Raw genomic sequence first — 57,671 nt, forward strand, 5'->3', positions numbered from 1 at the left:
TCAATCCATTTTCCTTGGCGATACAATTCAACAGCTTTTTTCTTAAATTCGTAAGTATAACGCATAAAAATACCCCTTTCACTGGATGTCCAGTAAAAGGGGTACATATCAAAATGGAGCTCCTTTAAAATGAAAAAAACATCATCTGTAAAGATAAAAATATGTGGCCTCAGACGATTGGAAGATATAGAAACGGTCAATTATTGTAGACCGGATTATGCAGGTTTTATTGTGAATTTTCCAAAGAGTTTCCGCAGTGTTACAGCTGAAGAACTGAATGAACTGACTGCAAAACTTGATAAAAATATCACAGCGGTGGGAGTTTTTGTAAATGCGCCTGAAGAGCTTCCAGCACAGCTTCTGAACGAAGGCATTATCGGAATGGCGCAGCTTCACGGGCAGGAAGATGAAGATTATATACGAAGATTACGGAAACTGACAAGAAAACCGCTGATAAAAGCATTTTCTGTAAAGTCAGAAGATGACATAAAAAAAGCGGTCAAAAGCAGTGCAGACTATATTCTTCTGGATCAGGGAAGTGGTGGTACAGGACAGGCTTTTGACTGGACACTGATACGGGAAATGAACCGTCCTTTCTTTCTGGCAGGAGGAATCGGACCGGATAATCTGGAAAGAGCAATTCAGGAAATACATCCATATGCAGTGGATCTGAGTAGCAGTGTAGAGACAGACAGGTGGAAAAATCCTGAAAAAATACGGCGGGTTGTGGATATCGTAAGACAAAACAAATGACAGAGGAGGAAAAATAAATGTCAAAGGGCAGATTTGGAATACATGGAGGGCAGTACATTCCGGAAACACTGATGAATGCAGTTCTGGAACTGGAAGAAGCCTATAATCATTATAAAAATGATCCCGAATTTAACAGAGAACTGACAGATCTTCTGAACAATTATGCGGGAAGACCATCATTATTATATTATGCAGAGCATATGACAAAAGACCTTGGAGGAGCAAAAGTTTATCTGAAACGCGAGGACCTGAATCATACAGGCGCACACAAGATCAACAATGTTCTTGGACAGGTTCTCCTGGCAAAAAAGATGGGAAAGACACGTGTAATTGCAGAAACAGGAGCAGGGCAGCACGGTGTTGCAACTGCTACGGCGGCAGCGCTTATGGGTATGGAATGTGAAGTCTTTATGGGAAAAGAAGATACAGAAAGACAGGCACTGAATGTGTATAAAATGCGTCTTTTGGGAGCAAAAGTACATGCAGTTACTTCCGGCACGGCAACTCTTAAAGATGCTGTTTCTGAAACAATGAGGGAATGGACAAATCGTATTTCTGATACGCATTATGTGTTGGGATCTGTTATGGGCCCCCATCCTTTCCCGACTATTGTCCGCGATTTCCAGGCTGTTATTTCAAAAGAGATCAAAGAACAGATGCTGGAAAAGGAAGGTAAATTACCAGATGCAGTCCTAGCATGTGTAGGTGGTGGTTCTAATGCCATTGGAACTTTTTATAATTTTATTGAAGATGAAGGGGTTCGACTTATTGGTTGTGAAGCCGCAGGCCGTGGTGTAAATACAGCAGAAACAGCGGCCACTATTGCAACTGGAAAACTTGGTATTTTCCATGGAATGAAATCTTATTTCTGCCAGGATGAATATGGTCAGATTGCACCGGTTTATTCTATTTCAGCAGGTCTGGATTACCCTGGTGTTGGTCCGGAACATGCACACCTTTATGACATTGGACGTGCGGAATATGTACCGGTTACAGATGATGAAGCAGTAGATGCTTTTGAATATCTGTCAAGGATCGAGGGTATTATTCCAGCAATCGAGAGTGCCCATGCAGTTGCATATGCAAGAAAGATCGTACCTCAGATGAGTAAGGACCAGACAGTTGTTATCACGATTTCAGGACGTGGTGACAAGGACTGTGCGGCAATCGCACGTTACAGAGGGGAGGATATCCATGAATAAGAGGATTACAGAGGCATTTACAAAAGGAAAAGCATTTATCCCATTTGTTACCTGCGGAGATCCATCTCTGGAAGTGACAGAAAAAATCGTTTATGCAATGGTGGAAGCAGGTGCAGATCTGATTGAACTTGGAATTCCATTTTCTGATCCGACAGCAGAAGGACCAGTGATCCAGGGGGCAAACTTAAGAGCTTTGTCAGGCGGGGTAACTACGGATAAAGTATTTGAAATGGTGGAAAAAATTTGCAGAAATACCGACATTCCAATGGTATTTATGACCTATGCGAATGTTGTATTTTCCTATGGAACAGAGCGCTTCTGCAAACGTGCAGCAGAAGTGGGGATGGACGGACTTATTCTTCCGGACGTTCCATTTGAAGAAAAAGAAGAGTTTGCAAAAATTACAGATAAGTATGGAATGGATCTGATCTCGCTGATCGCACCGACCTCTCACGAAAGAACTTCCATGATAGCAAAAGAAGCCGAAGGCTTTGTTTACTGTGTTTCTTCTCTTGGAGTGACAGGAATGAGAAGTCAGATTACTACAGACATAGGAGCTATGGTAAAGCTTGTAAAAGCACAGAAGGACATTCCGTGTGCAGTAGGATTTGGTATTTCCACGCCGGAACAGGCCAGAAAAATGGCTGCTCAGGCAGATGGCGTCATAGTCGGATCAGCAATTGTCAAACTTTGTGAGAGTCATGGAAAAGACTGTGTACCGTACATAAAAGATTATGTGAAAGCCATGAAAGATGCCATACGGCAGGATTGAAATACCGGGACAGTAAGACAGCAGCCGGTTTTATATTAAATATAAATGATCCTGAATTATTCACGGCAAAGCCGTGATTGTGGCTGAAAGCCACATAGTTACTATATTTTAATTACATATTGCTTTTCACTTGTTAAGTGAATAAAAAAAGAGCATCCATTTGTGGTAAAATTAAGGTGTCTAATCAAAATAAATACCAACAAAGGAACCCTTTATGAGTATTGTAAACACCTTTTCATTTCAAAGCAATAGGCAAATTAAAATAAATTTTGATGGAGGCAACTTATCCTCCGATGCAGGCTTACTCCTTATCAAAGAGTTCGTAAGCAAACTTGGCATTGAATGGCTTTTAAACCATTTATTTAAGACCAATGATCCTGTTTTTAAAGCTGTACTTGGAAAATCCGCATTAGCATCTCAGCCAACAGTATCAAGATTCTTTAACCGCATGGATGAAGACACTTTAAAGCAGTTCCAGGAGATCAGCCGGATACTTAAAAAAAGGCTCTACAGCATCCAGATGCCTCAGGCAGTGATCCTGGATCTGGATTCCACGCTCCTCGTAGCATACGGCAAACAGGAAGGCAGGGCATTCAACTTCCATTATCAGCAGTGTGAGGAAACGGAACAAACTATGTTATCCGGCTGAAGGAAAACAAGATTCTCCGTGAAAAAGCGTCGTTTCTTGCAGATGCACTTACCAGTCGGACTCAAAATAACAAGGTAGACTACGCTGTGGTTTACGGTGAATTCATGTACAAAGCTGGTCCATGGCCTTATGAAAGACGCGTTGTGTGCAAGGTTGAGAAGCCAGAAAACCAAATGGTTTACATGTATACCTTTATCGTCACAAATATGGATTCCTCACCGGAATATCTCATCAAATTTTACTGCAAAAGAGGTCTGATGGAAAACTTCATCAAAGAAAGCAAATCTGGTTTTGATTTTTCTGCGGTGAGTAGTCACAACAGAATCGTAAATGCAAACAGAGTCCAGGTACATGTTCTTGCCTACAACATATTTAATTGGTTTAGACGATTGGTATTATCAGCAAAAATGCGGAAACAACGCATTGATACCGTCCGTTTAAAACTGCTGAAGATTGCTACAAAAGTAGTTCATTCAGCAAGATATATCACATTCAAGCTGTGTAGCAGCTGTCCATATAAAGAAGAGTTTTATGACACCCTTTCTGCAATAGGTAAGCTGAATGTACAGCTGGAATAGCAACTGTCAATGAACCTTGACAGCCTGATAATTGCCCAAAACTCGTCATAGGGATTTTATGCCCTTTTTCTGACGAATTGAGAGAAGTTATGGCTGCATGGATCATTTTTTCAATTCATGGTGCAAGTTTTAGGTTAGAAATTGCTCCATGAATAATTCAGGTTCAATTCACTAAAAATGCAATACTGAAATTTTATCTAAAATTATATATCTTTATATATCTGTTTTTGTATATTTTGTCATTTTGACATTGAATCAAAAAAAACTTATCATAAAAAGCAAGAATTATAACTATCAAAAACGGAGCAAATCATATGATGAATTTGTTATCAGAAGAAAAAAGCCTTCCACCAAAAATATCAGAGGACATTATTGCACTTATTTTAGAAGAAAATTTACAGCCAGGAGATAAATTACCGAATGAAACCATTCTTTCTGAGCGTCTGAATGCAGGAAGGAGCTCTGTCCGGGAAGCCATGAAGCTTCTCGCATCCCGAAATATTGTTACGATCCGACAAGGTTCTGATACCTATATCTCATCTTCCCCCGGAATGGTGGATGACCCGCTGGGCTTTACCTTTATCAGCAATAAGCAAAAGCTGATCACTGACCTTCTGGAAGTGCGCTTTCTCCTTGAGCTCCCTATTGCTGCAATAGCAGCCACACGCACCGATAAAAAAGACATAAAAAAATCACCACACTTTGCGATGAAGTTGAAGACTTATTAAGGAAACATGAAGACCATACACAAAAAGATATAGATTTTCATGCATCCATTGCCTTGAGGAGCAAAAACGTTGTAGTTCCAAGACTGGTTCCTGTGATCAACAGCTCGATTCCTCTGTTTGTAGACACCACCAGAGGAACACTGCTGGAAGAAACCATCGAGATCCACCGTGAGATTGCGGATGCCATTGCCGCACATGACCCGCTCCGCGCACAGGATGCCATGTATCTGCATCTGGTTTATAACCGTAAGCGGATTCAGATGATAGGAAAAGGAGATTTCACATGACATTACAGCAAATAAAATATTTTATCACTGTAGCTGAGTCCGGCTCTATCAGCGAAGCAGCTAAACGCCTGTTTACAGCTCAGTCAAGTATTTCCAGCGCTGTTAAGGAAATAGAAAATACATATGGAATTACTGCATTTATAAGAGAAAGCACAGGTGTGCATCTAACCAGAAGCGGCGAGGAACTTTTGATTGAATTTAAGGGAATTTTAAGCCGTCTTGACTATCTGGATGAAAAATTTAATGGTTCTCCAAAACGGCCTTTAGGTTTGTCTGTTTCTGCCCAGCATCATATTTGTGGCATGGCCTCTTTTGTTTCGGTCATCAACAGATTAAATGAAAACTATGGTTCTTATCACTGCGGCTTTTATGAATGCCGTACATCTGAAGTACTGGATCGTGTAGAACGGGGACTTGACGATTTGGGAATTATTTTTTTCACAGAACACAGCAAGGGACAGATGATTCAGGACTTAAGAAATCGTGGTATTATTTTTAATCACATTGTTTATCAGACAGCTCACGCTTACCTGTGCAAAAATCATCCACTTGCCAATAACACAGAAATTAATATTGAAGAAATAATACAATACCCTTTTATTTCTTATGATCGTTCACCTGACACCAATCCTGCTTATACCGATTTTATCATTCCTAATTATCAGGTAAAAAAAATAATCCATGTTTCCGACCGGGCTGCATCTTATTCTGCTATGCGTTATTGCCATGGATTTGCTATTGGAAGCGGCTACAGATCTTTTGACGATCATTACAGTGACATTATTTCTCTTCCTGTCAAAAACGGAGTCCGCCTTGAAATAGGCTGGATTTTCCGGCAAAAACATATTCTTTCTGATACAGCCAGCCAGTTTGTAGAACTTTTAATGCAGAACGAGGCGATTTCTCTGTAAAATACCTTTCTTGATATAACGAAAAAAGCGATGGCTTCCCATCGCTTTTTGTTATGTTCGCAGAAATTACCTCTTATGCTATACTTACTACATAAATTACTGCGCACCTGTGCAGAAAAAAAGGAAGGAGTTTCTTATATGGAAAAACTAAAGATTGTCATTAAAAAGTACTGGAAAATTTACCTTGCCGCTCTGGTCATTTCCGCAATCTGCGATTTGATTGGAACACTCAAACTCAACGTTGGCATTGGTACACTTACTCTGTTTCCAATGGTATTTGCCGTCATATTCGGAGGACTTTTAGGACCGGACCTTTTTAAATTATTCAAAAGTGATGAATGTAAAATAGGCGGAAGCCTGGTTCTTGTGGTTTTGGCACCTTTTATGGCAAAAATGGGCATTTCTTCCGGTGCAAACCTTGCGAAACTGGTTTCAGTCGGCCCTGCATTGCTTCTTCAGGAATTCGGAAATCTTGGAACAATCCTCTTATCTATGCCGCTTGCATTATTTCTTGGTTTAAAAAAGGAAGCTATTGGTGCATGTTACTCAATTAACCGTGATTCAAACCTTGGATTAACTACCGACATTTTTGGACCAGATGCTCCAGAAACAAAAGGAACTTTTGCCGTTTATATCGTAGGTTCTGTAATCGGAACTGTATTTATCAGTATTCTTGCAAGCGTTGTAGCTTCCTGGAATATTTTCGATCCTATCGCCCTTGGTATGGCCAGTGGAGTAGGAAGTGGATCCATGATGACCGCTGCAGCCGGAACATTAGGAGAAATATACCCACAGCAGGCTGAAAATATTATGATCATGGGCGGTGCCAGTGATATGCTGACCGGTATTACCGGAATTTACATGGGCACTTTCGTAGGTCTTCCTCTTGCCAAAAAATTATATGCATTTTTAGAGCCAAAAATCGGACGCAAAAAAAATCAGGAGGTTAAATAAATGGTCAGAAAATACTTCGTACAGCAGCTGGGACTGCTTCTTATGGTATCTGTTATTGTAATACTTACAAATATAATTGGCTATAAAATGCCCGTAAGAGATTCTATTATTGGTGTTCTTTTACTGAGTGCCATTTCTCTCGTTGGTCTTACTATAAGTAATTTTATGAGCCGTTTTGTCAAGCTTCCATCCATGATGTACGTGTCCCTTCTTGGACTGCTTCTTGCATGCCCTGTTTCACCGGTAAAAGATATCGTAATTGAAACAACAACTCCTGTTGCATTTTTAGCTCCTGCTACTGCACTGGGTGCATTTGCTGGTATTTCTCTCGGAAAAGATTTAAAAGAGTTTGTAAAAATGGGATGGAAACTGGTATTGATCACTTTATTTGTAATTACCGGAACCTTTATATTCTCAGCGCTTGTTGCAGACGTTGTTTTGAAAATGACAGGAGCCATTTAACAATCATATGAAATAAAATGAGGTAGATTATGGAAAATTATGACATTTTAATCAAAAACTGCCAGGTTTTGAATCCTGATATGAGTATTTCATCCACCTGTTCAGTAGGAATCAAAGACTCTTGGATTAAAAAAATCGGTTCAGCAGATGAATTTGCTGATAGTACTGCCACGGAAACACTTGATGGAAAAGGCAAGCTTGTTATGCCAGGTCTGATAGACGGTCATACTCATACCTGTCAGCAGCTGCTAAGAGGTCGTGTTGCCGATGAATACCCTATGGTATGGACTCGTTTTCTGGTTCCTTTTGAAAGCAATCTTCTCCCGGAAGATTCTTACGTCAGTGGACAATTAGCATGTCTGGAAATGATCAAAAATGGAACCACTGCTTTTGCTGATTCCGGCGGTGTACATATGGAACGTGTGGCTGATGCCGTTATTGAATCCGGTATGAGGGCAGCAATAGCAAAATCCACAATGGATATGGGTAATGCAATTACAGGTGCAATGAAAGAAACTGCTGATGAAGCTATGGAGCATACAAAAGAGCTGTATAAGAACTATCAGGGAGCTGGCGATGGACGTGTGGATATCTGGTTTGCTATTCGTCAGGTGATGACCTGTTCCAGAGAGCTCATTGCCATGGTAGGTGATTATGCCAAAGAACTTCATACAGGTATTCATGCACATTTATGCGAACATAAAGATGAAGTCAGCTTTTGCCTGCAAAATTATCAAAAACGTCCTGCTGAATTTTTAGATGAAATGGGAATTCTTGGACCAAATCTTCTGACCGCACACAATGTTATGCTGTCTGACCATGATATTGCGTTGATGGCAGAACGAGGTGTAAAAATGATCCATTGTCCAAGAGCCAATCTGTCAAATCATGGATTCCCGAAAGCTCCTCAGATTCTCGAATCTGGTGCAAGTGTTGGTTTAGGCTGTGATGGAGCAGCTCCTTCTAATCTGGATATTTTTGATGAAATGAAAGTTCTGCGTTATTCTATGATGGCCTATTGGGGACTTCCTTCTTTTAATCCGGTCGTCATGACCTGTCCTACACTTTTGAAAATGGCTTCTCAAGGTGGAGCAAATGCAATCGGACATGGTGATATTCTGGGATCTGTAGAAGAAGGAAAGAAAGCAGATTTGATTCTTGTAAACATTGAGCAGCCACATATTACACCAACTCAGAATCTTGTAAACACCATCGTGGATGCTGCAAATGGACATGACGTAATGGATTCAATCATCAACGGAAAGCTTGTTATGAAAAACCGTGAAGTACTTACTTTAGATGAAGAGCGAATTCGTTTTGAAGCTACACAGCATATGAATGAAATCATAAAGAGAGCTTACTAAAAAAACAGGTAATTATTTCAAAATTTATTAGAGCCTGATGGAATGGGAGATTTCCATCAGGCTCTTTTCTATTTACTGAATCATTTCTTCAGCCAGGTAGTTACCTTGCAGTTGGTAACCTTCAGGCTTCCCTCAGAAGCAAACAGGGATAAGCTTTCTCCCGGTCTCTTGTATGCACGTGCATTCAAAGCCACACCGTCAACATAAATGGTAGCAATTGTATCATCCACGATCATACGAATGTTATATTTCTTTCCCGGAATCAGATCAAGCGGTCTTTCCAGTCCGATGTTCTGATTTGCAGGCCATGGCCAGTTCGGTTTTTTCTCGAATACATAACGGTTCTCTGTAACATTAAATACAGACTGATAAGATTCTGCTTTGTCCTCATCTTCATAAAATCTCACGCCAAATGTTCTTGTGCCTTCAGAAAACTCCACATCTGCTTCAAATTTGAAAATGTCACCGGTATTTCTTCCAATAACTACTTCTGAGCTCTTAGTTGGTGTATCGATTACGAAATCATCCTTAACAGAGTTGGCTAACTCTCAAAAACTTTAACCTGATTTGAAAGCATCCCGGCTGCGGAAGATGGCGATGAAGCAGGCTCTGATATACCTGGAAATGTATTTGCATCAGCATTGTTCAGGGCATATGAAAATAAAGACCTGTCAGCTCTTTTGATGGCTGTATGTGATAACAGTATGTTCGATCTTCTGAGAAATTCATTTCTTATTCCTGTGCGATCTAACGATAAGGGAGTTCAGAATCCGATACTTCTTACAGATGAAGAGGGAAGATTCCTTGAGAAAAAGATTCCACTTATCCTGGAAAAGAGATACAGGAAATTCCAGCATATATATGAACTGATGGCACGGCCTTCTGAGTATAGAATGTATATGGCCGAAGGGTTTCGTGAAAAACATGGATATGATGGAACCGGTCAGATAGAAACCGTAAAAACCGGCGAATATACAGGTATACTTCTGGTGTTTGAACTTCCGGATTATGTAGAAAAAACAGTACAGGATACATCGGTATATACGATTGTATGGGAATATCTGATGCGGCTGCAGCAACGGCTTCCTAGAGCCATGATGTACTATGGAGTGATGAATGAGAACGGGCAGGAACGACATACAAGTAAGCTTGGTATCTTTCTTCCTTTCACTCATTTTGAACATGAAATGGATAAAAAAATTGAAGAAGCGGTAGAAATCGGATCCGAATGCCGGAATGCAATAATAGACAAAACAAAGATGTAGAAACGGTGCTTTCAGATATAAAATGATTGTTATTTGTATTACAGTTCGTTACAATAATAGTAATTATAAAATTTACGTATGACTGGAGGAATGTCATGGAATTTCAGCATGAACTTGTAATACCTGATGAAGGACTGCCATTTAAATTCTTTCTGTTTGAAGGAAGTCAGGGAAATTATGTCAGAGAAAAACACTGGCATACGTCAGTGGAAATTTTCGCAGTAATGGAAGGTTCCCTTGTGTTTTACCTGAATGAAGAAGAGCATCCGCTGAAAGCAGGAGAGCTGATGATCATTAATTCAAATGAGGTACATTCCATTGATTCACCGGAAGAAAATCAGACTGCTGTATTGCAGATTCCTCTGAAACAGTTTGAGGATTATTTTACAGCTCACAGATTCATCAGATTTTCTGGAACAATACCGGAAACAGATAAAAAACTGGGTAAACTGATTTGTGAGATGTACCGGCTTTATATAAAAAGAGGAACCGGATATGAATTTAAAATCCGATCTTTTTATTACGATGTCTTATATATGCTGGTCAATGAATACCGTATCAGTGAGGTCGGTGAACAGGAAGTACGGCACAGCAGAAGACTTGATGCACTGTCAAGAATTACCGCATATATGCGTGAACATTATCAGGAAGAACTGAAACTTACAGAAGTGGCTTCTATGTTCGGATATTCAGATGCTTATCTTTCAAGAATGTTTCAGAAATATGCAAATGTCAATTTTAAGACATATCTGCAGGATATTCGGATGACTTATGCATACAGGGAGCTTCTGAATACGGATAAAACCATCAGTCAGATAGCATTGGACAATGGCTTCAGCAGTAACAGAGCATTTTCAAGGGAATTTCAGAAAAGATACGGAATTCTTCCAAGTGAACTTAAACGGAAAATTAAATAAAAGATTGTCTGTGCTATGATGGATTTATCAAAAATAAAGGAGGTTACTTCAGGTGAAGATTCAGAATGTAGCAGACGATTCATTTCGCAGATATGGAAAAGTACTGGAGGGGTATGATTTTGCAGAACTGCTTAAAGAAATGAAACATACTCCGGTGCCGGAAGATGTGACCTATGTTCCTTCTGTAGAAGAAATGGAAGCTCTGCCAGTAGCAAAAGAATTGCAGAATAAAGGATATGGCGGTCTTCCGATTGAAATCGGATACTGCAACGGACATAATAAAAAATTGAACGGACTGGAATACCATCGCAGTTCAGAAATCAATGTTGCAGTAACAGATCTTGTACTGCTACTCGGACATCAGCAGGATGTTGAGCGGGATTTTACATATGACACTTCTAAAGTAGAAGCATTCCTTGTTCCTGCAGGAACTGCCATAGAAGTATATGCAACGACACTTCATTATGCACCGTGTCATGTAAAAGAAAGTGGCTTTCAGTGTGTTGTGGTTCTTCCAAGAGGAACGAATACAAAGCTTACCTTTGAGAAGGATTCTGAAGGAGAAGACAAATTTCTTACAGCTAAGAACAAATGGCTGATCGGTCATGAGGAAGTGACTGTTGATATTGCAAAGAGTCTTGCATATTCCTGAAATTTGTGCAGGTACATCAAAAGAAATGGGGAAAAATATGTATTTTATTGGAGTAGATCTTGGAACATCAGCAGTGAAACTTCTTCTGATGCAGGAATCAGGAAAAATCTGTAATATTGTATCAAAAGAATATCCTCTTTTCTTTCCCCATCCAGGCTGGTCAGAACAGAATCCGGAAGACTGGTTCAGCCAGAGCATGGAAGGAATGAGGGAACTGACAGAAGGAATCGACCGTTCGCAGGTTGCCGGAATTGGATTTGGCGGGCAGATGCACGGTCTGGTTACCCTGGATAAAGATGATAAGGTGATCCGCCCTGCAATTCTCTGGAATGACGGACGTTCCCAGAAGGAAACAGAATATCTGAATAATGAGATCGGCAAAGAAAAATTATCCCGGTATACGGCAAATATTGCATTTGCAGGATTCACGGCACCGAAGATTCTGTGGATGAAGAAAAATGAGCCGGAGAAATTTGCAGAGATCGCAAAGATCATGTTGCCAAAAGATTATCTGGCATACAGACTTTCAGGATCTTTCTGTACAGATGTATCCGATGCATCCGGCATGCTGCTTCTCAATGTAAAAAAACGCTGCTGGTCCAAAGAAATGATGGAAATCTGTGATGTAAAAGAAGAGCAGCTTCCAAGGCTTTATGAAAGCTGGGAAGTAGTCGGAAATCTGAAACCGGAGATCGCGGAAGAACTTGGATTTTCGAAAGAGGTGAAAGTAGTGGCAGGTGCCGGTGATAATGCGGCAGCTGCAGTTGGAACAGGAACTGTCGGCGACGGACAGTGCAATATTTCTCTTGGAACTTCAGGCACTATCTTTATATCCAGTAAGAAATTCGGAGTAGATGAAAATAATGCACTTCATTCTTTCTGCCATGCAGATGGAAGCTATCATTTTATGGGCTGTATGTTAAGTGCTGCTTCCTGTAATAAATGGTGGGCAGAAGAAATTCTCCGGACAGGGGATTTTGCAGCAGAACAGGCGCCGATAAAAACATTGGGAGAGAACAGTGTTTTTTTCCTTCCGTATCTGATGGGAGAAAGATCCCCGCATAACAATCCTGATGCAAGAGGCGTATTCTTCGGTATGTCCATGGACACAACAAGGGCAGATATGACGCAGGCGGTTCTGGAAGGTGTTGCATTCGGACTCCGTGATTCCCTCGAGGTGGCAAGAAGCCTTGGAATAAAGATTGAGCGTACCAAAATCTGCGGAGGCGGAGCAAAGAGCCCTCTCTGGAAGAAGATCATTGCAAATGTAATGAATCTGAAAGTAGATGTTCCGGAAGTGGAAGAGGGACCGTCTCTGGGAGGCGCTATGCTGGCTGCTGTAGGCTGTGGAGTATATCCGGACGTTGAGACAATCGGAAAGAAAATGGCGCATGTAGTAGATACTGTGGAGCCGGAAGAAGAACTGGTTGCTAAATATGAAGAAAAATATCAGAAGTTCAGGAAGTTATATCCGACGCTGAAACCACTGTTTTGACAAAGGATGTTAAATCTTTAGATATTTTGTTAAAAAAAGAACATGACCAGAAGTGGAAAATGTCAGCTATAATTTGTTTTGTAATAAAATATTATGCATATTAAATAAAAAACAAATATGTTTCTTTTGCAAATTGCAAGAAATTAAGAAAAACATTGATATTTTCTTGACAAGACACTATGTTTTATGATAGTATTTTCTCAACAAGTTAAAGAAATCTCTGACTACTGGCGGAGCAGTGGAAATCACCACATGGGAATCAGAGATTTGCAAGAGCCGACCGTCTGGGCAGTATTTGAGAACATATCAGATACTGCCCTTTTTTAAATCATTAAAGATCATAAAAAATGAGGGATTATTATGATCGTCGGTCAGGTGTCTACAAGAAAGGAGACTAAACTTATGGGATTCAAAAGTGACATCGAAATTGCACAGGAGTGCACAATGCAGCCGATTACAGAAATCGCAGCAAAAGCAGGTATTGATGACAAATACCTGGAGCAGTACGGAAAATACAAAGCAAAGATCGATTACAACCTTCTGAAAGAAACAGAAAAAAAAGACGGCAAACTGATCCTGGTAACAGCTATCAACCCGACACCGGCAGGTGAGGGAAAAACAACCACAACAGTAGGTCTCGCAGATGGTATGCAGAAACTCGGCAAGAACGTTATGGTTGCTCTTCGTGAGCCATCCCTCGGACCGGTATTCGGTGTTAAGGGCGGCGCAGCAGGCGGCGGATATGCACAGGTAGTTCCAATGGAAGACATCAACCTTCATTTCACAGGTGACTTCCATGCGATCGGAGCAGCAAACAACCTTCTTGCAGCAATGATCGACAACCATATCTTCCAGGGCAACGCACTGAACATCGACCCACGTAAGATCACATGGAGAAGATGCGTGGATATGAATGACCGTCAGCTTCGTAATGTAGTAGACGGACTTGGCGGAAAGACAAACGGAATGCCGCGTGAAGACGGATATGACATCACAGTTGCATCCGAGATCATGGCAGTTCTCTGCCTGGCAAGCGACATCAAAGATCTGAAAGAAAGACTTTCCAGGATCATCATCGGATATACATACGGAAAAGTTGCAGAGCAGAAACCGGTAACAGCTGGTGACCTTCATGCAGAAGGCGCTATGACAGCACTTCTGAAAGATGCCCTGAAACCAAACCTTGTTCAGACACTGGAGCATGTACCGGCAATCGTTCACGGCGGACCATTCGCAAACATCGCTCACGGATGTAACTCCGTAACAGCAACAAAAATGGCCATGAAACTTGCAGACTATGCAATCACAGAAGCAGGATTCGGTGCTGACCTCGGTGCTGAGAAATTCCTCGACATCAAATGCCGTATGGCAGGGCTGCACCCGAACGCAGTTGTTATCGTAGCAACTGTACGTGCACTGAAATACAACGGCGGTGTGCCGAAGGCTGATCTGAACAACGAAAACCTGGAAGCACTGGAAAAAGGTATCCCGAACCTTCTGAAACATGTAAGCAACATCAAAAATGTTTACAAACTTCCATGCGTTGTTGCAATCAATGCATTCCCGACAGATACAAAGGCAGAGCTTGACTTTGTAGAAGCAAAATGTAAAGAGCTCGGCGTAAACGTAGCACTTTCCGAAGTATGGGCAAAAGGCGGCGAAGGCGGAATCAAACTTGCAGAAGAAGTGATCCGTCTCTGTGAAGAACCAAATGACTTCACATATTCCTACGAACTGGAAGGCTCCATCGAAGATAAACTGAACCAGATCGTTCAGAAGATCTATGGCGGCAAGAAAGTTGTACTTACAGCAAACGCACAGAAACAGGCAAAACAGCTGGAAGCTATGGGATTCGGCAACTGCCCGATCTGCGTTGCAAAGACACAGTACAGCTTAACAGATGACCAGACCAAACTGGGCGCACCGACAGACTTCGAAGTTACAGTACGTAACTTGAAGATCTCCGCAGGAGCAGGCTTCATCGTAGCCCTGACAGGCGAGATCATGACCATGCCAGGACTTCCTAAAGTACCGGCAGCAGAAAGAATTGATGTCGATGAGACAGGACGTATAACAGGTCTCTTCTGATTTTTTATAAAAAAGAAAAACAAAAAACTTTGCGAGGGGAGGGCACTCACAGTTGCGAAGGCCGTTCTCCCCTCGCACTCCCCACCGGGCCACGCAAAAACAGGTTTAGTGGTAGGGTATTAAAAGTGCAAGAATTGAATGACAAAATGAAATCAGGCCACGAACCTAGGAACAGAGGTTTGTGGCTTGATTTTTTGTCTCAAAATTGATAGAAGTTTTTTACGTCAGATTATATTTCTGCATTTTTCTCCAGAGGGTGGAACGGCTGATTTTCAGTTGTTCTGCCACTTTTGTTTTATTTCCGCGGTATTTATCCAGGAGTTCTGATATTTGTTCTGCTTCTCCGTGTAAGTTGTAATCAGTTGAGGTTATATCAGGGACAGTGGCTGTTCTGTGTGAGAAGACCAGTGTAAGCTGTTCTTTGGTGTAGGTTTTTCCGATGATCTTGTGTGGAGCAAACAGAATCAGGCGTTCGCAGAAGGACGAAACTGCAGGCAGATTTCCATACCAGGGCTGCGAGAGAAGCATGTTTTCTGCCTCTTTTGATATGGTATTGAGTCTTGAATGTATGGAGGAAAAGTGCTTGATATAATCTCGGATATAGACAACAAGATCTTCTTTTCGCAGACGGAGCGGCGGTACATAAAGTGACAGACTGACAAGCTTAAAGTACAGTTCCCGTGAAAAATTTCCATCCTGTACAAGTCCAAAAAGATCAGTTTCTGCAGTTGCAATAATGCGGATATCGTAAATAAATATACGGTTGGAATATTCATCAATGATACTGCCTGTGGAAATATAATAATTCAGAAATTCCTGATTCTCAGGTGAAAGTGAATCAATATTTTCCAGTAGCAGAGTACCTTTATCTGACATGGAAAAGGGACTCAGAGATATGTCTTTTTTATCTTTGCTACTGAGATAACCAAGGAGAAGGTCACGCTGTTTTTCTGCAGAGTAGCTTTTGCAGTTGATATGGACAAATGGAGCATTGCTGCGTGGACTTTCATTATGAATACATTCGGCAAGTTTTTCACATTCAGTACCTTTTTCACCGTAAATAAGGAGCGGTGAAGAAGAAAGCGAAAGAATGCGGGCCTGATGTATGGTAGTCTGCATGATGGCAGATTTGCTGACCAGATTCTGAAAAGTGGTCTGTGGGCGCAGTGGTTTCTGGTTATAGTGCTGAGGTAATGGTTTTTTTACACTGTTTTCAGGTTGACAAATATTTTTTTTCTGATTAACATGAGATTCAGAGGTGATTTGGAAGGCTGCTGTAAACATAATGGATTGCAGCCAGGAGGACAGGAGGCTTTAGAAATGACAACAGTAAAAGAACGGCTGAAAACTCTTCGTGAATTAATGAAAGAAAAAAATATTGATGCATATCTTGTTCCGACGGATGACTTCCATGGTTCGGAATATGTGGGAGATTATTTTAAGTGCAGAAAATATATCACAGGATTTACAGGCTCGGCAGGAACGGCTGTGATCATGAAGGACATGGCAGGCCTGTGGACAGATGGAAGATATTTTATACAGGCAGCTGACCAGCTGAAAGGAAGCAGTATTGAACTTTTTAAAATGGGAGAACCGGGAGTTCCAACAATACATGAGTTTCTGAAAAACAATCTGAAAAATGACATGTGTCTGGGATTTGACGGACGCACGGTCAGCGAAAGTGAAGCAGAGGAACTTAAGAATCTTCTGAAAGGAAAAAATATCCACTTTTCTGTAGAGAAAGATCTTATTGGTGAAATCTGGGAAGATCGTCCGGAACTTTCCTGTGAACCGGTTATGGAACTGGAGGTGAAGTGGGCAGGAGAGACCAGAGCTTCCAAAATCGCCAGAATCCGTCAACAGATGAAAGAAGAGGGGGCAGATATTTTTATCCTGACTTCTCTCGATGATATTGCGTGGCTTCTTAATATACGAGGCAATGATATCCATTGTTGTCCGGTGGTACTTTCATATCTCATAATGACAGAAAAAGAGATTAAGCTTTTTGCCAACGAAAAGGCTTTTCAGGAGAAAGTACGCAGGAATCTGGAAGCGGACAGTGTGAGAATTTATCCTTATAATGAAGTGTATGCGTATGCACAGAAAATCAATAAAGAACAAAATGTTCTCATATCAGAGAAGTGTGTCAACAGTCGTCTGGTGAGCTGCATTCCAGAAAACGTTACGATTTTGGACAGGCCGAATCCGACTCTTCTGGCAAAGGCCGTCAAGAATCCTGTCGAGATGGAAAATGAACGGATCGCACATATAAAAGACGGTGTGGCAGTTACGAAATTTATCCACTGGATGAAGACGAAAGTTGGTGAAGAAAGAATCACGGAACTGAGCGCAGCAGAGAAACTTTATCAGTTTCGAAGTGAGCAGGCGAATTTCCTGGGAGACAGTTTTGATCCGATCATTGCTTATGGAATCCATGCGGCAATCGTTCATTACAGTGCCACAGAAGAGACAGATATTCCGCTGGAAGCAAAAGGAATGGTGCTTGCAGATACTGGCGGACATTATCTGGAAGGAACCACAGATATTACAAGAACGGTTGTGCTGGGACCTGTGAGCGAGAAGGAAAAGAAATATTTTACAGCAGTTCTCCGGGGAAATCTGAATCTGGCAGCAGCGAAATTTAAATATGGATGTACAGGTCTGAACCTTGATTATCTGGCAAGGGGGCCGCTATGGGAGCTTGGCGAAGATTACAATCATGGTACGGGGCATGGTGTGGGATACCTTCTGAATGTTCATGAAGGACCGAACAGTTTCAGGTGGAAAAATCTTCCGGGAAGTCCGGCACCAGTATTTGAAGAAGGAATGATAACTTCTGATGAACCAGGATATTATCTGGAAAATGAATTCGGAATCCGCCATGAAAATCTGCTACTCTGCAAAAAAGCAGAAAGGACTTCTTTCGGCCAGTTTATGTGTTTTGAGGAACTGACGATGGTGCCCTTTGATCTTGATGGAATTGATCCTGCGCAGATGACAGAGCGGGAGCGGGGTCTGCTTAATGTATACCATGAAAAAGTGTACAGAAATATATCACCATATTTAAGCGAGGAAGAAAAAAAATGGTTGAAGAGAGCTACCCGGAAAATATAAAAAGAGGTGAAAAAACAAAATACCGGCTTGCAAGATCCATGAAAGAATGTATGAAATCAACTTCCGTGGAAAATATTACTGTGAAACAGATCACAGAAAACTGCGGACTTACCAGACAGACTTTTTACCGCAATTTTCTGGATAAATATGATCTGATCAATTGGTATTTTGATAAACTTCTTGTAAAATCTTTTGAACACATGGGACAGGGAAAAACAGTTTATGATGCCCTTGTAAAAAAATTTACTTACATTCAGGAAGAACAGACTTTTTTTTCTGCATCATTCCGTTATGATGATCAGAATTCACTTAGGCAGCATGATTTTGAACTGATACTTGCTTTTTATGAAAATCTTATCTGTGAAAAAACTGGCAAAGTTCCGGAGGAAAATATTCATTATATGCTGGAAATGTACTGTCAGAGTTCCATTTATATGACTGTAAAATGGGTGACAGGAGAAGTTACATGTACACCGGAAGAACTGGCATCTATGTTGGTAGACGGCATGCCAGGAAAACTTACAGAATTATTTACGGAACTGGAAATCCTGAGCTGATTATTCCAAATTCACTGTATACAAAGGGAAATTAGATATGTTATGTAAAAATAAAATCAGGGTTTTGGCATTATTACCGAATTTAAATATATAAATTTGGAACTAATTTATAAAGTTACAGAGAATGTTACACTTGACAGTTTCTGTAACTTTATTTTTTATCTGAATATTGTTAATATAATGACAAACAGAAGGCCGAAAGGTCAAGAAAGGGATGTAATAATCATGGCAAACAGAATTAATTTAAATGGAACATCTTATCATGGAGCAGGTGCAATCGCAGAAATCGCAAATGAAGCAAAAGCTCATGCATTCAAAAAAGCATTTGTATGTTCTGATCCTGATCTGATCAAATTCAACGTAACAAGTAAAGTAACAGACATTCTTGAAAAAGAAGGTCTTGAATATGAAATCTATTCTGATATCAAAGCAAACCCGACCATCCAGAATGTACAGAATGGTGTGGCTGCATTCAAAAAATCCGGTGCAGATTATATCATTGCTATCGGCGGCGGTTCTTCTATGGATACAGCAAAAGCAATCGGTATTATCATTGCAAACCCTGAGTTTGAAGATGTAAGAAGTCTGGAAGGTGTGGCTCCTACAAAGAAACCATGTGTGCCGATCATTGCGGTTCCTACAACTGCAGGTACAGCAGCTGAAGTAACGATCAACTACGTAATCACAGATGTAGAGAAAAAACGTAAATTTGTATGTGTTGATCCACATGACATGCCGATCATTGCAGTTGTTGATCCGGAAATGATGTCCTCCATGCCAAAAGGACTGACTGCTTCCACAGGTATGGATGCCCTGACTCATGCAATTGAAGGTTATACAACAAAAGCTGCATGGGAAATGACAGATATGTTCCATCTGAAAGCAATCGAGCTGATTTCCAAATCTCTTCGCGGTGCAGTAGAAAACACAAAAGAAGGCCGTGAGGGAATGGCTCTTGGACAGTATATTGCAGGAATGGGATTCTCCAATGTTGGTCTTGGAATTGCACATTCCATGGCTCATACCTTAGGTGCTGTATATGATACACCACATGGTGTTGCCTGCGCTATGATGCTTCCGATCGTCATGGAATACAACCAGGAATGTACCGGTGAAAAATATCGTGAGATCGCACGTGCAATGGGTGTAAAAGATGTAGATTCCATGACTCAGGAAGAGTACAGAAAAGCAGCAATTGATGCTGTCAGAAAGCTTTCTGTCGATGTTGGAATTCCGACAAAACTGGAAGCTATCAAAGAAGAGGATCTGCAGTTCCTGGCAGAATCCGCACATGCAGATGCCTGCGCACCGGGAAATCCGAAAGATGCAAGCGTAGAAGATCTGAAAGATCTGTTCCGCAAGATTATGTAATGGATTTTGACCAAGTTGCTGTGAACGGAGTGAACAGTAACGATTCTCTCCTGTCATGTTCTGTATAAAAACCAATCATTTTACTTTTTTTTCTGACAGGTTTATTATATTATAAATACAAACAGATAATCAGTGTTTTGCAGATCAGGAGGTAGTTATTATGAAAATTGGTTTTATTGGCTGTGGAAATATGGCGACTGCCATGCTGAAGGGAATTCTGAAATGCGGTGAAGTGAAAAATGATGATATGATCGCTTCTGCAAAATCCGACAGGACACGTGAAAAAATTGAAAAAGAAATTGGAATTCACAAAGCAGATACAAATGTGCAGGTTGTTGAGTTTGCCGATGTTGTTTTTCTTGCAGTGAAGCCGCAGTTTCTGGAAGGTGTTCTTGATGAGATAAAAAGTCATGTACGTCAGGAACAGATCTTTATATCTATTGCACCGGGCAAGACTCTGAAATGGCTGGCTGAGCATCTTGGGGAAAAGACAAAAATTGTCCGTACAATGCCTAATACACCTGCAATGGTAGGCGAGGGAATGACGGGTCTCTGTGCAAATAGTCTGGTAACAGATGAAGATACAGAACTTGCTGTAAAACTCTGCAACAGCTTTGGCAAAACAGAGATCATTCCGGAGAATCTGATGGATGTTGTGACAGGAGTTTCCGGAAGCTCACCGGCATATGTATTTATGTTTCTTGAGGCAATGGCAGATGCAGCAGTTGCTGACGGAATGCCGAGAGCACAGGCATATAAATTTGCGGCACAGGCAGTACTTGGAAGTGCAAAACTGATGCTGGAAACAGGTAAACATCCGGGAGAACTGAAAGACATGGTCTGCTCACCGGCCGGAACAACGATTCAGGCGGTACGTATTCTGGAGGAAAAAGGACTGAGAAGTGCAGTGATCGAAGCACAGACGGCATGCGTAAAGAAATCAAGAGGAATATAAAAAAGAATTATTAAGATCAAAAAAGGAGTCATTGTCTGTGAAAGGCAGTGACTCCTTTTTGGGTAAGATACTGTAATATAAATTCAGGCTTTCTCAAAGGTGCTGACCTGATCCTGGATAAAAGTGATAAACTGCTGGGCAGCAGGTGAAAGGCTTGAAAATGAACGTATGCCAATTCCAAGCTCTCTGGAGAATCCCGGATCAAGCGGGAGTGCCTGGATCTGTGCACGGGCATTACCGATAACTAGATTGGGAAGAATACTGATTCCGAGATTATTGGCAACCATAGAAATAACGACGTGGTCATCCATGGAAGAAAAGCGGATATCAGGTTCAATTCCTGTTTCTTTCAGAACCTGATGAATATCATAGTCCACACCTTCAGCAGAAATGACAAAAGGTTTATCTGCCATAGCTTTGATTGGAAAAGATTTTCTTCCATTCATATCCATGTCTTTTGGAAGAATTGCCATTAGGGGATCTTCGTAGAGTCGGATCCATTCAAGAGAATCAACGTTCCATTTGCTGAGAAGGCCAAAATCTGCCCGGCTGTTTTCTACCCAGCCCACAATATCATCGGTGCCGCCTTCCAGAAGTTCAATTTCAATTCCAGGGTAGCTCTGCTGATAGGAATGGATGACTGTAGGAAGCCAGCTTCTTCCGATGCTTGCAAAAGATGCTATAGTCAGATGACCTGTGGTAAGACCGTTCAGAGAACTGATTGTCTGTTCCAGCTGTTCGTTTACTGAAAGAAGTTGTCGTACCAGTGGCAGGATCGCCTTTGCATTATGGGTGGGGACAACGCCCTGTTTCGTGCGTACAAAGAGAGGAAAACCAAATTCTGCCTCCATGGCCTTTAGTATATGGCTGACACCAGGCTGTGTATAGCCCATTCTTTCACCGCTTTTTGTGAAATTTCCTGTATCTGCAACGTCTGCAAAAAGCGCATATTTACTGATATCCATATAGAATTCTCCCTTCTTGTGGAGTGAATATTGTCAGGTATCACATATGAAAAAAGAGGACACACACAGGTGAGTCCTCCATTGGCTGTTGTTATTATAGCGGATTTTTATATCATTTGCAATATCTGATTTTTGATGAGAGGGTATAAGAAGTTGCTGTGAACGGAGTAAACAGTAACTATAATAAAACAGAATTACATATGTTGTTCCGGGGGCTCAAAGTGACTATATATGTTGCTATTGCAGGTATTCTTCTCGGAACTCTGCTGGGAGAGATTACAGGCTTTGCATTACAAACCAGAAGCAGAATTGCCAGAGGAATTGCGGGAGTATATATATGGATCATACGTGCAACTCCTCTGATTGTGCAGGCTCTGTATGTTTATTTTGTTATTCCGAAACTGACTGGATTCGATCTGAGCAGTAATACGGCCGGTATCATTGTTATCACGATCAACTCAGGAGCTTTTATTGCTGAGATTGTCCGGGGATCACTTGAAGGAATCGATCCGGGGCAGAAAGAAGCCGGACTTTCTCTTGGCCTGACACCGATGCAGAATTATGCAGCAATTAGTTTTAAAACTATTCAAGCATATACAACAGGAGCTATTTTTTATGTTGTCCTTATATCAATTCTGATCATTCTGCAGAAGCAGGTTGAAAGAAAAATCAGGGGGTAATGCAGATGATTAAAATAACAAATTTACAGAAAAGATTTGAATTGGAATAGCATTCAGGGAGGATTCTGTTTATATGGATAAATCCCTCAGGCTTATTTTTATCTGACTGTGAACACAGCACTTGGGGAAAATTTTTGCTCATAATTTAAATTTCTGAGAAGATATTCTCTGGATATGTCTCAAATCATCACTTCTAAGGTTCTGAAATTCACAGAACTTTGCTAAAAACGATACAGAAAACGTCAAACTCACCGCTTCGCGGTTCAGACAATCCGTTTTCTGCATCAACGCAAAAACCTGTTCATTAAGAACCTTAACGAAGTTCTTCAAGCGAGCCATACCAGAGAATACTCTCAGAAATTCTTTCTTTGGTTTTACTTTTTCTCTAACCTGCACCGCCCCTTACAGAGTGAGTAGCGGCAGAGCCGCAGGAGCGACCGTATTTTGTGAGAGGGGAATATACAGCCTGAAAAAATACGAACAACAGATTGGAGCGAATGTCTGCGCAGATTCCGTCGATGAGATTCAGGTTAGCTGATGCCACCGAGCCGCTGTCTGAGCCGTCAGGCGAGTTGCAGGCGAATGGCATCAAATAAGCGCCTGAAGCGAATCAGGAAGCCAGCAATATTCGTGAAAACTGTTGTTCAGTATTTGAAACCGGCGTAACAGGAATCCAATCATAAAGAAAAATAAAGATAATTAAAGAATTATAAAATGTCTTGAAACGAAAAAGAATACATGCTACCATAAAACAAAGCATATTTTCTTAAATTTCAAGGCATTTTTGCCGTCTGGTATTCTAAAAACATTTCAGAAATCCATGCTTTTAAATCCGTTAATTAAGTAAAAGCAGGAGGCCTGACTGGTGAAAAGAATAGTACATTATGCTCTATAACTCCTGCACAACAGGAGGTGCTGCCTATGGCAAAAAGAAAAAACCGTAAAGTAACTACAAAGAAAAAGAAAATGACGAAAGTGAATTTGAGGGCAAAACGAAATTACAAAGACACAGTCTTCAGAATGTTATTTTCGGATAAACGAAACCTGTTGTCACTTTATAATGCAATGAACAGGACTGCATACGACGATCCGGAAAAACTGGAGATAGTGACACTTGAGAATGCCATTTATATGGGAGTAAAAAACGATCTGGCATTTATTATTGATACAGGATTATTTCTATATGAACATCAGTCAACTTATAATGCAAATATGCCACTGAGGGACTTGTTTTATATATCCAGTGAGTATCAGGAACTGGTGGACCGGGAATCTTTGTATGCATCAAAAATACAGAAGATCCCTGCACCAAATTTCATTGTTTTTTATAATGGGACAGAAAAGAAAGATGAACGTTGGGAGAATTATCTTTCAGAAGCATATGAGAACTGTCCGAATGAACCAGGGCTGGAACTGAAAGTTATCACGTTTAATATTAATGAAGGTCATAATAAAGAACTGATGGAACAATGCCAGATTTTGGGAGAATATGCACAGTATGTAACAAAAGTACGGAATTATGCAAAAGATATAGAACTGGATTCAGCTGTAGAAAAGGCAGTAAATGAATGCATTCAGGAGGGAATCCTTGCAGAATTCCTTCGAAAGAATAAGGCGAGGGTTATTGCAATGAGTATATTTGAGTATGACAAAGAGCTGGAAGAAAAGAAATTACGGAAAGCAGAATTTGAGGCAGGTGAGATAAACGCAAAAAAAGAAATAGCTAATTCTTTTCATAAAATGGGATTGCCTGTGTCTAGGATTGCAGAAGGACTTAACGTATCGGAACAAAAAATCCTGGAGTGGATAAGTAAGGAATCCCGGTGATGGTTGGGAAAAATTTTTTCTCATAATTTAAATTTCTGAGAAGATATTCTCTGGATATGTCTCAAATCATCACTTCTAAGGTTCTGAAATTCACAGAACTTTGCTAAAAACGATGCAGAAAACGTCAAACTCACCGCTTCGCGGTTCAGACAATCCGTTTTCTGTATCAACGCAAAAACCTGTTCATTAAGAACCTTGACGAAGTTCTTCAAGCGAGCCATACCAGAGAATACTCTCAGAAATTCTTTCTTTGGTTTTACTTTTTCTTCAACCTGCACCGCCCCTTACAGAGTGAGTAGCGGCAGAGCCGCAGGAGCGACCGTATTTTGTGAGAGGGGAATATACAGCCTGAAAAAATACGAACAACAGATTGGAGCGAATGTCTGCGCAGATTCCGTCGATGAGATTCAGGTTAGCTGATGCCATCGAGCCGCTGTCTGAGCCGTTAGGCGAGTTGCAGGCGAATGGCATCAAATAAGCGCCTGAAGCGAATCAGGAAGCCAGCAATATTCGTGAAAACTGTTGTTAAGTATTTGAAACAGGCGTAACAGGAATCCAATCATAAAGAAAAATAAAGAAAAATAAAGATAATTAAAGATAATTAAAGAATTATAAAATGCCTTGAAACGAAAAAGAATACATGCTATCATAAAACAAAGCATATTTTCTTAAATTTCAAGGTATTTTTGCCGTCTGGTATTCTAAAAACATTTCAGAAATCCATGCTTTTAACCCCGCTAATTAAGTAAAAGCAGGAGACCTGACTGGTGAAAAGAATCTCTGCATCTTCTGTGTAACAGGAGTTTATGATGGGAGTAGCCCCGCATGCAGAGAGTGGGCTGGTAATGTTGTCCGGCGAAGAAACAGACCAGCAGGAATAATATAAAAAGAGAGGACATATGTTATGCAAACGAATCTCAGAGGCCTTAATATCAAATATGCATTCTGCAATATAGGATACTTGTTTCTCATTGTTGGGACTATGGGGTATGCTTACAACTATCTTTCGCAATGTGGCTTTTCAGATGGCGTGGCTGGTACAGTCATGGCTGTTACAAATCTGCTCGGTGCAATTGGCGGGCCTGTTGTAGGTGATATTATTGATCACAATCGTACCGTTTCACAAAAAACATTTATTCAAGCGTCTTCAATTATTATTATTGCAGCATCTGTTTTATTGCTGGTAGTTCCTAAAACAGCGGTGCTTATTTTTCCGCTTTGCATTATTTCTTTTGCACTGGCTTCAATTGTGATGCCGTTGTTTAATGGAATGGCATTTATCTATGATAAAATCGGGGGCAGGATCAATTACGGACTCTGCCGTGGTCTGGGCTCTGGTGCTTTCGCAGTAGGCTCTGCTGTACTTGGCCGTATGTGGTCAGGTCTTGGCAATGCAGCATTGCCCGTGTGGGTAGTTTTTTCAGCAGTTATTACCCTTGTATCCGTGACTACGATGCCTGTTGTATCTAAGAATGTTGTAAAGGCTGATAGGCAGGAGAATGGTCAGGAGGCAATCTCTCTTGGCGGTTTCTTTGGAAAATATCATTATGTGACTATTGCGGCAGTTGCAGTTACCTGTATCTATGTGGGGCATTATATTATCAACAATTACATGGCAAAGATTGTGGAGATGCTTGGGGCATCTAATATAGAGACTGTACAGGGCAATGCGATGTTTATTGCTGCCATGTGTGAAATTCCGGCAATGTTTGCATTTGCTTTGCTTCTCAGAAAGTTTGGTATTAATCGAATTATGGTTGCTGCCACATGCTTTTTCGCACTCAAAAACAGCATTACTTTCTTTTGTACAAGTGTAGGAATGCTGTATATGGCTTCTGCTTTGCAGATAGGTGGTTACGCAGTTCTTATTCCGGGGGTTGTTTATTTTGCCAATCAGTATGTGGCAGAAGTCGATCGAAATAAAGGACAGGCACTTTTCACATCGGTTATGACAGCTGGCAGTCTTATTGCCAGTTTCGTTGGCGGATGGCTATTCTCCCTGACTTCTACGCGTTTTGTACTGGGTGTTGGTGCAGTTGTGAGTATAGTTGGGGTACTGCTTATATTTGTTGCGATTCACGGACTTGTAGGAGAAAACAGGGATAAAGTGGAAGATGAGGCATTAGATAAGTAAGGAATCCCGGTGAGGTTGGGGAAAAGTAATAGCTGTATAATATATAAATTTCTGAGTAGTATTCTCTGGATATGTCTCAAATCATCACTTCTAAGGTTCTGAAATTCACAGAACTTTGCTAAAAAACGATGCAAAAAACGTCAAACTCACCGCTTCGCGGTTCGGACAATCCGTTTTCTGCATCAACGCAAAAACCTGTTCATTAAGAACCTTAACGAAGTTCTTCAAGCGAGCCATACCAGAGAATACTCTCAGAAATTTTTTCTTTGGTTTTACTTTTTCTTCAACCTGCACCGCCCCTTACAGAGTGAGTAGCGGCAGAGCCGCAGGAGCGACCGTATTTTGTGAGAGGGGAATATACAGCCTGAAAAAATACGAACAACAGATTGGAGCGAATGTCTGCACAGATTCCGTCGATGAGATTCAGGTTAGCTGATGACATCGAGCCGCTGTCTGAGCCGTTAGGCGAGTTGCTGGCGAATGGCATCAAATAAGCGCCTGAAGCGAATCAGGAAGCCAGCAATATTCGCTCCAATCTGTTGTTCAGTATTTGAAACAGGCGTCAAATATCATTTTCTCAGTTTGTTCAGTATTTGAATCAGGTGTCAGATATCAGCAGATATCAGGCTCTTGACACACAAAACAATCTGGCGTATACTGGACGGGTAAATGAACAGGGGAGCTTGTACAGGCAGGCTGAGAGGAAGTAATCAACTTCGACCCATATACCTGATTTGGATAATGCCAACGTAGGAACGAACGTATACGATAACTTTACGGGAGATGCCTTGGCATCTCCCTTTTTCTTTATCTGAACAGGAACTACAACTAAATACAGAAACAGTGAGAGTGAACAGAGTTCATGAAGGGGTGCACCACCGCGGGTGTATTACTTTGTGAACTCTTTTTTATGCCAAAATATGCAAGAGAAGCTGCCACCTACATGACCTGCCACTGGCAGCTCATTACGGATGCTTTGGCAACTGGCAGGTTCTCTGTACTATAAAACCCTGTCTGACAACAGTTCAGACAGATAAGTTCACTCTTACCAGAAAAAGGAGGAGCTTACAATGATCAAAGTAAACGGAAAAACAAAAACCCTGGACAAACCAATGACAGTTACAGAATATCTGGAAACAAATTCCTATGTACCTGCAACAGTGGCAATCGAATTAAATGAAGAAATCCTGGAAAGAGAACTCTATGAAAAAACAATACTGAAAGAAGGAGATACCATGGAAATCGTACAGTTTATGGGAGGCGGAAGCGGCCTTCAGAAAGAAGACAAACTTGTGATCGGAGGACATGAATTTACCTCCAGATTCATACTTGGAAGCGGCAAATTTTCACTTGATCTGGTTAAAGCCTGTGTAGAAAAAGCCGGGGCACAGATTATTACACTGGCTCTTCGAAGAGCAAATGAAGGAGGACTTGCAAATATCCTGGATTACATACCAAATGATGTAACACTTCTTCCAAACACATCAGGAGCAAGAACAGCAGAAGAAGCACTCCGTATTGCAAGATTATCCAGAGAACTTGGCTGTGGAAACTTCGTAAAAGTAGAAGTAATCCATGATTCAAAATATCTTCTGCCAGATAATTATGAAACCATACGGGCAACAGAAATGCTTGCAGATGAAGGTTTTGTCGTAATGCCATATATGTATCCGGATCTTAATGTTGCAAGAGATCTGGTAAATGCAGGCGCAGCCTGCATCATGCCGCTTGGTTCCCCGATCGGATCTAATAAAGGAATCTGCACAAAAGAATTTATCCAGATTCTGATCGATGAAATTGATCTTCCGATCATTGTAGATGCAGGAATCGGAAGACCGTCTCAGGCATGCGAAGCAATGGAAATGGGTGCATCGGCAGTTATGGCAAACACAGCAATCGCAACAGCAGGAGATGTGGAAGCAATGGCAGAAGCATTCAAAAAAGCAATCGAAGCAGGACGCAGTGCTTATCTTTCAGGTCTTGGAAGAACCCTGGACAAAGGTGCCAGCGCATCATCACCACTGACAGGATTTTTGAGAGACTAAAGAAGGGAGAGCAGAAAAGTAATGAACACAGCAGAAAAAACAAAAGAAGAACATGGAGACCATTTTAACGACAGTATTGTAAATGAAGTGATACTGGAAGATATGAAAAAGAATCGCATCGACCATATGAAATATCTTCCGGGAATGGAAAAACTGGAAGACTCTGATGTAATGGATCAGGTGATCGAAGCGATGAATGCCTACGATTATGATCAGTATACAGAAGCAGATGTACGACGTGCACTGCAACATGATAACCGCACGATCGAAGATTTTCAGGCGCTGCTTTCACCGGCTGCACTGCCACTTCTGGAAGAGATCGCACAGGCTGCAAGAGTGGAAACAAGAAAACATTTCGGCAACAGCGTTTATATGTTTACACCTATATATATAGCCAATTACTGCGAAAATTACTGCATTTACTGTGGATTTAACTGCCACAACAAGATTCGCCGTGCACAGCTGAATCCAGAAGAAATTGAAAAAGAAATGGCTGCGATCGCTTCCACAGGATTACAGGAAATCCTGATCCTTACAGGAGAAAGCAGGGCAAAATCAGACGTGAAATACATAGGTGAAGCCTGCAAAATCGCACGAAAACATTTCAAGGTAATCGGACTTGAAGTATATCCTATGAATTCAGATGAGTATCATTATCTTCATGAATGCGGAGCTGACTATGTGACAGTTTTCCAGGAAACATATAATTCAGACAAGTACGAAACACTTCATCTTGCAGGCCATAAAAGGATCTTTCCATACAGACTTAACGCACAGGAACGTGCATTAAAAGGCGGCATGAGAGGAGTTGGGTTTGCAGCACTTCTGGGTCTTGATGACTTCCGGAAAGATGCATTTGCGACAGGATACCATGCATGGCTTTTGCAGAGAAAATATCCTCATGCGGAGATTGCTTTTTCCTGCCCGAGACTCCGCCCGATCATCAATAATGACAGAATTAATCCAATGGATGTGCATGAACCGCAGCTTCTTCAGGTAGTCTGTGCATACAGACTTTTTATGCCGTTTGCGAGCATCACAGTGTCTACAAGAGAGTGTGAAAGAGTAAGGGATAATCTTGTAAATATAGCTGCAACCAAGATATCAGCAGGAGTCAGCACCGGCATCGGAAGCCATGTGGAAGAAATTGAAGACAAAGGAGATGACCAGTTTGAAATCTCTGACGGAAGATCTGTAGATGAAGTCTATAATGCCCTTCTGAAAAACGGACTTCAGCCGGTAATGAATGACTATGTGTATCTCTGATGAATTAAAAAATGCAATTGCTGTTTCAAACAGAAGCCTCTGTACAAGACCATTTATGGAACAGCTGGAACGTGTATGCAAATACCATCCCCAAGCACTGATACTGCGTGAAAAAGATCTGTCGCAAAAGGAATATGAAGTACTTGCAAAGCAGACACTTGAGTTATGTAAAGAATATCAGGTGCCCTGTATCCTGCACACTTATATAGATGTGGCAGAAAAATTCTCACATAGAATGATTCATCTGCCACTTCCACTCCTTGAAAAATACAGCGGCCGACTTCATGATTTTCAGACAGTTGGCTGCTCTGTTCATTCAGTTGAAGATGCTCTGAAAGCAGAAAAACTGGGTGCGACATACCTTACGGCTGGCCATGTTTACACGACAGACTGTAAAAAAGGTCTGCCGCCAAGAGGATTGGACTTTCTGAAAAATGTATGTGAAAAAGTAAGCATTCCAGTATATGCCATAGGTGGAATACATATTGGAACGGGACAGATGGAAGAGGTAATGAAATGCGGTGCAAAAGGCGGTTGTATTATGTCTGAGATGATGAAATTGTAATTGCATAGATTATAGAAAAAGTGTAAATCCTGTATTAAGTGGACTCCCGGACATTATGTCCGGGAGTCTTTGACTTCACTGATTGTTTTTGAACATGCGGATCAGATAAAGGATCACACCTGTAACCAGCATAACAGGGATCAGGACGCTTAGAACTGTAAAAAGCAGGATTAGTACGACAGCTGCTATCAGGATTACTGCAAGTTTACCGTGCCATGTAGAAAGATCAATTTTAAAGCTATGATGTCTGACTGTGCCGGTGTCGGAATTACTCTGTTGGTAATCAGAAACAGTTTTGGCATAAGGTGAACGGCCGGAACCTGATTCCTCAGTCTCTGTATCAAGAAGTGTCCGTGCGATAAGGCGCGGGTCGCCAAGCTCATTCAGAATGTCAGATTCTGTTCGACCGGTACGCTGTTGTTCTTCTATATAATTACGATAATACTGTACATGTGCGGCAATATTTCCTTCCGGCATCTGACCGGAAAGATGCTCATATAAAATATCAAGAAATTCTTTTTTATTCATATCAGATACTCCATAATGATTTGAAATTTGTGTTATATTCTATCACAAAGACGGGCACAGGCAAAGATGGTTAAGTATAAAATTTCTATAAACCCCGGTCCTGGTTCAAACCCGAGGCTCCGTGGAAAAATAAATATTTGGAAATTGTCTGGTAAGGAAAATGGTCCTGTGCTGCAATCTGCTGACCTCTGCAGGAGAACGCAGAAATACTTAGGAGGCAGACTGGCTGTGTTATGTATCAAAAATATATTGTTTGAGCCGAAGGCGAGTTATATATTTTTGATGCATGTATTTAACAGACAGATTGTATCCTTAGTATTTCCGGTCTCCGAAGCCGTTAACTGATTGCAGCACAGGACCATTTGAATTATACAGAAATTACGAAATTAGTTATCATTTTCCAACGGAAACAGGTTACCTTCCTGTAAACACCGCTACGCTTCTGGCTCTCATCATAAACTCCCCGTCAATTCTGACATCTTCTCCTTCAGGGTAACAGTATTTCCCGTTTTCATCGCCATAAGTATTCACACTCAGATACCATGCGGCTCTGCCGTGAAGGTCTGGCAGAGTAATAGTGACATCTTCCCAGAAAGTATTAACGGAGATACAGACAAGATCATCGCGTCCGATCTCTTTGTTATATCCGGCAAAACAGACAGAAAAAGTTCTTGCATCTTTCGGGATATCCACTTCTTTTGCGTTTATATTATGAGTGTGGATAGGGTCGATACCACAGACGGCATCCGGCAGTTTCTTGTGGATAACAGGATGAGATTTACGATAGGCGATCATAAATTTAAAAAACTCAAAAAGGTCACGGTTCTTTTCGAGCATCCGCCAGTCAAGCCAGGAAGTGATATTATCCTGACAGTAGCTGTTGTTATTGCCGAATTTCGTGTTTCCAAATTCATCACCGGAAAGAAACATAGGTGTACCGCGGCTGCACATAAGAACTGCACAGGCATTGCGTATCATACGGTGGCGAAGCATGAGGACTGCCGGGTCATCGGTATCTCCCTCTGCACCGCAGTTCCAGCTGCGGTTGTCACTTGAACCATCTGTGTTATCCCAGCCATTGGCCTCATTATGCTTGTTATTATAAGAATACAGGTCATAAAGAGTAAAACCGTCGTGACAGGTGAGAAAATTCACACAGGAATTATAGCCGGCATAATTGCTTTTGTTGTTGTCATAATAACCACCATACAGGTCACCTGATCCGGAAATACTCCAGGCAGCATCCCATGCGTTCCAGGAGTCTCCCTTGAGATAGCTGCGAAGAGCATCTCTGTAACGTCCGTTCCATTCAGCCCATCGTCCGCTTGCAGGAAAACTTCCTACCTGATACAGGCCGCCGGCATCCCATGCTTCTGCAATCAGTTTGACATTGCTGAGAATCGGATCTTCAGCAAGCGTACGGAGAAGTGGCGGATTATTCATTGGTGAGCCGTCTTCATTGCGGCCAAGAATACTTGCAAGATCAAAACGGAATCCGTCAACGCGATAATTAACAGTCCAGTAACGGAGGCATTCAAGAATCAGCTGCTGTACAACCGGATGGTTGCAGTTCAGTGTGTTTCCACACCCGCTGAAATTATAATAATAGCCTTCAGGAGTGAGCATGTAATAAATATTATTGTCAAAACCTTTGAAACTGAAAGTTTTGCCAAGTTCGTTGCCCTCAGCGGTGTGATTAAATACTACATCAAGTATTACTTCAATCCCGTTTTCATGGAGTGTCTTGATAAGTGCTTTCAGTTCAGTTCCTTCCTGATTGTGTTCGTTTGCTGCAGCATAGCTGCTGTTTGGTGCAAAAAATCCTACTGTATTATATCCCCAGCATTCCAGAAGATGCGTTCCATTGACAGTACGTGAGTTCATGGTTTCATCGAACTCAAAAATCGGCATCATTTCAACAGCATTGATTCCAAGCTCTTTGAGGTAGGGGATTTTTTCCATAAGACCTGCAAAAGTTCCTCTATGTTTAACACCGGAAGAGGGGTGGTGTGTAAAATCACGGATATGAAGTTCATAAATGATAAGATCACAGAGCTCGTTTTTTGATTGTGGCATATCTCCCCAGTCAAAGTGATCTTTGACAACACGTGCATGATAAGTATGATCCCATCTGATTCCCCAGGTACGCTGCCCCGCAACTGCTTTGGCATAGGGATCCAGAAGAATTTTGGTTTTGTCAAAAATAAGTCCCTTCTCCGGCTGATAAGGACCGTCCACACGATAGGCATACTCAAATTCATCTATATTCAGACCATAGACGATCATGGAATAAACATCACCGATCTTATATGCTTCCGGGAAAGGAAGAATAGCAAAAGGTTCTTCCTGCGCACGGTGAAAAAGAAGCAGTTCACAGGAAGTACCTCCACAGGTATGAATCGTAAAATTAACACCATTATGCAGAGGGGTGGCACCGTTCAGGTCGTAGATGCCCGGGCGGACAGGAAAACCGGAAATTTCAGCCATCGGAGCAGATTCATAAGGATGATCAGATACAAATTTTTGATGATAGGATTTCATTCGTTTTCTCCATTTCTGTTGCGTTACAGTATTCTGCCTGTAAAATTATTCAAGAAAAAGTTTCTCACATTTATCAAGTATGTCTTTGTTACGGCTGTCGTAATCTACATTCATCGGCCGGATTTTTCCGGCAGCAAACATTTCCATTCCCTGAACGATTCCGTCTTCGCTGTCAGGAAGGAGAGTGCCGCCGTATTGTTTCAGGAATGAACGGGCGCCGTTTACATCGCAGGCCGCAGCCGGGATTCCAAGCACATCTGCCTCTGGCACAACGAGAACCTGCCCCTCATAAAAAGAAGAAAGAATAAAAAAGTCACAGGAGGCCAGAACTGGCATGGGATTGCTCATAGATTTCAGAAGAATCACATGGTCGCTGCATGACAGGGTGCGTGCAAGTTCGCAGGTAGATTCATAGAGCGTCCCCATTCCACCGATGATGATCAGCCAGGTATCCTGATGATTTTTCCAGAAGCGGTCAAAAGCCTTCAGCAGTCGTTTATGTCCTTTTTCAGGAGAATAACGTCCGATATTGATAAATTTTCGTTCGGAACCTGACAGTACGTTTCTGAGTGTTTCAAGAGAAACTGTTGACTGCGTTTCCGGATCAAAATCAACTGGCATCGAGGCACGCTGCCGGATGTTGTCTACATCCATATAGTTGGCGATAACCTGGATGTTGTCAGGATACCCGCCAATACGTTCTACGGCAGGACGGATATCCTCTCCGACAGGAACGACATGGTCATAAGTCCGGTAAGCATGGGCAAGCAGAGGACGGCTGGGATTATGTTTGGAGGCAATTTCTTTTTCCATATCATTGTGTACCCATACAGTCCGTATACAGGGAGCCTGTTCAAAAAGTGCAAGCATGTAATTTTCGTAACCATCGAAATGGACTACATGGTCAAAGGCCGCAAAGCCGAAATGCTTTTTCCATTCACGTTTATATGCTTTCTGAAGGCGGTTTCTGATGCCAAAAGAAGTGATTCCCCATTTCAGATAACACAGCTGGGCTATTCCGGTGAGAATATCGAGATTCATTTCAGTTGCCAGCGGGTAATAGTGATAACCTTCAGGGATTCCGTTTAACCGTTCCGGATCTTCTTTGATCGAAGGGGAGCGGAAAGAAACATAATATTCACATTTGCTTCGATCCAGATTGCGGAGCAGGCTGAAATAAGCTGTAGTGATGCCGTTGGGTTTCAGGCTTCCTGCATAGAGCAGGACTTTTTTCTTCTTTGTACCGGGCATTTTGTATTCATTGCAGGCGTTCTCATGAAGAAGAATATGGCGACAGATACAGGAGGTTGCTTCTGCACGTTCATAAGTACAGTATTTTTCCAGAAAAGCCCTGTCAGGACAGCCGGAATGTTCCTGAAGTTCTGCGGCAATTTCTTCAGGAGAAGATACTACAGGAAACGGATATCCGATGATGTCTTCGTACATTCCACGTTCGCTGAGATATTCTTCTCTGTCATAGGCAAAAAGAATAATCTTGCGTCCGGTGTTGGCATAATCGTACATGACACTGGAATAATCCGTGATCAGCACATCGCAGGCATTCAGTACTTCGTAAGTGTCGTATTCAGAAGGAAAACTGCGGATGTGTTTGTAATTATCCACGGGAAGCAGATTCTGAACAAAAGGATGTAATTTTACCAGAAGGATCTGATTATCTTCAAGGAGATGATCAAGCCTGGAAAGATGATCACGAACCTGTGAAATATATTCTTCTTCTTTTACAGAGTCAGATCTGCCGCGGAAGGTGGGCATGTAGAGGCTGAGCTGACAACCCTCAAATCCCAGGTTTTCTTTCATTTTCAGACCACGGTCACCGTCAAAGAATACGGTATTTCTTGGATAGCCTTCACGGAGGACAGTGCCCTGAAAAAGTTCTCTGAGGTTATAAGCATCGGACATTTTTTCTTCCATAAACACGTTTGGAAAAACCAGATAATCTGCCATCAGAAGATTTCGCATGACATTACCTGTATCATATCGTTCAGCCGGATTGTCCTGCCCCATTTTTTTGAGAGGAGTTCCATGCCATACATTAAGGATAACCTGACCCTCCTTTTTTATATAGCGTCCGGGAAATGTTGTATCTGTGATCAGATAACCGGCTTTTGATAAATGATAATAATAAGGAAGCGTTCCTGTCTGTACAATGGAATCCGGTTTCAGGTGATAATGATTGAGTTTTCTGAGAATTGCGTCACGGTGATTTTTGTGTACTGCCAGAACAATACGAAAACCCTTGTATTCCGGAAGGCTCAGTTCCTGTAAAATTGCAAGAATATTGCTCTCCAGAGCAAGTCCGCTTCTGGATACAAGAAGAATTTCACCCGGATCAACGGAAGTTTTTTCATAAAATGTATTGTATAAAGGGTACCAGGTACCACTTTTCAGCTTGCGGATTATTTTCTGTGTAAGTGCCATATTGCCTCTTTTCTGTTATATATCGTGGTTTTTACAAATGATTATAGATTATAGCATAAATAAATACAGGTGTGCAAAAAAACTCCCGCCGGCAGATGCGACAGGAGCTTTTTGCGTTGCTGTGAACAGTTACAATTAAAGATCATTGGTAAGATGTAATTTATCAAGGATATAGAATATCAGGCTCAGAGCCATGGCAACTACGCATGCAAGGACCATTCCTGTAAGTTTGACATTCCCGAGGTTCAGGGAAATACCGGAAAGACCGACAATAAAAACTACGGAGGTCAGTGCCAGGTTGCGGGATTTACTGTAGTCAACCTGATTGTCAACAAGCATACGAAGACCGGAAGTTCCGATCATACCATAGAGCAGGAAGGAAATTCCTCCGATAACCGGGCCCGGAATGGTATTTATCAGTGCAGCAAGCTTGCCGAGGAAGGAGCAGCAGATAGAAAGAACTGCAGCACCGCCGATAACCTGAACACTATAGACCTTTGTCATTGCCATAACGCCGATATTTTCGCCGTAAGTAGTAGTCGGTACGGAACCGAGAAGACCAGATACTGTTGTTGAAAAGAAATCTGCAAAAAGAGAACGGTGAAGCCCCGGATCTTTCAGGAGATCTTTTCCTACGATCTTACTTGTGACGATCTGGTGGCCAATGTGTTCTGAAGTTACCAGAAGCAGAGCCGGAAAAATCGTCAGGATAGCATCGAGATTGAATTTTGGCTGCTGGAAATTAGGCAGTGCAAAAAATGCAGCTTCTTTTACAGCGGTAAAATCAAGGATACCACAGGCAGCAGCTGCAATATATCCGGCAATGATCGCAATCAGGATCGGAATAACAGACAGAAAACCACGGAACAGGATCTGTCCGAATACAGCCACACCAAGGGTGATCAGAAAAACGATAACGTTTTTCATATTAATATTTTCATCAAGAAGACCTGCTGTACTGGCTGCGCTTCCGGCAAGTTCAAGACCAATAAGTGCAACAACCGGTCCCATTGCAGCTGTAGGCAGCACAATGTCGATCCAGTCTGTACCGCACTGGCGTATGATCAGTGCAACCAGCATTCCTGCGATACCGAGTACAACAAAACCGCCGAGTGCATACTGATAACCAAATTTACTGGCAACGAGAAGCCCAGGCGACAGAAATGCAAAACTGGAACCAAGGTAAGCAGGCGCCCTGCCTTTTGTAATAAGAATAAAAAGTAGTGTACCGATACCGTTCATGAGAAGTACGATGGCAGGGTTGATCCCAAACATAAAAGGAACCAGCACGGATGCACCAAACATTGCAAACATATGCTGAATACTAAGAGGAATCAGCATGTTGACCGGGACTTTTTCCTGTACCTGAATAATCTTTCTCTCCACTTAAACCCTCTCTTTCTCATCTGCTTCTGCAGATGAACCCAAATTTGTATCAATTATAGCACAGGTTCTTGTGGATTACTATTTGAAAAATATGTTATTTATAAAACAAAGGTATAAAAAAGCCAAAAAAACATGGCGCAAACAGGATATTTATTGTATAATATAGTGATTTTGGAAAAAAGCAAGGAATATTTGGCTTGTTTTTCAGCATAAATAAAAGTTGACGCATCTGTCTGGAGAAGGTAAACTTTATACCAGTACAGCAGAAAGGATACTATGAAATGGCAGTAATTGATTTCCACTCTCATATCCTTCCGGGAATTGATGACGGTGCCAGAAATCTGGATGTATCGCTGGCAATGCTGGAAAAGATAAGAGAACAGAAGATAGATTATATGGCAGCAACACCGCATTTTTATGCATCGCAGGATCGTATAGAGAAGTTTCTTGATAACAGAGAAAGGGCCTGGGATGCGTTTTGGAATGTAATTCAGCAGAAAAATATCAAGGATCGTCCGAAATTTTTGCTGGGAAGTGAAGTTGCTTTTTTTGACGGAATCAGTAGAGCAGATGAAATTGACAGACTTACTTTGGGAAATACAGGGATACTGCTTCTGGAGATGCCGTTTGAACCATGGACGGACAGAAACATAAAAGAAGTCAGATATCTTATTGAAGAAAGAAAGCTTCGCATACTGCTTGCTCATCTGGAACGTTTTGTCTGGATACCCGGAAACAAAAAAGCAGTGCAGAAGATACTGGAACTTCCTGTTTATGTGCAGATCAATGCAGAGTGTTTCCTTGACTGGAGACACAGAAGAGCTATTATAAAAATGTTCAGAGATGGAGTTGCACATGTACTCGGCAGTGACTGTCACGGAATACACAGAAGAGTGCCAAATCTTTCGGAAGGCAGATCAGTTCTGGAGAAAAAAGCCGGAACAGAGCTGCTGCAGAGAATTGATAAGCAGGGACAGGAACTTCTGGCAGGAGCTGATATAATATAACTGGTGGAGGAAGACAGAATGTCAAAAAAAACTACAATAATTGCAAGCATTGTTTTATTTGTGATTCTGGCAGCACTGATGGTCTGTGAAGTAAAAAATCCTACAGGCGGTCAGGCACTTTTGAAGAACCTGTTTTAACCGAACCAAGTAACTCCCCTGCTTCAATTGCGAAAAGCAATAAGCAGTGGGTGGGGACTTGCTTGTATCAGGAGGAGTGCGAGCTCCTTCTGATAAATTGCGAAGCAGTTATTCGGTTATGAGCAAGTAGCAAAGCGGATTGCGAATATCCGCTTGACGAGACAGAAGAAAGGAATATATGGCCAGATACAGAAAAAATCAGGACAAAAAAAGACTGTACAGAGGTCTGGGTATTGCAGCTGCAGTACTGGCAGCGGGAATTCTTTTTGTTGTTGTACTGCTGGGAGCAGCAGACAGGGTTTCCGTCGGTGGTTCTGATAAAAGTGAAAAACAGCAGAAGATCACATATAAAGGGGAGACATACGTTCCTAGAGGAAATCTGGAAACTTATCTGATCGCAGGTATTGATGCATCAGGTAAAGTCCAGAATGCAAAAGAATATGATGGAACAGGCCAGTGTGATGTGCTGGTTGTGATCGTCCGTGACAGAAGTACGGATATGTGTCAGCTTCTTACCATTGACAGAAATACGATTACAGCGGTTAAGAGTCTGGATGATGACGGCACTTACGAGGCAACGACAGATATTCAGCTTTCACTTGCACATTCAATGGGACTTGATCAGAAGGTAAGAGCTGAGAATACAGTAGATGCTGTGTCAAACCTTCTGGGCGGACAGAAGATTGACATGTATGCGATGGTCAACATGAGTGCCATTCAGGTAGTTAATGATATGGTAGGCGGTGTCACTGTCACAATCGAAGATGACTTTTCAGAGAGAGATCCTTCCCTGAAAAAAGGTGAAACAGTGACTCTTATGGGTGAACATGCAGAGAATTATGTGCGTGGAAGAATGGATGTTGCAGACGGAACCAATCAGAACCGTATGAGCAGACAGAATACATATGAAGAAGCTTTTAAACCGGCTTTCCGTTCCAAATGCCAGGAAGACAGCAAGTTTCCGCTTGAGGTCTATCATGCACTGGAAGATTATATGACCACGAATATCAGTGCGAAGAAATTCAGCCGTCTGGCAATTCTTATGTCAGATGAAAAAGAAGATACAAGGGTTTCCATAGATGGAACTTATGGCCTTGATGAACTGGACTGGCAGACGTTTACGCCGGATAAGGACAGCCTTCAGGAGGCAATTCTTCAGTTGTTTTATGAGAAAGAAAAGTAACAATATTTTCGGACTGAATGCCCGATGATAAATAAGGAGAAAAACTATGAATCAGGAAAACATGCAGGAAAACATGAATGAAGAGATGGAAATAGACCTGCTGGATCTGGCATACATGCTGCTGGATCACTGGCACTATATCCTGCTCTGTCTGCTTGCCGGAGCATTGCTTTTGAATGCATATGCTTTTTTCGGTATCGAACCAACATACCAGTCCACATCAAAACTTTATGTGGTGTCAGCGTCAGATGATTCAGTGGTCAACTTAAGTGACCTTAATCTGGGTACCTCTCTGACAGCGGATTATGAAGAACTGATGCTCAGTTATCCGGTACTGAACCGTGTGATCGATGAACTGAATCTCGATATGACCTATGATCAGCTTCAGGGACTTTATTCACTGAATAATCCTACAGATACCCGTGTACTGCAGATTACGGCAACAACAACGGATCCGCAGCTTTCCATGGATCTGGCAGAGACTATGGCAGAGGTAGCAGTTTCCTATCTGCCTGAGACTATGAGTACGCTTGCTCCGAATATTGCACAGCATGCAAAACTTCCGGAATACAAGGCAGCACCGAGCTATATGAAATATACTCTGATGGGGGGACTTCTGGGACTGATCCTCTGCTGTGGAGTTCTTATTGTGAGATATCTTATGGATGATACCATTCATACAGCAGATGATATGGAGAAGTATTTTGGCCTTGTACCGCTGACAACGATTCCTGACAGTGACAGGGTAGAAGATATGGAGGAAGCTTATTACGGAAGCAGTAAGAAAAGGAGAAAGAAAAAATGAATGAATTACAGATTACATTTCCGGAGCTCCCATATGCTGTAGAAGAAGCTATGAACCGTCTCCGTATCAATATTAAATTCTGTGGAAAAAATACAAGAAAGATTCTTCTTACCAGCTGTCTTCCAAATGAAGGTAAAAGTACGGTAGCTGCATATCTCTGGAAAATGCTTGCAGAAGCAGGATTTCCTACAGTGCTGGTAGATGTTGACCTTCGTAAGTCTGTTATGATGAAAAGGCTGCAGGCCGATTATACAGATGCCAAAGGTCTGAACCATTATCTTTCAGGACTGGCTGAATATGATGAAGTAGTATACAAAACAAATATTGAAAATGGATATATTGTTCCGTGTACACAGCTTCTTGAGAATCCGTCTCCGCTTCTGGAAGATGCAAGATTCCGTGAATTGCTGGATACACTGGCCGGGAAATTCCGTTTTGTTATTATTGATACTCCACCGCTTGGAAGTGTTTCCGACGGTGCCCTGATCGCCTCCATGTGTGATGGCGCAGTACTGGTCGTAAGAGCAGGAGAGACTTCCAGAACGATTATTCGTCAGTCTCTTTACGAGATCCGTCAGTCAGGCTGTAAACTTCTCGGAACAGTTCTGAACCGTGCAGAGACTGCAGGAAGAGCTTATGGAAAATATGGTAAGTATGGAAAATACGGAAACCATTATGGATATGGTTATGGATACGGCTATGAACCGGATAAAAAGAAAAAAGAAAAAAAAGACAGGTAACGTCGTGAAAGGCGATTACATACAGCAACTATTTGTTTTATAACCCGGATAAATGGGTCTGCGTGGGGAGGGCCGTTTATTGATATGTTTTTTTGTGTGAAGGAGTTGAGTCAAATGAAGACATTTAAAAAGCTTGCAGTTGTTATGCTTGCTGTTATGGTATTATTTACTATGACAGTTCCGGCTATGGCAGCATCAAGTTCACCGGCTAAACAGACTTTTACAACAGCGACACTGAAAAAGAAAACTGCTACTTATACTGGAAAAACCAAGAAACCGGCGATCAAAACCGTTAAAATGACAAAGAAAAACGGTAAAAAAGTTACTCTTAAAGCTGGAAAAGATTATAAAGTAGTATATCCAAAGAACATGAAAAAAGCTGGTACTTACAAGATCAAAATCAAAGGTATCGGTAAATACAGCGGATATACAAAAACTTTAACTTATACAATCAAACCGGCTAAACAGAAAGTAACTGTTTCCAAGAGCACGATTTCTGTTAGCAAAAAATCAGTTAAGAAGAAAGCTTATTCTCAGACTGTAAAAGTTACCAAAAAAGCTGGTAAGGTTACATGGACATCCAGTAACCCGAAGGCAGTTAAAGTCAGCAAAAAAGGTAAGATCACAGTTGTAAAAGGTGCTCCAAAAGGTACATACACTGTAAAAGTTACTGTTAAGGCTGCAAACTACAAAAAAGTTACAAAGACTATCAAAGTAAGAGTTAGATAATAACTCCGCTTTGATTTAAAGAAGTTCCCTGACCACGCAGGGAGCTTTTTTAGTTTGATATTATGTAAAATGTATTGCTTTTTTGGAAACTTTATATTATAATCTTTGATGTAAAAAGAATTTACCCTTCAAAAATTTTTTTTACATAACCCCTTATTTAATTATTTATACTCCCCTTGAAAACCCCGGTAGCTCCCCTACCGGGGTTTTCTCTGTTCATTCATAAAAAATGAATAAATTTCTGATTCTGTGAAATAATAAAATCTGTAACAGAAGTGGCAGTATGAACTGCCGTTTCTTTATAAATTGAATCAGGAGGACTATTTCAATGACAAAAAATTATGAAAATGAAAACAACAAAAATTACAGCTCAGACAAAACTACCAGCAAGAATTCAATGAACAGTCAGAACAGCGGAAAAAACAGCTCCAGAAACTCATCAAGAAACAGTTCCACAGATAAAACTTCAAGTGCATATAATGAGGAACAGAGATACTAAAAGTATCAGAAAGGCTTCGCTTCGGCGGAGCTTTTTTTCTGACAAATTGTTGCTGTTTACTCCGTTCACAGCAACTTGGTCAAAATCCATTCCAAATCACCTTCGGTGATGGGATTTTGCCCTGTATGTCTCGGGATTTTGCCATATTCATGGCAAAACACCTCGCGGAATATTACATGCGAACAGTTACGATAATTTCCTTGCTATTATTATTCGTTACATCTATAATGAAATTATATCAGTCTACATAAAAAACAGTTGTTTTTTATGTACAAACGGAACTCTAAAAAGGAGGAAGGCGAATGAAACCAAAAGGAAAAAGAACACTGGCGTGGTTGCTGGCATTTACTGTGGTATTCAGCAGTAATTCATTTACTGTATTCGGAAGTGAATTTACTGATGATGAGGTGCAGGAAGCAATTCAGGCAGAAGAATCTGTAACAGAGGAAAGTATATCTGCAGAGACAGGAACAGAAGAACCGCAGGAAACAGCGCAGACAGATGCAACCCCGGAAGAGACAGCGGAGGGAGCATTAACAGAGAAATTTACAGATGATGTCCAGCTTCAGGAAGAAACAGAAGAGGGTTCTGAAGAAGAAATCCTGGCTGAGGACACGGAAGAAGTTTCTATGGAGGAAGATGCAGATGATTCTGAAGAGACTGTGATCGAAGAAGAGGAGGAACTTTTTTCAGCAGGTAATGAAGGAGTGGAAGAGAACGGAAATGAAGAGCCTCTTATCCGATTCACAAATGAGGATCTGCTGGACGGCTATCTTGCGACAGTGTACACAGAAGAAAATTATACACTGGCACTGGATACATCGAAGCTGACAGAAGGACAGGCTGTAGAATGGGAAATCGGATACAGCCATTATGTAAATGACATGCCTGAATTTGCAGAACTTCCTTCCATATTTGGAATTCAATTCTGGGAAGTAAAAGATTCTGAAAATAAAAACGAAAAACTTCTTGAACTTAACGGAGCGAAACTGGCAGAAGCGTATGAATGGCTCAGCAATACAATGGGTAATGATTACTGGTTTGAAGTAAATGCAAAAGTTTCGGTAGAAAATACAAACGATCCGTATGTGGCATTTGTGGGACTACGTTCCATGGAAACGCGTCGTGAAGTTCAGGGATTGCCGGAAAATGCGGTGCTTCTTGTAGGTGATGATGTGTCTGTAAGTTCATCTTATTCGTGTTTTTTACAGGACTCTGCGCACCCATTTCCGGATGGCGGTCCAGGGGACGCACATATCAGAAATGTGACAGTAAAGAATTTAGTAGACGAAAATACAGAAGATCAGGAAAATCAGGGCCCGGTATGTGAGAGTGCCGGAAGTGAAGCAACCGGCTGGATGATCACTGCACGAAACACAGGAACTGCAGAAGTAACATATGAATATACAGTAAATGACGGTGAAACTGTATATGAAGACAGATTTCTGATTTTTGTAAGTGAAGACAGATTTAACCTTGATATTCAGTATCCGGCATCTGGCTCAGAAATGCTTCCCGAGAGTGAAATCACCATTCCGGTTCACCTGTACCATGACTGGTATCATCAGAGTGAAGAAGGTGAAGAACGTGACGGAGAAGAAGTTTCTGAATGGAAACTGGAACTGGATCCGACAGAAGACGGCTGGTCTTATGATGAAGATGTTGTCAGTGTTGAGATAGACGAGGAAACTCATCAGCTGACAGTAACTTCAAAAGCACTTCCGGATGACAGGGAAGCAATGGGTACAGGAATCCGCCTGAAAGCATCTGTATATAATGAAGAAAATGAAGAATGGGATGCAGTTACACATCAGGAAATTGGGATCAATGTCCGCAATGAATACGATGTTATTTATCCGGAATTTCTTGATGAAGATCCTGAAGTTCTCGGAACTCTGGATCTGAACAGCAAAGATCTGGAAGTGAAACATTATAAAGCAGGCAGTGATACCACAACCAGAGAAGATATTACCTGGCGTCTTGAGTACGATGAGGAGGGCTGGGAAAAAGTAGAAACAGTAGAAACCGGAAAATATGGTCTCCCTGTTCTGAAACGTGTGACACCGGAGAGTACCTGGATCAGGGTATATGCAGTGTGTCAGGAAGGTTTGGAGATTGACCGGGAATTCAGATTTGAACAGCTGGATTATTCTGTAAGGTTTGAAAACATGAGAGACGGAGACAACAGTACATATCTTTTTGCAGGTGAATCATATGAACTGACCGTAGATACAGAGAATCTTGCAGACATGGAGAATGCAGAGCTTGGCTGGAGATTCGGATACAGGAACTGGGAGCAGGAAAACAGTGAGTTTATGCTTCTGCCTGATGATTTTGCAGAAACAGTTGGTGAATTCTGGAGATTTGATGATGAATCTGATAATAAACTGATCCTTGATGCAGGGAAACTTGCAAAAGCCTATGACTGGCTCTGGAAAAGAAACGGTAATGAATGCGGATTTGAAATCCAGGCAGTCGTATCTGTAGGGGATGAGGTTTACTGGGAAGAACCAGCAGGTATCCAGCCTGTACAGTACAATGAAATCAATTATGAGATTCCGGATCAGGACAGAGCTCTTTTACCGGGAGAAACAGCATGGATCGATAAGGAGTTTAACTGCTGGCAGAGAAATGCAGAATATCCGTGGGGCGGAGGCACACCGATCACGATCACAAAAATGATGATCTCTGATCCTGATGTGTGCAGTCTTGTGAAACAGAGCGGCGGATGGCTTCTGAAAGCAAAAGAAGAAGGAACCGCAAGGGTAGTCCTGAATTACAGAGACCTTAAAAGAAAATCAAGATCCGCTTCCTTTGAGGTACAGGTAACAAACAACGGAATTTACTGGATAGAGCTTGAATATGCAGACGATTATCAGAAACTTACGGAAGGTGAAAATATTGTCACACCGAAGGTATATTTCAAAGATCAGGATCATCCGGAAGGCGAAGTACTGGAAGAAGACTATGAGTGGGAAGAAGAGATTGATTATGACGGAGGCGTGTTTGAGAACATTGAGTGGACAGAGGATGGAAATCTGAAGATAACCGCAAACAATCCATATGGAGAAAGTAATGGACATATTCATCTGAGAGCTTTTTCCAGTGAAAAAGACTCTTATGGTGATCCATTGTGGAGTGCAGATGGAAACTTCAATGTATGTGTCACAGATCAGACCGGAAGAATCGTGCTGAAGGAAGTTCCGCAGAATGTAAAAACCGGTGAAAACCTGAACATGCTGGACTATGAACCGAAGGTAGTGGAATATAACGATGAAACCGGGAAATGGGAAGAAGTTCCGGCAAATGAGTATGAACTCCTTCAGTATCATGAGGAAAATGACTGGGATGTTCTGGCAGAAGCTCTGGTACCGACGCTTATTCGTAAAACTTCCAGACGTACAAATGTGAGACTTGTTGCATACAGACCTGGAGCGGACAGAGAACTTGCAACTGCAGATTATGAATTTGGTTCTGTTTATGATTCAGATGTGCAGTGCCAGCACAGATTTGATACAATAGAATCAAAAGAACCGACCTGCACAGAGACAGGATACCATCTGGTTAAATGTGATTACTGTGGAGAAACTGCAAAAGTGGAGATACCGGCGACCGGTCATGCCATGGAAACAAAGATTGACAGTCAGCCAGGCTGCGGTACAACAGGTAAACAGCATCAGGAGTGTAAAATCTGCGGAGCGAAACAGAGCCTCCCGGATATTCCTGCGACAGGCAAACATACCTGGGGAAGCTATCAGAAGACAACTGCGGCAACAGTCCTGAAACAGGGAACAGAAACAAGAAAATGTACAAAATGCAGTGCGACAGAGACAAGAAAAACAGCAACACTTAAAGCAACTGTTGAGGTACAGGTTTCCAGCCTTCCACTTCAGAAAGGCAAATCTGTAAATGTGGCAGTAACAGGAATGACAGGTGATGACTACCTTAAGTCAGTTACATCTTCTGATCCGGGAGCACTGAAAGCTGCAAAAGCAGGTAACGGTGCAGTAAAACTGAAAGCAGTGAAACCTTCCGGAAAAGTGACAGTGACTGTTCAGACAGCGGGCGGTGCAAAGAAGGTCATTACAGTGACATTGCAGAAGGGCAAAGTAAAAACCAAAAAGATCACAGGCGTGGCAAAGAAACTTATCCTGAAAAAAGGTAAATCCTCTGCTCTGAAAGCAGTACTCAGCCCGATCAGCAGTACAGAAAAGATTAAATATACAAGTTCCAATAAGAAGGTTGTGAAGGTGGATTCAAAAGGACGGATCAAAGCTCTGAAACCAGGAAAAGCGACTATCACGATCAAATCCGGCAAAAAGAAAATCAAATGTACTGTAACGGTTACAAAATAACAAAAAGTCTGAAGGCTCCGCTCCGGCGGAGTCTTTTCTGTGTCGCCAGTATGAACAAACATATAGAGCAGAACCGGCATACAATAAATAAAAAAGGAAGGAATATCATGTTTCCCATAGAAACAATTTCTGCCAGAATGCTGGATTATTATGTGGGACGCGAAGATGCGATGATCATAGATCTGAGGGAGGTCTCCTCTTATAATAAAAGTCATGTGAAGGGTGCCATAAATATACCATATGATCAGCTTGGAGAGAGCAGTGTCCCGGACAAAAGCCGGCTGCTGATTTTTTACTGTGACAGAGGCGGCGCAAGCATGGCGGCAGCCAGGGAATATGTCAGAAAAGGTTACCGAACCAGATCGGTGATCGGTGGTTTTCAGGCCTATCGGGGGCGAAATCTTGTGCAGCAGTGAACAGCACTGTCTTGTAATTTACGGATAATCATGATAAGGTAAAAAGGAAAAAAACAAGTTGCTGAAAACAGTAACAAAATGATTGAAAGATGCCAGAAGGAGAGATAATCAATGAAATACATGTTTGCATCCGATATACATGGTTCAGCATATTACTGTCGTAAGATGCTGGAAGCATATAAAGAAGAAAAGGCAGAGCGCCTGGTGCTTCTGGGCGATCTGCTTTATCATGGACCGAGAAATGATCTTCCGAAGGAATACGCACCGAAGGAAGTGATTCCCATGCTCAATGATATGAAGAATGAAATTTATGCAGTCAGAGGAAACTGTGAGGCAGAGGTAGACCAGATGGTACTTCAGTTTCCTGTAATGGCAGATTACTGTATCCTTGCAATTGACGGGCTGACTTTTTATGCCACACATGGACATGTCTATAATGAAAATAATCTTCCGCCTTTTAAAGAAGGAGATATTCTGATCCACGGTCATACACACGTGCTGAAAGCAGAAAAAAGAGACGGCTATATTCTTCTGAATCCGGGGTCTGTATCTATCCCGAAAGAGGGAAATCCACCGACTTATGCAGTTCTGGAGGATGGTGTTTTTACAATTAAAGATTTTGATGGAAATACCGTCAGAGAAATGAGGCTTGCATGAAATATATGGAACTGATCGCACCCTGCCACTTTGGTATGGAAGCAGTGCTGAAAAGAGAAATCCTTGATCTTGGTTACGAGATCAGTAAAGTTGAAGATGGAAAAGTTACTTTTATGGCAGACGCACCGGGAATCGCACAGGCAAACATGTTTCTGCGTTCTACAGAGAGGATTTTGCTGAAAGCTGGAGAATTCAAGGCAGTTACATTTGATGAGCTTTTTGAAAAAACAAAGGCCATACCGTGGGAGGAATATATTCCGAAAGACGGTAAATTCTGGGTAGCAAAGGCAAATTCCGTAAAAAGTGCCCTGTTCAGCCCATCTGATATTCAGTCGATTATGAAGAAAGCCATTGTAGAGCGACTGAAAGGTGTTTACGGAATTTCCTGGTTTCAGGAAGATGGAGCAAGTTTTCCGATCCGCGTTTCTTTTATGAAAGATATCGCAACCATTGGAATCGATACTTCCGGTGTTTCTCTTCATAAGAGAGGCTATCGTCAGATGACCGTAAAAGCGCCGATCACCGAGACGCTTGCCTCTGCACTGATCATGCTGACCCCGTGGAACAAAGACCGTATTCTTGTTGATCCTTTCTGCGGAAGTGGTACATTTCCGATTGAGGCTGCAATGATGGCTGCAGATATGGCTCCTGGAATGAACCGTTCTTTCCTCGCCGAAGACTGGAAACACATTGTTCCGCGTAAATACTGGTATGATGCGCTGGAGGAGGCACAGGATCGTGTGAATCTGGATATTGACACAGATATTCAGGGATATGATATTGATCCTGAGGCACTCAAGGCTGCCAGAGCCAATGCAAAAATGGCAGGTGTGGAAAAACTGATCCATTTCCAGCAGAGGCCGGTGAAAGAACTCCGTCATCCGAAGCCGTATGGATTTATTATTACAAACCCGCCATACGGGGAACGTCTCGAAGAAAAGGAGGCGCTTCCTGCTCTGTACCGTGAGATCGGAGAAAGCTTCCGAAATCTGGACAAGTGGTCCATGTATCTGATCACTTCTTATGACCGTGCGGAAAATGATATTGGAAGAAAAGCGGACAAAAACCGCAAGATTTATAATGGTATGCTGAAAACTTATTATTATCAGTTTCTTGGACCGAAGCCGCCGAGGAGGAATGGATAAATGAAAAAAGTTATTTTTGCAACAGGAAATGAAGGCAAGATGAAAGAAATCCGTGAAATTCTGGAAGATCTGGATATTGAGCTTCTTTCATTAAAAGATGCCGGAATCCATGCAGATATTGTGGAAGATGGTACGACATTCAGAGAAAATGCCCTGATCAAGGCAAGAGCGATCCGTGACCTTACAGGAGAAATTGTACTGGCGGATGATTCAGGCCTTGAGATTGATTATCTGAATAAGGAGCCGGGTGTATATTCTGCCCGTTATATGGGAGAGGATACTTCATATCATATCAAAAATGCGAATCTTGTAGAACGTCTGAACGGTGTTCCTGATGAAAAAAGAACAGCAAGGTTTGTATGTGAGATTGCGGCTGCTTTTCCTGACGGAACAGAAAAAACAGCAAGAGGAACCATGGAAGGCCGTATTGGTTATGAAGAAAGCGGCGAAAACGGATTTGGCTATGATCCGATTTTTTATCTTCCGGAATTCGGCTGCACATCAGCGGAACTTTCCATGGAAGAAAAAAACAAAATCAGCCACAGAGGGAAGGCTCTGCGTGCCATTAAGGACGCACTTCGATGAAAATCCTTGTAGTCAGTGATACACATGGACATGATGAAAATCTGGAGCAGGCGGTATACAGAGAAGCTCCTTTTGATATGTTGATCCACTGCGGTGATGTGGAAGGCAGAGAGATTTTTGTTGAGGCGCTGGCAGAATGTCCCTGCTGTATTGTTTCCGGAAACAATGATTTCTTCTCAGACCTTTCCAGAGAAGAGGAAATTGATATAGCAGGAAAGAAATTTCTGGTCACGCACGGACATTATTATGGTGTATCGCTTGATATTTTAGGAGTTGTGGATGAAGCAAGATCCAGAAACTGTGACGGGGTATTTTTCGGACATACACATAAGCCCGTATTTGAGAATGTAGATGGCATTCTTGCAGTGAATCCGGGAAGTCTTTCTTATCCGAGACAGGCCGGACGCAGACCGAGTTATGCAGTCCTGGAGACTACAGATGAAGGGCAGATAACCGGGGAGATAAGATATCTGTAGATTGTTATTGTATATGATTTTAACCGAACCAAGTAAGTCCCCTGCTTCAACTGCGAAAAGCAATAAGCAGTGGGTGGGGACTTGTCTGTATCAGGAGAAGTGCAAGCTCCTTCTGTAAACTTCGAAGCAGTTATTCGGTTATGAGCAAGTAGCAAAGCGGATTGCGAATATCCGCTTGACTAAAGTGGAGTATTTCTTTGCAACTGGTTGTTGCTTTTTGGCCAGTTGTGGAGAGATACTCTTTTTTGTTATAGAAAATTACTCCGTAATGTTCCAATGACGTAAAATTGATTTTTGAGGATGATTACTCAGGCAGAATTGACTGCGTTGGGACAGTACAGAGATTTTTGTCAGCCTCAATCAGATTAGAGAGCTGCGTTGACTGCAAATCGCAAAATATCAAAAGGAGTCAATCAAATTAAAGAGTTGAGCTGACTGCAAATCGCAAAAATATCAAAAGGAGTCAATCAAATTAAAGAGCTGCGTTGACTGCAAATCGCAAAAATATCAAAAGAAGTCAATCAGATTAGAGAGCTGCGTTGACTGCAAATCACAAAAATGTCAAAAGGAGTCAATCAGCTTGGAGAATTGAGTTGATCGCAAATCGCAAAAATGTCAAAAGAAGTCAATCAGCTTGGAGAAATGAGTTGACTGCAAATCGAGAATTTGAGGTTAGAGGTCAAGTAAATAAGAAAGGGAATTGACGGAAGTTCAGAATGTTGTTGCAGGTGGTTAAAGTAATATAAATATTACAAAAAAACGCTTTTTTATGTTGGAAAAACGCCATTCTCTATGATATTATTTTTATAAGAAATTATACAGGAGGAAGGCGTATGAAAAAGAAAAGAAGAATCCTTGCGTTTCTTATTGCCATGGTAATGATGATGACGGATGTATCCGGCATCTGGGCGGCCAGTGAGAACGTGCAGGATTACACATCGGGAACATAAGGATCTACAGAAGAAAAAGGTGAGCAGCAAAGCACATCTATGAATGTTGCCACGGAAGGAGAAGGGACGGTCGGTTCCCTTGTGTCAGAGGAACTCCAGCAGGAATTTACCAGGACACAGGCAGAAGCGTATATCAGTGATCTGACTGTGGAGGGAAAAATTGTGACTGTCAGTTATGTCACAAACGTACAGGCAGATCTTGTGACAGGAATCTTTACAGAAGATGGCAAGAGTCTTCTGGCTTCCGGCCATGCACTGGTAGAGCCGACGGAGCAGACAAGCGTGCAGATCGAACTCAGCGATACACCGCCACAGTATTTCAGGGTGTCAGCATATCTTCTTGATCCGGAGACAAGAGAACCTGTCTGCGAGGCATATGATTCCCAGTATTATACAAAAAATATTCAGGATCTTATGAGCAAGACAGCAGAAGATTTCGAGGAAACGGACCGCCTTGTGTATCTGGATACCGGCTCTGAGGAAAATCAGAACCTGAACTTCGCTGTATATAATGAAAGCATAGTGGTTTTTAATGAAGACGGAACGACTGATATCCTTACTAAAAATGCAGACGGAACCTGGACTTTTACCAATGCAAGTGCAAAGGCAAAATCGCTGAAAAAAGGCGATATCATTGCATATAACTACAAGTCAGGTCTGATGGATGCCTGCCGTGTAGCGAAAGTCACTGTAAAAGGAAATACAGTCACTGTCACAACAGGTGATGCTCTTTATATTAACGATATATTTGAGCAGTTCAGAATCCATACAGACGGAGACGACGGTGTAAAAGTCGAAAATGTAGATACCTCATGTATGAGCGAATATCTGACGTATAAAGGTCTTACAGACGGAAATACAGAAGAAGTAGATGTACAGTCAGAAGATGCTGCGGAGGCGGCAGGTGTTTCTTCGGATGTAACGTTGAGTGAACCTGTTGTAAAACTGGATATTTCAGGCAAGAATACCACATGGACTGCCAAAGGTAACCTGTATCTGGAGTGGGGTAAGATACGCGTGGATTATTCTTCGGCTTTCGGAAATTCTTATGTTCAGGTAAATATGGACTGGAGCATCAACTATAATTTTACTTTTGAGGGAACTACAGACGGAGAATGGGAATGGACCATGATGGAACTTACTTTTACTCCGGTAGTAGGCTGTGATATTGTTGTAATGCCTATTTTCTGCCTGGAAATAACAGGAAGTATCAGCGTATCTAGTAAGATTAGCGGCAGTATAGGGGTCAGACATGACGGAGAATGGAAAAATGCCTCCGAGGCGCCCAGAATGGAGAATAAGCTGAAAATCGAGGCCTCTTTTTTCATAGGAATAAAATTTAAGGTCGCAGTTAAAATACTTGATGAGATCGAAAAACTCAAATCAGAATTTTCATTCAGTGTAAAGGCAGGAGGTGAATTCAAGGTATCGAATACAATAGAATTGCCGCCGGACATGGATAACAAGAAGCACAGCTGTAAAGATGGACAATGCCTCAGTATTGTCATAAATCTGAAACTCAGCGTGACCCTGCAACTTGATGTTCTGAATGACAAAATGAAAACGGCGATAACACTTGCCACACTTACAGCAAATCAGGGAACTTATTTCTATTCCATTGATTACAGTGGTCTGGGCGAGGGAACGTGTCCTCATTATCTGTACAAAACATCTTTTACTGCATCAGATAAGGCAACGAAAGAACTGGTGGAAGGTGCCGAGATAAGCTTAAAACAGCTGAATGAACACAAGGAATGCGACGGAAAAGCGACTCGGAATGAGGATTGGACGACGCAGGGACTGATGAAAACAGATGCGAAAGGTGAATATTCAATTTTACTGGCGCCGGGAGAGTATGAGGCTGTTTTTGACAAAGGTTCTCTCACAGCAACAGAAAAATTCACAGTTGAAGCGGAAAGTGAAGAGCACGAGATCGTCATGGATGAGCGTGAGTACTCCATCACTTACAATATTAAAGACAAAAAAGGCATTGCCCAGCGTGGGGCAGAAGTCACTGCAACAGACAGCAAAGGCAACGTAACAAAAGTTACAGCAGATGGAAGTGGCAAGGCGAATTTCCAGCTGATCGGCGGAGCTTATGATATTGAAATCCACAATGGTGATCTGGAAAAGAAATTCAGTACAAAAGTCAGCAGGAATCTGGAAATGGACGTGAAACTTCACGGCCCTGCTTACAAAGTGACTGTATCTGTAGTGGATGAAAGCGGAAAACCGGTGACAGATGCCAGCATCGCAGGAATTGATTCAGAGAAAGAGAATGTACTGGATGACTCAGCTGTTACTGACGAAAACGGAAAGGCAGAAGTATATCTGGAAGACGGAGATTATACCATTCAGGCTGCAAGAACAGAGGGAAATCTGGAAGGCGAATCTTCTGTGGCTGTAAATGGCGAAGATCAGGAAGTGAGCATCACTGTTTATGGAAAACGTACTATTACTGTTCAGATTCAGGATGAATCAGGAAATCCACTGGAAAATGCCGGAGTAGTTGCTGTGAACGGCGATAAGAGATATGGCGGCATCAGCGACATGAACGGTAAAGCAGAGCTTGTCCTGGGTAGAGGCACCTGGGAACTGACCGGTACGAAAGGTGACCTCAGTGGAACCGGAACGGTAACAGTTGAAGATGTGGATAAGAGCGTTACACTGACATTGAAAGAAGCAGTATATGCAGTAACGATTGGCTTTAATGTACTGAGTGATGAAACCTATAAAGGATATACTGCAAAATTATACAGTGAGGATGGCAAACTGGTAGATGACTATGACAGTTGGGGTGAATGGGAATTTGAACTGAAAAAGGGCAGATATCTGCTGGCATTTGATCAGGCATGGAATTTGGTGAAGACAGGGCCTTATACTTCAAGACGAGAAGGGATTTCTGTCGGAACAACGAGCTGGATTCAGATTGACGGAGATACCACAACAACTGTTTATGGATTACAAAGTACAGCCAGTATCTCACAGTCTGGTGATACTCTTTATGTAAATGGAACAGGTGTGTTAGGTGCACTGCAAAAAGAAGCCTGTACAGCAGAAGTTAAAAAAGTTGTGATCGGCTCCGGAGTTGAATGCATAGGAAGTAATGTTTTCAAATATACAGACTGCAGCGGTGTGGAAGAAATAACAATTCCTTCATCAGTTCGAGTTATTGATGACAATGCTTTTGCCGAATGTATTTCTCTGAAAAATATGACAGTACCTTCTACTGTAGTTTATCTTGGATCCGGAGCAATCGCCGGATCACATATGGAAAATCTGAATTTATATGGTGCTTATACTTTGCATGCAGGTGAGTATTCAAATCCGGCTACATTTACAGGCTGGGCGGAAAATCTTACTGTCGGTGTGAAGAAAGTTGATGGCATTAATCTGGGCGTACATGCAAAAAACATTGTCTTTACAGATGAAGTTGAAGTGATGGAAGCTTCTTTTAGAGAGTCAGATGTTGAAACTGTTATCATGAGTGATTCCATCATGACGGAGCTGGCAGAGGAAGATTTTTATAATTGCGATAAACTTCAGAAGGTGAAATTACCATCAGGAATTACCAGCATCCCGGATTATGCGTTCCAGAACTGTACCAGTCTTACTGAAATTGAACTGCCGGAAAATATTTCGAGTATTGGGGAATTTGCTTTCAGTGGCTGTAGTACGCTTCTGAAAATCAGGATTCCTGATAAGGTTATGGAAGTAAAAAGAAGTACATTTTATAATTGTGCAGAACTTGAAAATGTAACGCTTTCAGAGAGTATTTCTACAATAAAGTCATATGCCTTTTATAACTGCAGTTCGCTTAAAAACATCAAAATACCGCAAAGTGTAAAAACAATAGGCTCCTCGTCCTTCATGAATTGTACATCACTTGATACCGTTGATATGACAGAAGCGACTGTTGAGAGTATTGATGTTTTAGCATTCAAAGATACTGGCCTTAAGAAGTTTACAATTCCGGAAATAGTTACAACAATGGGAGGAAGCAGTCTGTCCGGCGTGGCGCTGGATGAGCTGACGGTGCTTGGTTACGATGGATTTAACCTGCAAAGTCTTGGTGCCACTGCAAAGAAAATTATCCTGAATGTTCCAAAAGTTGTTAAAGCAGGAAATTCAGAATGCGAAACGATCATCATTGGAGAAAAAGTAAAAAGAATTGAAGACTACGCATTTAAAGGCGCTTCACACCTGAAAGAGATCGTCTGGCCGGAACATATGGAATATCTGGGCTATGTGGATTTTTCAGAGCTTACCAGTCTGGAAGAGCTTATTTTGCCGGATAAAATTGATGGGGCACTATTTGGAATCGATGACATGCCAGCATCTCTGAAAAGGGTAAAAATTTCTGAGGGATTTAGAACTATATATGGGGATGCTTTTGACAGATGTACGAATCTGAAAGAAATCCAGCTGCCTGCAAGTATTGAGACAATCTGGTATGATGCATTTAATGGATGCGAGAATCTGGAAAGCGTTACATTTAACGAGGGCTCTCACCTGAAGAGTATTGGAGCACGTGCGTTTAAAGACTGTACTGCACTGAAAAAGATTGCTCTCGGCAATGAAGTTGAAACAATATATGAAGATGCATTCATGGGCTGTACAAGTCTTACAGAGGCAGTAGTACCATCTGGCAAAACTTATTGCAATGGAAAGCTTCTGGACAGTTTCAGTACATCATGGGCTTTTGATGAATGCCCGAACCTTACAAGCCTGACACTTGGATCAGAAAATGTCGTTATGTCAGCCAATTCTACCATGACAGGGCTGAAAAAGATCACACTCCTGGATACCGTAAAAGAAATATCCAAAGGAACCTGCCCGAATGTGGAAGAAATCGTGATCCCTGCAAGTGTCAAAACAATGGAGCAGAGAGCATTTAATGGCTGGACAGGCCTCAGAAAAGTCACCATACTGGGGGACAAGATTCAATTGCCGAAGAGTTTATTTTCAGGCTGCACAGCTCTTGAGGAAGTGAATATACAGGGCGAAATCACAGATCTGGAAGATAATGTTTTCAGTGGCTGTAAAAATCTGAAAAAAATTGACCAGTCGAAACTTCTGAAACATATGTATGTGGTACCGGCCGGACTTTTCGGTGGTTGCAGCAGTCTGACAGAAGCAGAGATTCCGGATCACATCACTGAAATTGGAGCATCGGCGTACAGGAATTGTACAGGGCTGACAGAACTGGAACTGCCAGATCATATTACTGATATTAAAGAGGGCGCATTTGGATGCTGCACGAGTCTGACAGAAATAGATATTCCAAAAAGTGTAGAGAGTATAGGTGGAGGAGCTTTTTATGGCTGCCGAAATCTGAAATCTGTGTTCATACCAGCGTCAGTAACGTCCATTAGAGAAGCTGCCCTTGATAACAGATGGATAGAAAATATATGCTTTGAAGACATGCATACCTATTATGGAGGGGATATTCTGTCAATCGTGTATTCGTCTCAGGGAGGAGATATAGATCTCCGGCAGGAGAAAATGCGGGATGAAATATATTATGACAGACTGGATCAGGTACATGCACAGATGAAATCCATTAACATCTTTTATCCGGCAGGACAGACGGTAACAGAACAGGATAAAGAGCATCTTGGTCTTCAGTACTGCACCTGGATCCCGTATACAGGCAGTCTGGACGATCCTGAGGCGCTTATGGCATCAGAGGAATTACAGGCAGCAGTTGGTGCAGACGGCTTCTCTGACGGCCTCTCAGAGGCTGAGACAGGCACTGCAGAGCCGGAAGTGACAGAAGAGCAGGCAGAGTCGGAAGAAGTGATCATTTCTGATGAAGAAGAATCTGCCGAAGAGAGCAGCAGTGAAACCGGCGACGCTGATGACATCGGTGAGATTTCCGTTGATGAGGAATTTGGTGACGGAGAAGAACTGATCATTAATGAAATAGAAAAGCCTGTATTCGAGACAGCGGAGAACTTTACATCAGGTTCCGCAGTGCTGGAACTGAATGCAGCAGGGGAAGCAGTATCCGGTGTAATTCAGAAGCAGACATATACAGGTCTTGTTGAGAACAGCAATTGTTTCTTTGCAGTGGTTCGTGATAAGGAATCTGTGGATTTCTTCGCACCTTCCAATCTTCTCTTTATGACGCAGGCATTCAGTGATGATGACGGAAATCTGACGATCGAATACTGCACAGCAGATAATACAGGAATTCCGGTTCTGTACGGAGCTGAAAAATCTCTGGATTTAAGTAATGCAGAGATCACTGTAGAAGAAGGTCTGGCATATACAGGTCAGGAACAGAAACCGGCAGTGACAGTTGTATGCAGTGGCGAAACACTTACAGAAGGTAAGGACTACGTTCTGAGAGGCAATACAGCTGTTACAGATGCAGGAACTTACACCATAAAGATTGTCGGTCGAAATTCATACAAAGGCTTCGTAGAAAGAGAGTATCAGGTTGCGAAGGTGAAACAGAAGATCAGCACAGGTATGATGTCGCGAGAGCTTACAACCGGCAGCAGAGTGAGTCTCAGGGCAGCTGGTATCGG

Annotated in this window: 44 protein-coding genes, 2 pseudogenes and 2 riboswitches (1 of these 48 running past the window's edge); of the genes and pseudogenes, 39 read left to right on the plus strand and 7 right to left on the minus strand. The window is 41.8% G+C overall.

Annotation, left to right across the window (positions count from 1 at the left end; genetic code table 11):
* Positions 1–129 precede the first annotated feature (129 nt).
* From ACTNB8_RS06380 to ACTNB8_RS06425, 10 genes and pseudogenes are all read left to right on the plus strand, one after another.
* Positions 130–753, plus strand: a complete 624-nt coding sequence (locus ACTNB8_RS06380) for a phosphoribosylanthranilate isomerase (RefSeq protein WP_441053245.1) — start codon at positions 130–132, stop codon at positions 751–753.
* A gap of 17 nt (positions 754–770) precedes the next feature.
* Positions 771–1,955 (plus strand): tryptophan synthase subunit beta, encoded by a 1,185-nt coding sequence (trpB, locus tag ACTNB8_RS06385; RefSeq protein WP_441053247.1) that lies wholly within the window; start codon positions 771–773, stop codon positions 1,953–1,955.
* Positions 1,948–2,727: a tryptophan synthase subunit alpha gene (gene trpA, locus ACTNB8_RS06390; RefSeq protein ID WP_441053249.1), complete on the plus strand. Its 780-nt coding sequence runs from the start codon at positions 1,948–1,950 to the stop codon at positions 2,725–2,727. Before trpB ends, trpA begins: the two co-directional genes overlap by 8 nt.
* A 214-nt stretch (positions 2,728–2,941) precedes the next feature.
* A pseudogene (locus ACTNB8_RS06395) lies at positions 2,942–3,954 on the plus strand (IS1380 family transposase).
* A gap of 314 nt (positions 3,955–4,268) precedes the next feature.
* Complete coding sequence (locus ACTNB8_RS06400) at positions 4,269–4,682, plus strand: FadR/GntR family transcriptional regulator (protein WP_441053250.1); 414 nt, start codon at positions 4,269–4,271, stop codon at positions 4,680–4,682.
* The gene (locus ACTNB8_RS06405) at positions 4,646–4,969 is read left to right on the plus strand and encodes a FadR/GntR family transcriptional regulator (RefSeq protein WP_441053368.1); all 324 of its coding nucleotides are present in this window, start codon (positions 4,646–4,648) and stop codon (positions 4,967–4,969) included. Before ACTNB8_RS06400 ends, ACTNB8_RS06405 begins: the two co-directional genes overlap by 37 nt.
* Positions 4,966–5,880, plus strand: a complete 915-nt coding sequence (locus ACTNB8_RS06410) for a LysR family transcriptional regulator (protein ID WP_441053252.1) — start codon at positions 4,966–4,968, stop codon at positions 5,878–5,880. The genes ACTNB8_RS06405 and ACTNB8_RS06410 overlap by 4 nt, the downstream gene beginning before the upstream one ends.
* Positions 5,881–6,018: 138 nt before the next feature.
* Positions 6,019–6,834, plus strand: coding sequence for a DUF3100 domain-containing protein (locus tag ACTNB8_RS06415; RefSeq protein WP_441053254.1), 816 nt, complete (start codon positions 6,019–6,021; stop codon positions 6,832–6,834).
* Positions 6,835–7,296 carry a hypothetical protein gene (locus tag ACTNB8_RS06420; RefSeq protein WP_441053256.1) on the plus strand — a complete coding sequence of 154 codons (462 nt, stop codon included), beginning with the start codon at positions 6,835–6,837 and terminating at the stop codon, positions 7,294–7,296. It abuts the gene before it with no gap.
* 29 nt (positions 7,297–7,325) lie between these two features.
* Complete coding sequence (locus tag ACTNB8_RS06425; RefSeq protein ID WP_441053258.1) at positions 7,326–8,660, plus strand: amidohydrolase family protein; 1,335 nt, start codon at positions 7,326–7,328, stop codon at positions 8,658–8,660.
* Positions 8,661–8,740: 80 nt separating this feature from the next.
* Here the strand turns inward: ACTNB8_RS06425 and ACTNB8_RS06430 are convergent, their stop codons facing one another.
* Positions 8,741–9,175, minus strand: a complete 435-nt coding sequence (locus ACTNB8_RS06430; protein ID WP_441053370.1) for a GH32 C-terminal domain-containing protein — start codon at positions 9,173–9,175, stop codon at positions 8,741–8,743.
* Between the two features lie 99 nt (positions 9,176–9,274).
* On the opposite strand from ACTNB8_RS06430, the gene ACTNB8_RS06435 reads away from it, so the two are divergent.
* From ACTNB8_RS06435 to ACTNB8_RS06455, 5 genes are all read left to right on the plus strand, one after another.
* The gene (locus tag ACTNB8_RS06435) at positions 9,275–9,925 is read left to right on the plus strand and encodes a DUF4866 family protein (RefSeq protein WP_441053372.1); all 651 of its coding nucleotides are present in this window, start codon (positions 9,275–9,277) and stop codon (positions 9,923–9,925) included.
* Between the two features lie 95 nt (positions 9,926–10,020).
* Positions 10,021–10,842, plus strand: a complete 822-nt coding sequence (locus tag ACTNB8_RS06440) for an AraC family transcriptional regulator (protein ID WP_441053260.1) — start codon at positions 10,021–10,023, stop codon at positions 10,840–10,842.
* A gap of 52 nt (positions 10,843–10,894) precedes the next feature.
* Positions 10,895–11,494, plus strand: a complete 600-nt coding sequence (locus tag ACTNB8_RS06445) for a DUF4867 family protein (protein ID WP_441053262.1) — start codon at positions 10,895–10,897, stop codon at positions 11,492–11,494.
* A gap of 37 nt (positions 11,495–11,531) precedes the next feature.
* Positions 11,532–12,989 carry a xylulokinase gene (xylB, locus tag ACTNB8_RS06450; RefSeq protein WP_441053264.1) on the plus strand — a complete coding sequence of 486 codons (1,458 nt, stop codon included), beginning with the start codon at positions 11,532–11,534 and terminating at the stop codon, positions 12,987–12,989.
* A gap of 213 nt (positions 12,990–13,202) precedes the next feature.
* Positions 13,203–13,286: riboswitch (ZMP/ZTP riboswitch) on the plus strand.
* Positions 13,287–13,391: 105 nt separating this feature from the next.
* Positions 13,392–15,077 (plus strand): formate--tetrahydrofolate ligase, encoded by a 1,686-nt coding sequence (locus tag ACTNB8_RS06455; RefSeq protein ID WP_441053266.1) that lies wholly within the window; start codon positions 13,392–13,394, stop codon positions 15,075–15,077.
* Positions 15,078–15,296: 219 nt separating this feature from the next.
* On the opposite strand, the gene ACTNB8_RS06460 is transcribed toward ACTNB8_RS06455, so the two are convergent.
* Positions 15,297–16,361 (minus strand): sigma 54-interacting transcriptional regulator, encoded by a 1,065-nt coding sequence (locus ACTNB8_RS06460; protein ID WP_441053268.1) that lies wholly within the window; start codon positions 16,359–16,361, stop codon positions 15,297–15,299.
* A 36-nt stretch (positions 16,362–16,397) separates the two neighbouring features.
* On the opposite strand from ACTNB8_RS06460, the gene ACTNB8_RS06465 reads away from it, so the two are divergent.
* The 4 genes from ACTNB8_RS06465 to proC all read left to right on the plus strand — a co-directional run bounded on the left by ACTNB8_RS06465 (position 16,398) and on the right by proC (position 21,074).
* Complete coding sequence (locus ACTNB8_RS06465) at positions 16,398–18,191, plus strand: aminopeptidase P family protein (RefSeq protein WP_441053271.1); 1,794 nt, start codon at positions 16,398–16,400, stop codon at positions 18,189–18,191.
* A complete protein-coding gene (locus ACTNB8_RS06470) occupies positions 18,161–18,748 on the plus strand; it encodes a TetR/AcrR family transcriptional regulator C-terminal domain-containing protein (protein ID WP_441053274.1) in 588 nt (195 codons plus the stop codon). The genes ACTNB8_RS06465 and ACTNB8_RS06470 overlap by 31 nt, the downstream gene beginning before the upstream one ends.
* 225 nt (positions 18,749–18,973) lie before the next feature.
* Positions 18,974–20,119, plus strand: a complete 1,146-nt coding sequence (gene fucO / locus ACTNB8_RS06475) for a lactaldehyde reductase (RefSeq protein ID WP_441053275.1) — start codon at positions 18,974–18,976, stop codon at positions 20,117–20,119.
* A 160-nt stretch (positions 20,120–20,279) separates the two neighbouring features.
* A complete protein-coding gene (proC, locus tag ACTNB8_RS06480; protein WP_441053277.1) occupies positions 20,280–21,074 on the plus strand; it encodes a pyrroline-5-carboxylate reductase in 795 nt (264 codons plus the stop codon).
* Between the two features lie 83 nt (positions 21,075–21,157).
* On the opposite strand, the gene ACTNB8_RS06485 is transcribed toward proC, so the two are convergent.
* Positions 21,158–22,039 (minus strand): LysR family transcriptional regulator, encoded by an 882-nt coding sequence (locus ACTNB8_RS06485; protein ID WP_441053280.1) that lies wholly within the window; start codon positions 22,037–22,039, stop codon positions 21,158–21,160.
* Positions 22,040–22,239: 200 nt separating this feature from the next.
* Between ACTNB8_RS06485 and ACTNB8_RS06490 the strand changes: the two genes are divergently transcribed.
* The 7 genes and pseudogenes from ACTNB8_RS06490 to ACTNB8_RS06520 all read left to right on the plus strand — a co-directional run bounded on the left by ACTNB8_RS06490 (position 22,240) and on the right by ACTNB8_RS06520 (position 30,556).
* Entirely contained in the window at positions 22,240–22,719 is a 480-nt protein-coding gene (locus ACTNB8_RS06490) for an ABC transporter permease subunit (protein ID WP_441053374.1), read from the plus strand.
* 921 nt (positions 22,720–23,640) lie between these two features.
* Positions 23,641–24,546 carry a hypothetical protein gene (locus tag ACTNB8_RS06495; RefSeq protein WP_441053282.1) on the plus strand — a complete coding sequence of 302 codons (906 nt, stop codon included), beginning with the start codon at positions 23,641–23,643 and terminating at the stop codon, positions 24,544–24,546.
* Between the two features lie 904 nt (positions 24,547–25,450).
* On the plus strand, positions 25,451–26,680 hold the full coding sequence (locus ACTNB8_RS06500) for an MFS transporter (protein WP_441053284.1): 1,230 nt from the start codon (positions 25,451–25,453) through the stop codon (positions 26,678–26,680).
* 665 nt (positions 26,681–27,345) lie between these two features.
* Positions 27,346–27,454, plus strand: a riboswitch (TPP riboswitch).
* A 296-nt stretch (positions 27,455–27,750) separates the two neighbouring features.
* A pseudogene (thiS, locus tag ACTNB8_RS06505) lies at positions 27,751–27,933 on the plus strand (sulfur carrier protein ThiS); the annotation flags it as partial.
* Entirely contained in the window at positions 27,934–28,725 is a 792-nt protein-coding gene (locus ACTNB8_RS06510; protein WP_441053376.1) for a thiazole synthase, read from the plus strand.
* Positions 28,726–28,746: 21 nt separating this feature from the next.
* Positions 28,747–29,991, plus strand: a complete 1,245-nt coding sequence (thiH, locus tag ACTNB8_RS06515) for a 2-iminoacetate synthase ThiH (RefSeq protein WP_441053286.1) — start codon at positions 28,747–28,749, stop codon at positions 29,989–29,991.
* Positions 29,972–30,556, plus strand: a complete 585-nt coding sequence (locus ACTNB8_RS06520; RefSeq protein WP_441053288.1) for a thiamine phosphate synthase — start codon at positions 29,972–29,974, stop codon at positions 30,554–30,556. Before thiH ends, ACTNB8_RS06520 begins: the two co-directional genes overlap by 20 nt.
* Positions 30,557–30,631: 75 nt before the next feature.
* Here ACTNB8_RS06520 and ACTNB8_RS06525 read toward each other — a convergent pair whose 3' ends face one another.
* From ACTNB8_RS06525 to uraA, 4 genes are all read right to left on the minus strand, one after another.
* The gene (locus tag ACTNB8_RS06525; RefSeq protein ID WP_441053291.1) at positions 30,632–31,084 is read right to left on the minus strand and encodes a DUF1700 domain-containing protein; all 453 of its coding nucleotides are present in this window, start codon (positions 31,082–31,084) and stop codon (positions 30,632–30,634) included.
* A 414-nt stretch (positions 31,085–31,498) separates the two neighbouring features.
* Complete coding sequence (locus ACTNB8_RS06530; RefSeq protein WP_441053294.1) at positions 31,499–33,625, minus strand: glycogen debranching protein; 2,127 nt, start codon at positions 33,623–33,625, stop codon at positions 31,499–31,501.
* Between the two features lie 45 nt (positions 33,626–33,670).
* The gene (locus ACTNB8_RS06535; protein WP_441053296.1) at positions 33,671–36,064 is read right to left on the minus strand and encodes a CDP-glycerol glycerophosphotransferase family protein; all 2,394 of its coding nucleotides are present in this window, start codon (positions 36,062–36,064) and stop codon (positions 33,671–33,673) included.
* A gap of 135 nt (positions 36,065–36,199) precedes the next feature.
* Entirely contained in the window at positions 36,200–37,450 is a 1,251-nt protein-coding gene (gene uraA / locus ACTNB8_RS06540) for a uracil permease (RefSeq protein WP_441053299.1), read from the minus strand.
* A gap of 281 nt (positions 37,451–37,731) precedes the next feature.
* On the opposite strand from uraA, the gene ACTNB8_RS06545 reads away from it, so the two are divergent.
* The 13 genes from ACTNB8_RS06545 to ACTNB8_RS06605 form a co-directional block, all read left to right on the plus strand.
* Positions 37,732–38,457 carry a CpsB/CapC family capsule biosynthesis tyrosine phosphatase gene (locus ACTNB8_RS06545; RefSeq protein WP_441053301.1) on the plus strand — a complete coding sequence of 242 codons (726 nt, stop codon included), beginning with the start codon at positions 37,732–37,734 and terminating at the stop codon, positions 38,455–38,457.
* Between the two features lie 316 nt (positions 38,458–38,773).
* Entirely contained in the window at positions 38,774–39,778 is a 1,005-nt protein-coding gene (locus ACTNB8_RS06550) for an LCP family protein (RefSeq protein ID WP_441053303.1), read from the plus strand.
* 46 nt (positions 39,779–39,824) lie between these two features.
* The gene (locus tag ACTNB8_RS06555; protein WP_441053305.1) at positions 39,825–40,583 is read left to right on the plus strand and encodes a YveK family protein; all 759 of its coding nucleotides are present in this window, start codon (positions 39,825–39,827) and stop codon (positions 40,581–40,583) included.
* Complete coding sequence (locus tag ACTNB8_RS06560) at positions 40,580–41,323, plus strand: CpsD/CapB family tyrosine-protein kinase (RefSeq protein ID WP_441053307.1); 744 nt, start codon at positions 40,580–40,582, stop codon at positions 41,321–41,323. The genes ACTNB8_RS06555 and ACTNB8_RS06560 overlap by 4 nt, the downstream gene beginning before the upstream one ends.
* 114 nt (positions 41,324–41,437) lie before the next feature.
* Entirely contained in the window at positions 41,438–42,052 is a 615-nt protein-coding gene (locus ACTNB8_RS06565; RefSeq protein ID WP_441053309.1) for a hypothetical protein, read from the plus strand.
* Positions 42,053–42,380: 328 nt separating this feature from the next.
* Positions 42,381–42,551, plus strand: a complete 171-nt coding sequence (locus tag ACTNB8_RS06570; protein ID WP_441053311.1) for a hypothetical protein — start codon at positions 42,381–42,383, stop codon at positions 42,549–42,551.
* Positions 42,552–42,853: 302 nt separating this feature from the next.
* On the plus strand, positions 42,854–46,906 hold the full coding sequence (locus ACTNB8_RS06575; protein ID WP_441053314.1) for an Ig-like domain-containing protein: 4,053 nt from the start codon (positions 42,854–42,856) through the stop codon (positions 46,904–46,906).
* Between the two features lie 107 nt (positions 46,907–47,013).
* The gene (locus ACTNB8_RS06580; protein ID WP_296158444.1) at positions 47,014–47,322 is read left to right on the plus strand and encodes a rhodanese-like domain-containing protein; all 309 of its coding nucleotides are present in this window, start codon (positions 47,014–47,016) and stop codon (positions 47,320–47,322) included.
* Between the two features lie 111 nt (positions 47,323–47,433).
* Entirely contained in the window at positions 47,434–47,979 is a 546-nt protein-coding gene (gene yfcE, locus ACTNB8_RS06585; protein ID WP_441053317.1) for a phosphodiesterase, read from the plus strand.
* Positions 47,976–49,124, plus strand: coding sequence for a THUMP domain-containing class I SAM-dependent RNA methyltransferase (locus tag ACTNB8_RS06590; protein WP_296158442.1), 1,149 nt, complete (start codon positions 47,976–47,978; stop codon positions 49,122–49,124). Before yfcE ends, ACTNB8_RS06590 begins: the two co-directional genes overlap by 4 nt.
* Positions 49,125–49,709 carry an XTP/dITP diphosphatase gene (locus ACTNB8_RS06595; RefSeq protein WP_441053320.1) on the plus strand — a complete coding sequence of 195 codons (585 nt, stop codon included), beginning with the start codon at positions 49,125–49,127 and terminating at the stop codon, positions 49,707–49,709.
* The gene (locus ACTNB8_RS06600) at positions 49,706–50,185 is read left to right on the plus strand and encodes a metallophosphoesterase (RefSeq protein ID WP_441053323.1); all 480 of its coding nucleotides are present in this window, start codon (positions 49,706–49,708) and stop codon (positions 50,183–50,185) included. Before ACTNB8_RS06595 ends, ACTNB8_RS06600 begins: the two co-directional genes overlap by 4 nt.
* A gap of 989 nt (positions 50,186–51,174) precedes the next feature.
* Positions 51,175–57,671 carry the 5' portion of a leucine-rich repeat protein gene (locus ACTNB8_RS06605; RefSeq protein ID WP_441053325.1) on the plus strand. 799 nt of this gene lie beyond the right edge of the window, so the window shows 6,497 of its 7,296 coding nt (coding positions 1–6,497); it begins with the start codon at positions 51,175–51,177; its stop codon lies off the right edge, out of view.

The organism is Blautia sp. HCP28S3_G10, assembly GCF_052065235.1.
Taxonomy (GTDB): domain Bacteria; phylum Bacillota; class Clostridia; order Lachnospirales; family Lachnospiraceae; genus Blautia_A.

Coding starts and splice junctions, on each gene's coding strand:
- ACTNB8_RS06380 (WP_441053245.1), top strand. CDS start 130: ATGAAAAAAACATCATCTGTAAAGATAAAAATATGTGGCCTCAGACGA.
- trpB (WP_441053247.1), top strand. CDS start 771: ATGTCAAAGGGCAGATTTGGAATACATGGAGGGCAGTACATTCCGGAA.
- trpA (WP_441053249.1), top strand. CDS start 1,948: ATGAATAAGAGGATTACAGAGGCATTTACAAAAGGAAAAGCATTTATC.
- ACTNB8_RS06400 (WP_441053250.1), top strand. CDS start 4,269: ATGATGAATTTGTTATCAGAAGAAAAAAGCCTTCCACCAAAAATATCA.
- ACTNB8_RS06410 (WP_441053252.1), top strand. CDS start 4,966: ATGACATTACAGCAAATAAAATATTTTATCACTGTAGCTGAGTCCGGC.
- ACTNB8_RS06415 (WP_441053254.1), top strand. CDS start 6,019: ATGGAAAAACTAAAGATTGTCATTAAAAAGTACTGGAAAATTTACCTT.
- ACTNB8_RS06420 (WP_441053256.1), top strand. CDS start 6,835: ATGGTCAGAAAATACTTCGTACAGCAGCTGGGACTGCTTCTTATGGTA.
- ACTNB8_RS06425 (WP_441053258.1), top strand. CDS start 7,326: ATGGAAAATTATGACATTTTAATCAAAAACTGCCAGGTTTTGAATCCT.
- ACTNB8_RS06440 (WP_441053260.1), top strand. CDS start 10,021: ATGGAATTTCAGCATGAACTTGTAATACCTGATGAAGGACTGCCATTT.
- xylB (WP_441053264.1), top strand. CDS start 11,532: ATGTATTTTATTGGAGTAGATCTTGGAACATCAGCAGTGAAACTTCTT.
- ACTNB8_RS06455 (WP_441053266.1), top strand. CDS start 13,392: ATGGGATTCAAAAGTGACATCGAAATTGCACAGGAGTGCACAATGCAG.
- ACTNB8_RS06460 (WP_441053268.1), bottom strand. CDS start 16,361: ATGTTTACAGCAGCCTTCCAAATCACCTCTGAATCTCATGTTAATCAG.
- ACTNB8_RS06465 (WP_441053271.1), top strand. CDS start 16,398: ATGACAACAGTAAAAGAACGGCTGAAAACTCTTCGTGAATTAATGAAA.
- ACTNB8_RS06470 (WP_441053274.1), top strand. CDS start 18,161: ATGGTTGAAGAGAGCTACCCGGAAAATATAAAAAGAGGTGAAAAAACA.
- fucO (WP_441053275.1), top strand. CDS start 18,974: ATGGCAAACAGAATTAATTTAAATGGAACATCTTATCATGGAGCAGGT.
- proC (WP_441053277.1), top strand. CDS start 20,280: ATGAAAATTGGTTTTATTGGCTGTGGAAATATGGCGACTGCCATGCTG.
- ACTNB8_RS06485 (WP_441053280.1), bottom strand. CDS start 22,039: ATGGATATCAGTAAATATGCGCTTTTTGCAGACGTTGCAGATACAGGA.
- ACTNB8_RS06490 (WP_441053374.1), top strand. CDS start 22,240: ATGTTGTTCCGGGGGCTCAAAGTGACTATATATGTTGCTATTGCAGGT.
- ACTNB8_RS06495 (WP_441053282.1), top strand. CDS start 23,641: ATGGCAAAAAGAAAAAACCGTAAAGTAACTACAAAGAAAAAGAAAATG.
- ACTNB8_RS06500 (WP_441053284.1), top strand. CDS start 25,451: ATGCAAACGAATCTCAGAGGCCTTAATATCAAATATGCATTCTGCAAT.
- ACTNB8_RS06510 (WP_441053376.1), top strand. CDS start 27,934: ATGGGAGGCGGAAGCGGCCTTCAGAAAGAAGACAAACTTGTGATCGGA.
- thiH (WP_441053286.1), top strand. CDS start 28,747: ATGAACACAGCAGAAAAAACAAAAGAAGAACATGGAGACCATTTTAAC.
- ACTNB8_RS06520 (WP_441053288.1), top strand. CDS start 29,972: ATGACTATGTGTATCTCTGATGAATTAAAAAATGCAATTGCTGTTTCA.
- ACTNB8_RS06525 (WP_441053291.1), bottom strand. CDS start 31,084: ATGAATAAAAAAGAATTTCTTGATATTTTATATGAGCATCTTTCCGGT.
- ACTNB8_RS06530 (WP_441053294.1), bottom strand. CDS start 33,625: ATGAAATCCTATCATCAAAAATTTGTATCTGATCATCCTTATGAATCT.
- ACTNB8_RS06535 (WP_441053296.1), bottom strand. CDS start 36,064: ATGGCACTTACACAGAAAATAATCCGCAAGCTGAAAAGTGGTACCTGG.
- ACTNB8_RS06545 (WP_441053301.1), top strand. CDS start 37,732: ATGGCAGTAATTGATTTCCACTCTCATATCCTTCCGGGAATTGATGAC.
- ACTNB8_RS06550 (WP_441053303.1), top strand. CDS start 38,774: ATGGCCAGATACAGAAAAAATCAGGACAAAAAAAGACTGTACAGAGGT.
- ACTNB8_RS06555 (WP_441053305.1), top strand. CDS start 39,825: ATGAATCAGGAAAACATGCAGGAAAACATGAATGAAGAGATGGAAATA.
- ACTNB8_RS06560 (WP_441053307.1), top strand. CDS start 40,580: ATGAATGAATTACAGATTACATTTCCGGAGCTCCCATATGCTGTAGAA.
- ACTNB8_RS06565 (WP_441053309.1), top strand. CDS start 41,438: ATGAAGACATTTAAAAAGCTTGCAGTTGTTATGCTTGCTGTTATGGTA.
- ACTNB8_RS06570 (WP_441053311.1), top strand. CDS start 42,381: ATGACAAAAAATTATGAAAATGAAAACAACAAAAATTACAGCTCAGAC.
- ACTNB8_RS06575 (WP_441053314.1), top strand. CDS start 42,854: ATGAAACCAAAAGGAAAAAGAACACTGGCGTGGTTGCTGGCATTTACT.
- ACTNB8_RS06580 (WP_296158444.1), top strand. CDS start 47,014: ATGTTTCCCATAGAAACAATTTCTGCCAGAATGCTGGATTATTATGTG.
- yfcE (WP_441053317.1), top strand. CDS start 47,434: ATGAAATACATGTTTGCATCCGATATACATGGTTCAGCATATTACTGT.
- ACTNB8_RS06590 (WP_296158442.1), top strand. CDS start 47,976: ATGAAATATATGGAACTGATCGCACCCTGCCACTTTGGTATGGAAGCA.
- ACTNB8_RS06595 (WP_441053320.1), top strand. CDS start 49,125: ATGAAAAAAGTTATTTTTGCAACAGGAAATGAAGGCAAGATGAAAGAA.
- ACTNB8_RS06600 (WP_441053323.1), top strand. CDS start 49,706: ATGAAAATCCTTGTAGTCAGTGATACACATGGACATGATGAAAATCTG.